Below are 43,172 nucleotides of genomic sequence, written 5' to 3'. Positions count from 1 at the left end.
CCCCACAACACGGCCCCGCCCACCCGGACGGTTCAGCCGTTCCGGATGATTTTTAAGCCGTGTCCCGAACCGGCCGCCGGTCAGGAGAGGAGCTTGGCGAGGAACTGGCCGGTGTGGCTCGCCTCGACCGCCGCGACGTCCTCGGGGGTGCCGGTGGCGACGACGGTGCCACCGCGGGAGCCGCCCTCGGGGCCCATGTCGATGATCCAGTCGGCGGTCTTGATGACGTCCAGGTTGTGCTCGATGACGATCACCGTGTTGCCCTTGTCGACCAGGCCGTTCAGGACGCCGAGGAGCCGGCGGATGTCCTCGAAGTGCAGGCCGGTGGTCGGCTCGTCCAGCACGTAGATCGTCCGGCCGGTGGAGCGCTTCTGCAGCTCCGACGCCAGCTTGACGCGCTGCGCCTCGCCGCCCGACAGGGTCGGCGCGGGCTGGCCGAGCCGGACGTACCCGAGCCCGACGTCGTTCAGCGTCTTCAGATGCCGGTGGATCGCCGTGACGGGCTCGAAGAACTGCGCGGCCTGCTCGATCGGCATGTCGAGCACCTCGGAGATCGTCTTGCCCTTGTAGTGGACCTCCAGGGTCTCCCGGTTGTAGCGGGCGCCGTGGCAGACCTCGCAGGGGACGTAGACGTCCGGCAGGAAGTTCATCTCGATCTTGATGGTGCCGTCGCCGGAGCAGTTCTCGCAGCGCCCGCCCTTGACGTTGAAGGAGAACCGGCCCGGCTGGTAGCCGCGCACCTTCGCCTCGGTGGTCTGCGCGAACAGCTTGCGGATGTGGTCGAACACGCCGGTGTAGGTCGCCGGGTTGGAGCGCGGGGTGCGCCCGATCGGCGACTGGTCGACGTGGACGACCTTGTCGAGCTGGTCGACGCCGTTGACGCGCTTGTGCTTGCCGGGGACGGTCTTCGCACCGTTCAGCTTCTTGGCGAGCGCGTTGTAGAGGATGTCGTTGACCAGCGTCGACTTGCCGGAGCCCGACACGCCGGTCACGGCGGTGAGGACGCCGAGCGGGAACGACACGTCGACGTCGCGGAGGTTGTTCTGCTGGGCGCCCTTGACGGTGACCTCGCGGCCCCGGGTCCGCGGGCGGCGGATCTCCGGGACGGCGATCTCGCGGCGCCCGTCCAGGTACGCGCCGGTCAGCGAGCGCTCGGACTTCTTCAGCTCGTCCAGCGTGCCGGACACGACGATCTCGCCGCCGTGCTCGCCGGCGCGCGGGCCGATGTCGACGATCCAGTCGGCGGCGGCGATGGTGTCCTCGTCGTGCTCGACCACGATCAGCGTGTTGCCCATGTCGCGGAGCCGGATCAGCGTCTCCAGCAGCCGGTGGTTGTCGCGCTGGTGCAGGCCGATGGACGGCTCGTCGAGCACGTACAGGACGCCGACCAGCCCGGAGCCGATCTGCGTCGCCAGCCGGATGCGCTGCGCCTCGCCGCCCGCGAGCGTCGCGGACGCACGGTCGAGGGTGAGGTAGTCGAGGCCGACGTCGAGCAGGAACCCCAGCCGCGCGTTGATCTCCTTGAGGACGCGTTCGGCGATGTGCGTCTCGCGCTCGTTCAGCTCCAGCGCGAGGAGGAACTTCGCGGCCTCGCCGATCGGCATCGCGGCGACCTCGGCGATCGACATCCCGCCCATGGTGACGGCGAGCACGACCGGCTTGAGCCTGGCGCCCTCGCACGTCGGGCACGGGATCTCGCGCATGTAGCCCTCGAGCTTCTCCCGGCTGGAGTCGCTCTCGGACTCGGCGTGGCGCCGGTGGATGTACGGGATCACGCCCTCGTAGGAGGTGTAGTAGGACCTCGTCCGGCCGTAGCGGTTCTTGTAGCGGACGTGGACCTGCGTCTCGTGCCCGTCCAGGATCGCCTTGCGCGCCTTGGCGGGCAGCCGGTCCCACGGCGTGTTGAGGTCGAAGCCCATGGCGTCGCCGAGCGCGGACAGCAGCCGCAGGAAGTAGTCGCTGACGTGCCCGTTCGACCACGGCTGGATGGCGCCCTCGCCGAGGGTGAGCTCCTCGTCCGGGACGACGAGCTCGGGGTCGACCTCCATGCGGGTGCCGAGCCCGGTGCAGTCGGGGCAGGCGCCGTAGGGCGAGTTGAACGAGAACGACCGCGGCTCCAGCTCCTCGAACGACAGGTCGTCGTAGGGGCAGTAGAGGTGCTCGGAGTACATGCGGGTGCGGTGCTCGTCGCCTTCGGGCAGGTCGACGAAGTCGAGGACGATCGTGCCGCCCGCGAGGCCCAGCGCGGTCTCCACCGAGTCGGCGAGCCGCTGCCGGGCGGAGTCCTTCACGGAGAGCCGGTCGACGACGATGGAGATGTCGTGCTTCTCCTGCTTCTTCAGCTTGGGCGGCTCGTCCAGGCGGATCATCTCGCCGTCGACCAGGGCGCGCGAGTAGCCCTTGGACTGCAGCTCGCGGAACAGCTCCAGGTATTCGCCCTTGCGCCCGCGGATCACGGGCGCGAGCACCTGGAAGCGGGTGCCGGGCTCCAGCTCCAGCACCCGGTCGACGATCTGCTGCGGCGCCTGCCGGCTGATCGGGCGGCCGCACTCGGGGCAGTGCGGGTGGCCGATCCGCGCGTAGAGCAGCCGCAGGTAGTCGTACACCTCGGTGATCGTGCCGACCGTGGACCGGGGGTTCTTGCTGGTCGACTTCTGGTCGATCGACACCGCCGGGGACAGGCCCTCGATGAAGTCGACGTCGGGCTTGTCCATCTGCCCGAGGAACTGGCGGGCGTAGGCCGACAGCGACTCCACGTACCGGCGCTGGCCCTCCGCGAAGATCGTGTCGAACGCCAGGCTCGACTTCCCGGAACCCGACAGACCGGTGAACACGATCAGGGAGTCCCGCGGGAGGTCGAGCGAGACGTCCTTCAGGTTGTGCTCGCGTGCTCCACGCACGATGAGTCGGTCATGCACGGCGTTCTTCCGGTTCCTCTTCTGGGCGCGGCGATGGGGAGAGACACGTCGGTCTCAAGGCTAGCCAGGGGGTGCGACAGAATCCCCCGAGGCCATAACAGCGGCGGTCGCCGCCGCATTTCACGATGCTCCCCGCCCGTCCGGGCGGCACTCTCGCACCGTACACGTGTTCGAACACCACCCGCCACCGGAACGCCCCCGCGTGCCCTGCCGGTGTGAGCTACTCGTCGTCGAGGGCGTAGGCGAGGTAGCGGTCGGCGGAGCGCCGGACGGCCTGCTTGCCGTCCGTGTAGACGATCTTCCTCCACCAGGCGCCGTAGACGCGGTCGAAGTCGTAGGGCTCCAGCAGGCGCAGGGCGCGGCGGACGGTCCGGGGACGCTCCGGGATGAGGTTCGGGTAGCTGTACATGAAGCTGACCCAGTCGCGGTCGTTGACGACCTGGAGGATGTCGCCGGAGAACACCGCGCGGGCGTCGCGCCAGTGCAGGACCTGGCCGCCGTCGAAGTGGACGCCCGCGTTGACGAGGGTAAGGCCGTCGGCCAGTTCGTGGGTGTCGCCCGTCCAGTACACGACGGCGTCGTCGGGGCGCGCCACCCAGCGGCGGTCGGCCTCGTGGATGTAGACGGGCGCGTCGAACGCGTGCGCCCACTCGATCATGCTGCCGTAGAAGTGCGGATGGCTGATCGCGATGGCGGAGACGCCGCCCAGCTCCTCGACCTGGCGCACCAGGTCGTCGTCGATATAGGTGATCATGTCCCAGAGGACGTTCCCGGACGGCGCGCGCACCAGCAGGGCCCGCTGGCCGATGGCGGTGGGCGGCTCGCAGCCGATCCCGACGACGCCCGGCCCCTCCTCGGCGACCTCGCCGCGGTGGTCGGCGCGCAGCTCGTCCAGGGTCGTCCAGCGCTGGCCGTCCCAGCCGACGTACTGGCGCTCGTCCTCGCAGATCGGGCAGTCGGGGCGGGGCCCGGCGTACTGGACACCGCAGGTCAGGCAGATCGGATGCTCCATGATCGCCATTGTGTGACACGGCGCGGACGCGTGCGACAGGATGGAGGCTCTTTTCCGGGCGAGGGAGGGTCTCATGGCTTGGCCGGCATGGCGCGAGGTCATCGACGAGCTGGGTCCGGGCGTGGAGCGGATCGTCGGGACGCTGTCGAAACTCGGCGACCGGGATCTGCGCGCCCCGTCCGCGCTGCCGGGGTGGAGCCGCGGCCATGTGGCGACCCATATCGCCCGCAACGCCGATTCGCTGTGGAACCTCCTCGAATGGGCGCGGACGGGCGTGGAGATCCCGCAGTACCCGAGCCTGGACGCCCGCAACGCCGACCTGGAGGCGGGCGCGGGACGCGGGCGCGACGAGCTGATCGAGGACGTCCGCGCGACGCAGGCCCGGTTCACCGAGCAGGCCAGGGCGATGCCCGAGGACGCGTGGAACGTGCCGGTGAAGGCGATGCAGGGCTGGCCGCATCCCGCCTGGTACGTGCTGTATCGGCGCTGGCACGAGGTGGAGGCGCACCACGTCGACCTCGCCGCCGGGTACGGGCCCGCCGACTGGCCCGAGCCCTACGTCCGGTGGGCGCTCGGCAGGACGCTCACGGACATGACCGCGCTCTCCGAGAAGCTCCGCGGGGAGCTCGCCGGGCTCCGGATCACCGCGACCGACTCCGGCGAGTCCGCCGACCTGGGCTGGGCGCCCGGCGGGCCGGAGGCGTCCGGGTCGGGGCGGGCGCTGCTCGGCTGGCTGAGCGGCCGCTCCGACGGCGCCGGGGTGAGCCTCCGCCCGGACGGGCCGCTGCCGGTCCCGCCCCCGTGGCCACACGAGACCACGGGCTTCTAGAGGTCGGTCGAGCGGAGCTCGTCCATTGAATGGCGGTGGGCGGGGGCTGGCGGACGGTTAGTCGGTGTCGTGGCCCGCGAGGCGGTGCAGCGCGTCGACGGAGCGGACGACGATCGAGTTGCGGGCCACGGTCAGCCCGCCGCGGACGGGTTCGGCGGCGAGGATCTGCGCGACCTTCCGGCGGCCCATGCCGGCCCAGCGGCCGAGGTCCTGCTGGGAGACGGGCACCCTGACCTGGACGCCGCCCTCGTCCAGCACGGCGTCCTGCTCCAGGGGAACGCCGTCGGGGACGGCCGCGCCGTCCGGGCGGTCCTCCTTGACCGGGGAGCCGAAGCGCGACACCAGGCGCAGCAGCCGGGTCGCGAGGCGCCGCTCGGGGTCGTCGGGGAAGTGCGCGACGCGCATGTCGTTGGAGTCGCGCAGCCGCTCGGACAGGACGGCGGCGACCGCCCACACCGAGCCGGGATGCGCGTCCAGGACGGCCCGGAACCGCGCGGCGGGCAGCACGAGCGCCTCCACGCGGGTCACCGCCTCGACGTTGGCGTGCCGGACGCCGCCGTCCACGGCCTCCATCTCCCCGACCAGGTCGCCGGGGCCGAGGACGTCCAGGATGGCCATGTCTCCGTCGCGGTCCACCCACACCTTCACGGCGCCGGCGCGCAGCACGAAGACCTGGGACGCGCGGGTGTGCTCGCGCATGAGGAACGCGCCCGGCCTGATCACCACCGGGGCACCGGCCCGCAGCAGCGCCTCCCGGGCGCGCGCGGGCAGCACGTCCCAGAACCGGGTGGTCTCCATCTCGCCTCCTCCGCCGAACCCGGGCCGGGACAGGCCCCCAGCGGTCCGTCACGGTCCAGTGAACGCGGCGCTGCGCCGATGGACTAGGTCTTATGTCACATGTCGTAGGGCTTATGTCACACGTCTTGGCGTGCTGGTGTCACACATCGAGCGACCGGTCCGATTCGAGCCAGCTGTCGAGGGCGCGGACGCGGCGGACGCAGTCGTCGGCCGCGGCCCGGTCGCCGAGCGCGAGATGGGAGTCGCGCAGCAGTTCCAGCGCGCGGCGCAGGCCCCGCTGGTCGTCCATGTCGCGGCGGATGACGATCTCGGCGTTGACGTGCTCGACGGCGCGGGCGTGCTTGCCGAGCAGCTGCGACGCGCGCGCCATGGTGTGCAGCGCGTACGCCTGCTCGCGGGTGTCGCCCAGCTCGGTCGCCAGGTCCAGGGCGAGCCGTCCGGTCTCCAGGGCCTCGTCGGCGTGGCCGAGGTCGAGGTGGATCACCGCGAGGTGGACGAGTGCGGTGCCCTCGGAGTGCCGGTCGCCGACCTCGCGCAGGTAGCGCAGTGCCTCCAGTTCCCGCTCCAGGGCCTCTTCGGGGCGTCCGGCGCGGCGGAGCACGGCGGCGAGGGTGTCCTTGCCGACGCCGAGGCCGTACCAGTCGCCGCCGTCCTCGCGGATCTTCAGCGCCTGCCGTGCGGCGCGCTCGGCGTCCTCGGGCAGGCCGAGGTGGGAGTAGGTGCGGGCCAGGCTGCCGAGCGTCCCGGCGAGCCCGCCCTGCGCGCCGAGCTGGTGCCACAGGTCCAGGGCCTCCAGCCCCAGCACGAACGCTTCTTGGTGGCGGCTGAGGCGCCGCATGACGACCGACAGGTGCTCCAGGTCGTGGGCCTCGCCGTGCTGGTCGCCGATCTCGCGGCGGATCTCCACGGCGCGCAGCAGGTGCTCGCGCGCCTCCCGGTACCGGCCGAGCCGCCAGTGGACGATCCCGATCTGCGCCAGCGCCTCCGCCTCGCCGTGCCGGTCGCTGGTGTCGCGGTGCAGGCGCAGCGCCTGCCCGCAGTAGGTGAACGCCTCGGCGAACCTGGTGGCGTCGCACATGAGCATGCCGAGCGTGGTCAGCGTGCGGGCCTCGCCGTGGCGTGCGCCCAAGGCGCGGTAGGTGCGCAGGGCCTGCTCGGCGTCCTGCTGGGCCATGTCGCGCAGGCCGAGCGCGGCGTTCATGCGCGCCAGTTCCGTGAGCGCCTGCGCGGCGCCGTGCATGTCGGCGAGTTCCTGCCGGATGTAGAGGGCCTCCAGCGCGTGCGACACCGCCTCGTGGACGTTCCCCTGCCGCCGGTGGACCTGCGCGACGGTGAGGAGCGTCTCCGCCACACCGGGCTGGTCGTCGACACGGCGCCGCACGCTCAGCGCCTTGGCGGCGTGGTAGAGAGCCTTCTCGTAGTCACCGAGGCCCAGGTAGGCGCGGGCGAGCGTGTCGTGGGCCTTGGCGACTCCCCTGTCCCCCTGGTCCCCTCCCTCGTCGCGCAGTTGCTCGTGGATGCTCAGGGACCGTTGCGCGTGGTCGATCGCCGTGAGGTAGCGGCCCAGCGCCACGTGCACGTCGGCGAGGGTCGCGAAGGTGACCGCCTCCCCGTACCGGTCGGGCGGGTCGACGGCCCGGAACCCGCGCCGCGCGTCCTCCCCGTACCCGATGGCCTGGACGGACCCGCCCAGCTCGAAATGCGCCATCGCCAGGTTGTGCAGCATGACGGCCGCCGCCGCCCAGTCCTCCTCGGTGCGGGCCGCGTGCAGGCCCGCCTGGTGGACGGCGATGTTGTCCTCGCTGTAGCGCCGGAACTCCTGGAAGTCGAACAGGGCGTCGGCCAGCTCCCAGCACGTGCGGTGCAGGCCGAGCCGCGCGGCCTGGTGCACGGCGGCGACGAGGTTGCGCCGCTCGGACTCGAACCAGGCGAGCCCGGCCACGCGCTCGGCGGGCGTGGACGGGCGGCTGCGCGCCTCCCTCCGGTGCACCGCCGGGCGGGGCCGCGTCGCCAGCGCCGCCCCCGCCCCGCGCGCCTCGGCGAGGTATCCGGCCAGCAGCCGCCGCTGCGCCGCCATCAGCTCCCCGTCGGAGTCCTCCCGCAGGCCGCGCTCGCGGGCGAACTCGCGCAGCAGGTCGTGCATCCGGTACCGGCCCGGCCGCACGTCCTGGACGAGATACGCCTGCCGCAGCCCCTCCAGGCATTCACGGGCCTCGTCCACCGTCCGGTCCTGCAAGGCGGCGAGCGCGGCGGGGGTGAAGTCGGGGCCGGTGATCAAGCCGATCCTGCGGAACGCCTCCCGCTGGTCACCGCGCAGGCTCCGGTAGGCGACGTCGAACGTCGGGCTCAGCACGGCCTGCAACCCGGGCCCGGACGCGCCGTGCGAGGCGCCCTCGCTCAGCCCGGCGGCGGTCAGGCCGGGCGCGTCCTGCACGTCCCGCTCGGCCAGCTGCCGGACGGTCGCCGCGATGGACTCGCCGGGGTTCTCGGCCAGCCGCCCCGCCATGACGCCGAGCGCGAGCGGCAGGTGGCCGCATTCTCGGGCGAGGCGCACGACGGCCTTGTGCTCGTCCCGGACGCGGGCGTCCCCCGGCCCGAGCACGTTGGAGATCAGGTCGACGGCCTCCTGCGTCGCCATCTCCCCCAGCTCCAGCGTCCGGATGTCGGCGCCTTCGAGCAGGTCGGGCAGCCGCCGCCGGCTCGTCACGACGACCAGCCCGGACGTCGCCGCGGCCAGCAGCGGCCGGATCTGCTCGGGCCGGGACGCGTTGTCGAGGATCAGCAGCATCCGCCGGTCGGCCAGCAGCGAGCGGCACTGCGCCGCGAGCTCGGCCTCCGTCCGCGGAAGCTGGTCGCCGGGCACGCCCGCCGCGCGCAGTACCTGCCCCATCGCCTCGGCGGGGGTGACGGGGCTGCGCCGCGTACCGCGCAGGTCGGCGAACAGGACGCCGTCGGGGAACCGGTCGACGACCCGGTGCGCCCAGTGCAGCGCCAGCGTCGTCTTGCCGACCCCCGCCATCCCCTGCACGATCACGGCGCGCGGCCACTCGGACTGGCCCACCAGCAGGTCCAGCTTCCCGAGGCTGATCGCGCGGCCCGCGAAGTAAGGGTTGTCGGGGGGCAGCAGGACCTCCGGCGTCCCGCCGCCCGCCAGGCGCACCGGCTCGCGCGCCGCGATCCCGGCGGTGGCCCCGGGCTCCTCCGGCTCCTCGGGCTCGCGCGCGGGCTCGTGCTCGGCGGCGGGCCACTCGTCCCCCCAGGGGCTCGCGGCACGGCGCAGCCGCTCGGTGTCGAGGACGGTCAGCGGCCGCGGCCTGCGGTCGAGGATGCCCCTGGAGCGCCACAGCCGGAACCATCGCACCAGCGTCTCGCGCGAGATCCCCGCCCAGTTCGCCAGCTCCGCCTGGCTGAGCTTCAGCGGGATCCGGGTGCCCTGCCCGGAGGTGGGCTCGCCGAACCGGTGCGCCAGCTCCAGCAGGTGGTAGGCGAGCCGCTGCGGATGGTCGGCGGCCCGGACCGCGTGCCGCCGCCCGCCGAAGGTGACGCTCTCGGAGATCGCGTGCATCATCGCCTCGGCGACCTGCGGGCTCGCGGCCAGCAGGCTGCGGAACTTGCGGCGGTCGACGCGCAGCGCCGCGACGTGGTCGAGCGCGGCGACCGTGCCGCGCTGCGGGTGCCCCCACGGGCCGAGAACGCCGACCAGATCCCCGGCCCCGAACAGGTCGATGATCGACTCGTCGCCGTCGCTGGAGTCGACGAACTCCTTGGCGACGGCGTTGCTGGCGGCGCGCGGCGACGCCTTGAACACCACGTACACGGCGGGCGCGACCGAGCCCTGGTGGCACAGCATGCCGCCGGGCGGGATGTCGGTGCGGCGGCCCATGGCGCGCAGGGCCTGCCGGTCGGTCGGGGCCAGCCGCTCCCAGAAGCTGCCCGGCCGGACGTCCAGGCTGAACCGCGGAGCGGGGGGCATCCCCTCGGCGGGAACGTCGTCGGTCACCCGGTCACCCTCCCGTCATCGCCGCCGCCATCGTCCAGAACAGGAACAGCACCGAGGTCGCCGCCGCCCACGCGACGGCCTGCCAGGACAGCTCGCCGCAGCGGTGCGCCGCCGACAGCAGCCGCCGCAGCTCCGCGTCGCGGACCCGGGCGTCGAGCGCGGCCGCCGACCCGAACGGCGTCCACGGTACGCCGGGGTCGACCGGGGCGCCGGTGCGGCCGCGGACCGCGGCGAGCACGGACAGCAGCGTCCGCCGCGACCGGATCGCGTACGAGGCCGAGACCGCGAACGCCGCGGCCATCACCGGGAGCAGCGCGAGCGCCGCGGGACCCGGCGGGCCGGCCGCCAGCCGGGACGCGGTCCCCGCCAGCACCAGGGCGAGGAACACCGCCGCGATGGCGGAGTCCCGGCCGCAGAGCCGGACCAGCGTACAGGCGTGCCCGAGGAGGTCCTCGGGCGTCTCCTTGTCCGGTCCGGGACGGAATGCGGTAACCAACCTTCACCGTCCTCACCAGTGGACACGATCTTCCACTGACCATCATGCGGCGGCAAGACGGTACCGTCCGTCCGTGAACGCACGGTTCGGCTGCGTCTGGTGACTCATTTTCCTCCCGACCGACGGCCGGCGGCCGATGATGGAAGATGGTCACGCATCCACCCACGGGAAGGACCCCCATGAGCTACACCGGGAACGTCGACGTCGGCGGCCGTCCCGACGTGCGGGAGCTGCCCGGGCTGACGGTCACGAAGGTGGCGGTCGGCCCGTACGACAACAACGCCTACATCCTGCGCTGCACCGCCACCGGCGAGCAGCTGCTGATCGACGCGGCGAACGAGGCGTCCCGCCTGCTGGAGCTGATCGGCGACGGTCCCCTCGCGCGGATCGTCACCACCCACCGCCACGAGGACCACTGGGTGGCGCTAAGCGAGGTGGTGCGCGCCACGAGCGCGCCCGTCGTCGCCCATCCCCGCGACGCCGAGGCGCTGCCGGAGCCCGTCACCGAGCCCGTCGAGCAGGGCGACACGGTCGCCGTCGGCCGCGCCACCCTCGACGTCATCCACCTGCGCGGCCACACGCCCGGCTCGATCGCGCTGCTGTACGACGCGGGCGGCGAGCTGGCCGACCGCCCGCACCTGTTCACCGGCGACAGTTTGTTCCCCGGCGGCGTCGGCAACACCTGGGGCGACCCGACGCGCTTCAAGCAGCTTCTCTCCGACGTCGAGGAGCGCGTCTTCGACCGGCTCCCGGACGCCACCTGGTTCTATCCCGGCCACGGCAAGGACTCGACGCTCGGCCGCGAGCGCCCCTCGCTCCCCGAATGGCGCTCCCGCGGGTGGTGATCCGGCGGCCCGACGACCGGGACGGCACGTCCCGGACGGAACAAGCGCTCGTGAGCATTCGTTGCTTCAACCACACTCCGGGCCGACACAGGAGACGACCATCCACGAACTCCAAGCGGTGGACCCGGGACCCGTCCTGTGCTATCCGGCGGGCTCCCTGGTGCTCGTCGCCGGCCTTCCGGGCGCCGGCAAGACGACCCTGCTCGACCGCCTCTACGGCCTGCGCGGCGACGAGACGGCCCCCGTCCCCGCGGGCGACGTCCGCGTGATCGACTCCCGCCAGGCGCGCAACTGGTGGGCGCGGATCCTGCGCCCCGTGCCCGCCCGGCTGCGGACGCCGCTGATCCACGCCACCCACGTGTGGCGGATCGCCCGCGCGATCCTCGCGGGCCACGGCGTCGTCGCGCACACGCGCGGCACCTGGCCGCACATCCTGCACCTGTTCGCCTGGATGGCCCGCCGCCGCGGCCACCGGCTGCACCTCATCCTCCTCGACGTCGACCCCCGCACGGCCCGCGCCGGCCAGGTCGCCCGCGGCCGCGTCGTCACCGCCGCCACGTTCGCCCGCCACTGCCGCCGCTGGTACCCCCTGGTCGACCGCGCCCGCAGCGGCGCCCCGCTCCCGCCCGCGACGGGCGTCACCATCCTCGACCGCGACACCGCCGACCGCCTCAAGACCATCCACTTCACCTGACCCGCCGTCAGACGACCTTGATCACCCCGTCCTCCCACTCGATCACCAACGAGACCCGCGCTCCCGGGGGCCACTGACCGCTCTATCCTCCGGTCCCGGCGTCGTCACCTCGGGGAGGGGCTGAACAGGCCGTCACGGTAGGTTGACCGGTCGGTCAGTCAGGGAACGATCCATTCCGAACGGGAAACCGACCCGACCCCCGCGGAGGTGGCCGAATGCAGAAGTTCGCCTGGCAGGACGGGGTGGCCTTCCTGGCCGGCCTCGTCGCGCTCCTGGCCCCGGAACTGTGGGGCGACAACGCAGGTCAGCAGCCGCTCATGGTGCTCGGCGCGCTGCTCGCCATGGCCGGCCTCTACGCGCTGCTCGGCAGCGCGGGCCCCACGGCCTGGACGGCGACCGCGTTCGCCCTGCTGATCTTCGTCTCGCCCTGGGCGTTCGGGTTCGACGGCTCCGACGCCGCCGCGTGGACGGCATGGATCGCGGGCGGTGTCGCTACTATCGTCGGCGTGTGGGGAGCCACCCAGGCGCGCGGCGGCGAGGCCGCGGCCTGATCGAGACTCCGGGACCGCTCGGGCGTGCGGGGGGACGGTGCCGATGAGCGAGCGGGCGGCCGATTCCCGCACCCGCATCCTGGACGCCGCCGAGGCGCTGTTCGCCGACCGCGGCTACGAGGCCAGTTCCACCGCGCGGATCGCCGGGCACGCGAACGTCCCGAAGGGCCTGGTGTTCCACTACTTCCCGCAGAAGATCGACGTCCTGGTGGCGCTGGTCGACGAGCGGACGTTCGTCGAGGAGCTGCCGGACGGCCCGGAGGCCGCGGTCGAGGCCGTCCCCGGTGACCCGGCGGGCACGCTGTCGCGGCTGGCGCGGCGCCTGCCCCTGCACGCCTCCCCCGCGATGCGCCGCATCCTGTTCCGGGAGGCCGACACGCACAAGTCCGTCCGGGAGCGGCTCGGGCGGCTGAACTCCGAGGTGTTCCTGCGGGCGCGCCGCGCGCTGGAGCTGGCCCACCCCGGCGCCCGCGGCGACCAGGCCCGGCTGGAGGCCGCCGCCGCGACGTTCACCGCCGTCCTGATCTACCAGGAGAACCTCGCCGGGCTCACCGGCCAGCACATCGACCCCGACGCCGTCGCCGAGCTGATCGCCCGCGCCCTCGGCGCCTAGCCCGCTAGGTGCGGATCGGGTCGAGGAGGCGGTGCGGGGAGCGCAGGATCACGCTGACCGGGTCGGTGCGGCGCCGCACGCCGGGACCGGCGTGGACTTCCAGGTCTTCCGGCGGGACGTGGCGCTCGCAGGACAAGCACGTGCCGTCCGGGCCGATGCGGGTGCCGCAGGGGATGTGGACGAAGAAGCGGGTCGGCTCGGACGACAGGTGGTTCTCGGCCCAGCGGGCGAGCGAGTGGACGACGGGCCACAGGTCACGGCCCATCTCCGTCAGGACGTAGTCGTGGCCTTCCTTGGCGAGCAGGCCCGTCTCGACGAGTGACTGCAGCCGTGCGGACAGCACGGCGCGCGGGACGTCCAGGTGGACGTGGAAGTCGTTGAACCGGCGCACGCCGTAGAAGGCGTCCCGGACGATCAGCAGCGTCCAGCGCTCGCCGACGACCTCAAGGGCGCGGGCGAGGGAGCAGTCCTGCGCCGCGTAGTCCTTGCCGAGTGCCATGCGCACCACACTACCGCCCCGGCGGTTCATTGACCGAACCGAATCGTGCTACCGTCGCCCAGGTCGGTTCAATCACTGAACTCACGGGGTGGGGATGACGACTCTGACGACGCAGCGGCCGGCGAACCGCGTGCCCGGCTCCACCTCCGCGCTGGCCGTGCCCGCCGCCGCGACGCTGCTGGCGCTGATGAACTACACCGCGCCGATGGCGGTCCTGGCCGACACGGCGCGCGGCCTCCACGCGGGCGCGACCGCCCAGATATGGCTGATGAGCTCGATCAGCCTCGGGCTCGCGGTGGCGCTGCTGGCGGTGGGCAGCCTGGCCGACGACCACGGCCGCAAGCGGGTGTTCCTGATCGGCGCCGGGGTGCTCGCGGCGTCCAGCGTCGCCTGCGCGGTCGCGCCGGACGCGGGCGTCTTCGTCGCCGGGCGGATCGTCCAGGGCGCGGCGAGCGCGGCGCTGCTGGCGACCGGGCTCGGGATCGTCGCCGCGTCGTTCGAACCGGGCCCGCGCCGCGCGCACGCCACCGGGATCTGGGGCGCGATGCTCGGCCTCGGCATCGCGCTCGGCCCGATCGCCTCCGCCGGGCTGGCCGAGTTGGGCGGCTGGCGGCTGTGGTACTGGACGGCGGCGCTCGCGTCGGTGCTGCTCGGCGCGTGGGCGCTCGTCCTGGACGAGTCGCGCGCCGCACGCCCGCGCGGCCTGGACCTGCCCGGCCTGGCCACGATGAGCCTGGGCGTGGGCGCCCTCGTCGCGGCGATCACGTGGGGGCGGACGGGCTGGACGCGCCCGGCCGTCCTGGCGCTGTTCGCGGCGGCGGCCGTGCTGCTCGCGGCGTTCGTCGCGATCGAGGCGCGGCGGCGGGAGCCGATGCTCGACCTGGGGCTGTTCCGGTGCCCCGCGTTCCTGCTGTCGACCGTGGGGGCGCTCGTCACCGGGCTCGCCGTGATCGGGGTCATGAGCCATCTGGCGACGATCATGGCGCTGGTGCTGGGCCTGTCCACGGTCGCGGCGGCGCTGGTCCTCGCGATCTGGTCCGGGCTGTCGTTCGCGGCGGCGCTGCAGGCCCGGCGGCTCCCCGCCCGATTGCCCGCCGGGCGGCTGCTCGGCGCCGGGCTCGCGCTCAGCGCGGTGGGAGAACTCGCGATGCTGGGGCTGGTCCCGGACGGCCACTGGTGGCGGCTCGTCCCCGGCCTGGCCGTGGCCGGGATCGGCAGCGGACTCGCCAACGCGATGCTCGCCCGGCTCGCCGTGGAGAGCGTCCCTGCCGGCCGCGCGAGCATGGGGTCCGGGGCCAACAACACCGCCCGCTACGTCGGCGCGTCGGTGGGCGTGGCGATCGTCGGGGCCATCGCGACGGGATCGGGGACCGGGGCGTCCGACCTGGCCCACGGGACGAACGTCGCGCTGCTCGTGTCCGCCGCCGGCGCGCTCGCGGGCGCGGTCCTCGCGGTGGCGATCAGGCGAGTTCCTCGATGAACGCGGCGAGCTGGACGAGGTTGCGGCACTCGTACATCGGGACGAGCTCGCCGTAGCTGGAGGCCGCCGAGTCGCCCGTGTCCCATTGGCTGCGGGGTTCGGGGTTGAGCCAGTAGGCGTGCCGGGCGCGGCGGACCATGGAGCGCAGGACCGGCAGCGCCAGGTCGCCGTAGTTGGAGCGGGCGTCGCCGAGGATCAGCAGGGACGTCTTTGGCGTGATCGCGTCGCGGTACTTCTCGTCGAACACCTTGATGGCGTGGCCGTAGTTGGAGCGGCCGGTGATCCAGACGAGGTCGGCCTCGGCGGCGAGGCGGGTCATGGCGTCCGCGACGTCCGTGCCCGGCGCGAAGAACCGGGTGATCTCGTCGGTGGCGTCGATGAACGCGAACGCGCGGACCTTGCTGAACTGCTCCCGCAGCGCGAACGTCAGCAGCAGCGTGAAGTGCGCGAACGCCGACACCGAGTCGCTGGCGTCGCACAGCACCACCAGCTCGGGCCGGTGCGGGCGGCGCGGCCGGTGGTGCGTGGTGAGCGGCACTCCCCCGCTGGCCAGGGACGCGCGGACCGTCCGGCGGAAGTCGAGGCGCCCGCGCCTGCCGTGCCGCTGCTTCTGGACGAGCCGCGACGCGAGCCTGCGCGCCAGCGGATGCACCTCGCGGCGCAGCGCGGCCAGCTCGTCGCGGCGGGCGGCGGCGAAGTCGAGCCGTTCCAGCGGCGGCCGGACGGCGAGCCGCGCGGTGCGCTCGACGCCGGTGTCCTCGGCGATGCGGCGCCGCGCCTCGCCCGCGACGAGACCCTCGAACCGGGCGATGCGGTCGCGGAACGTCCGGCGGGCGACCCGCTCGGCCATGCCGCCCCGCTCCTGCCCGGCGAGGACGGCGTCGAGCAGCCGCGCCATGAGCGTCTCGGGCGACAGGGCGCGCAGCACGCCGGACGAGAACCACGACTCCTGGCCGGGTGTCCGGCCGTACTCGGCGACCGCCTGGCGGGCGAACCGCCGGAGCCCGGCGTCGTCGCCGGAGAGGAGGAGGTCGGCGAGCTGGTCGCGGCGGGCCTGCACCAGCGGGTCGAGCGGCGGCGGGACGGGGCGTCCGGCGCCGTCGAGCGTCCGGGGCGGGCGGTCCGGGTCCGGCGCTCCCCCGGCGCCGTCGCCGACCGCGGCGGGGAACCACAGGTCGAACAGCGCGTCGAACGCCGGGCGGTGCTGCGGCCGCTTCACGACCGTCGCGGCGTAGGCGGCGCGCAGCGACTCCCGGTCGAGCAGATCGACCGCCTGCATGGCGCGGACGGCGTCCAGCCCCTCGGCGACCGACACCGGCAGCCCGGCCCGCCGCAGCTCCGCGACGAACCCCGTGTGCCGGTCGAGTAGGGAGCCCATCAGGTCAGGCCCAGTTCCTTGGCCGCGCGCTCCTGGTCGGAGACGTGCTTGAGGACGACGCCGAGCGTCCGGGCGACGGCGGACTCGTCCAGGTCGTCCAGGCCGAGCGCGAGCAGGGTGCGTGCCCAGTCGACGGTCTCGGCGATCGACGGCGCCTTCTTGATCTCCAGGTCGCGCAGCGTCCCGACGGTGCGGACGAGCCGCTCGGCCAGCTCCGCCTCGATCCCCGGCACCTGCGCGAGGACGATGTCGCGCTCCCGGTCCGGCGCCGGGTAGTTCAGGTGCAGGTACAGGCAGCGGCGCTTGAGCGCCTCCGACAGCTCCCGCGCCGCGTTCGAGGTGATCACCACGTAGGGGCGGCGGACGGCGCCGACCGTCCCGAGCTCGGGGATCGTGATCTGGTAGTCCGACAGGACCTCCAGCAGCATGCCCTCCACCTCGATGTCGGCCTTGTCCGCCTCGTCGATCAGCAGGACGGTCGGGCCGGTGCGGCGGATGGCGGCCAGCAGCGGCCGCTCCAGCAGGAACTCCTCGGAGAAGATGTCGTCGTGGGTCTCCTGCCAGGCCCGGTCGGCGGGCGCGGCCTGGATCGCCAGGAGCTGCTTCTTGTAGTTGAACTCGTAGAGGGCGCGGGCCTCGTCCAGCCCCTCGTAGCACTGGAGCCGGATCAGTTCCGCGCCGGTCGCCGCCGCGACGGCCTTGGCCAGCTCGGTCTTGCCGACCCCGGCGGGCCCCTCGACGAGCAGCGGCTTGCCGAGCGCCTGCGCGAGGTACACGGTCGTGGCGATCGACTCGTCCGCGAGGTAGCGGACCTCCGCCAGCCTGCGGGCCGCGTCGGCGGGCGAGGCGAACGTTCCGTCGGTCATCCCTTGCCCTTTCTTGCTACCTGGGAGGTACGGGCGATTTGTACTGCGGGGTGAGGCCGGCACGGGCCCGCCCTTGCTATAACCGAAGCATGACGAGCCCACGGCTGCCCCGCGAGGATCTGACGGCAGCGATGGCCGCCCGGCGCGAGTTGGGCCCCGACTACGACGACGCCTTCATCGAGACGATCGTGGACCGGATCCAGGAGACCCTGGACGCGCGCTCGGCCGCCCCCGAGCCCCAGGCCCGGTTCCGTCCGGCGCCGGACGGGACGCGCCCCGATCACGATCACAGCCTGGCTCTCGCGGTGGTGTCGCTGCTGGCCGCGATCCCGTTGAGCGCGATCGGGGTCGTCAACGCCGACCTCCCGGGCCTGTTCTTCGTCCTGGCCGCGATCGTCCTGGTCAACGTCACCTACAACTTCCGGCCCCGCCGCTGACGGCTCATCGGCCTGGCTCGGGGTCTCTGGGGAGGCCGAGGAGGCGCTCGCCGATGATGTTGAGCTGGACCTCGGTGGTGCCGCCGTAGATCGTCATCGCTCGGGAGAACAGCATGGCGCGGGCCATGATGCCGCTCTCCGCCAGGGGGACCTCGGTGGCGGCGGCGGTGCCCTGGGCGGCCCAGCAGTGGTCGGCGACGTCCTGGTTGAACTGGACGCCCAGGAGCTTGCGGACGCTGGCCTCCGCGCCCGGTTCCACGCCGTTCAGCTGCTTGAGGGTGGTGCGCAGGCCGAGCAGGTCGATCGACTGGCCCTGCGCGACGAGCGCGCCGGCGTCCGGGGCGGTGACCGCGTCGACGTCCCGGCGGCCGAGGAACGCCAGGAGCTCGGGGACGCCCATGCCGAGGCCGCCGCCGGTCGACAGCGACACGCGCTCGTTGGACAGCGTGTTCCGCGCGACCTGCCAGCCCTGGTTCACCTCGCCGACGACGCGGTCGTCGGGGACGAACACGCCGTCGAGGAACACCTCGTTGAAGAGGGCGTCGCCGGTCAGCTCGCGCAGCGGCCGGACGTCCACGCCCTCGGACCGCATGTCGACGAGGAAGTAGGTGATGCCGTCGTGCTTGGGAGCGCCGGGGTCGGTGCGGGCGACGCAGAAGCCCCATTCGGCGTGCTGGGCGAGGGACGTCCATATCTTCTGGCCGGTGAGCCGCCAGCCGCCCTCGACGCGCTCGGCCCTCATCGACAGGGACGCCAGGTCGGAGCCGGCGCCGGGCTCGGAGAACAGCTGGCACCACGTGATCCGGCCCTGGAGGGTCGGGCGGAGGAAGCGCTCCTTCTGCTCGTCCGTCCCGTACCGGACGATGGACGGGACCAGCCACGCGCCGATCCCGATGTTCGGGCCCTTGACCTTCGCGGCCTTCAGCTCCTGCTGGATGAGGATCTGCTCGACCGGCCGGGCGGCGCGGCCCCACGGCTCCGGGAGGTGGGGAGCGGTCCAGCCCTCGTCGCCGAGTCTCCGGTGCAGTTCGTCCTGGTCGGTGATGGCGGCCAGGTCGGCGATCTCGGCGCGGATGCGCTCGCGGAGCGGCTGGGCGTCCTCGTCCAGTTCGAGGACCACCTCGCGGCGGCCGCCGTCCAGCGCCAGCGCCGCGACCCTGGCGGCCCATTCCTTGGACGGTCCGAGCAGCGCCCGCAGCGTGGACGCGCGGCGCAGGTAGATGTGGGCGTCGTGTTCCCAGGTGAAGCCGATGCCGCCGAGGATCTGGATGGCGTCGCGGGCCGTCCGGACGCCCGCGTCGGGGGCGATGACGGCGGCGACCGCGGCGGCGAACCCCGCGTCGGGGGCGTCCTCGTCCAGGGCGCGGGCGGCGTCCCAGGCGGCGGCGCGGGCCTGCTCCAGCGCGATCAGGCTGCGGGCGGCCTTGTGCTTGACGCCCTGGAACTGCCCGATCGGGCGGCCGAACTGCCGGCGGACCTTCGCGTACTCGGCGGCGGTGGCCACCAGCCATGCGGAGAGGCCCGCGGCCTCGGCGCCGAACAGCGCGGCGGCGAGGTCCCGCACGCGGGCCGTGGTGACGCCGTCCAGGACGCGGTCGGGGGCGACCGCGAGGCCGTTGACCTCGACGGCGGCGACGCGGCGGGTCCGGTCGAGGCTGGCGACGGGCGTGACCGCGGCGTCGGCGGCGTCGACCGCCACCCAGCGGTCGCCCTCCACCGGGAGGACCAGGACGTCGGCGAGCCCCGCGCCCAGGACCGTTCCGAACGTCCCGGACACGAGGAGCGCGTCGCCGTCGCGGCGGGCGGTCAGGGCGCCGTCCAGCGCGACGGCGCCGGTCCGTGACCCGTCGGCGAGGGCGGGCAGCAGTTCGGCGCGCGCCTTCGGGTTGCCGGACGTGCCGATCACCGCGCTCGCCAGGACGGTCGGCAGGAACGGGCCGGGTGCGGCGGCGCGGCCCAGTTCCTCCACGACGATCGCCAGTTCCAGGAGGCCGTAGCCCTGGCCGCCGTGCTCCTCGGCCAGGTGCAGGCCGAGGAGGCCCTGGTCGGCCAGGGACCGCCAGAACCCGGGCCTGGCCTCCTCGCCGGCGTCGAGCGCGGCCCGGACCGCCGCCGCCGGAACGTTGCGCTCGGCGAAGCCGCGCACCGAATCGGCGAGCGCCTCGTGCTCCTCGGTCAGCCCGATGCCCATGCCTCGAACCCTCTCTCGCACCACTGTTGATTCTTATTCTAGAACAGGGTTCGGTCGAGGGGGAGGGAAGGCTCAGGCGTCGCGTGTCGCGGAGGCGTCCGGTTCGTCCGCGGCGATCGGTGCCTTGTCCGAAGGCTTGCGGCCCGCGGCGAGGCTGGCGACCGTGGTGGCGGCGAGCGTCCCGGCGATCACGGCGAGGGACAGCCAGATCGGGATCTCCGGCGCCCAGGACACGCCGTACTCGTGCATCGCGTGGAAGATCAGCTTCACGCCGATGAAGCCGAGGATGAACGCCAGCCCGTGCCCGAGGTAGACGAGCCGGTCGGTGAGCCCGCCGAGCAGGAAGTACAGCTGCACGAGCCCCATCAGCGCGAACGCGTTGGCGGTGAACACCAGGTACGGCTCGGTCGTGAGGCCGAAGATCGCGGGGATGGAGTCGACGGCGAACATCACGTCGGTGGAGCCGATCGCGATCATGACGACGGCCATCGGGGTCATGTACCGGCGGCCGTCCCGGCGGGTGACGAACCGGGAGCCGTCGTAGTCGTCGGACGTCGGGATGACCCGCTTCGCCCAGCGCAGCAGGAAGTTCTCCTTGACCTCTTCCTCGTCGCCGCCGCGGACCATCCCGATCGCCGTCCAGAGCAGGAACGCGCCGAAGATGAAGAAGACCCAGGTGAACGTGGAGATCGCCGCGGCGCCGACGGCGATGAAGAGGCCGCGGAGCACGAGCGCGATCACGATGCCCGCCATCAGCACGGTGTGCTGGGCGTGCTTCGGCACCGCGAACCGGGCGAGGATCACCATGAACACGAACAGGTTGTCGACGCTGAGGCTCTTCTCGGTGACGAACCCGCCGAAGTACTCCGCCGCGTACTGCCCGCCGGAGGACACCCAGACGCCGACGCCGAACATGACGGCGAGGCCGATGTAGATCGCCGACCAGAACGCGGCGCGCCGGGTCGTGAACTCGCGCGTGTCGTTGCGGTGGATCAGGAAGAGGTCGGCGGCGATGACGGCAAGGATCCCCGCGATCGTGAGACCCCACACCAACGGCGAGACGGACAAGGACGAACACCTCCAGCGGACATGAACGAGCGCTGGAGGTCTCTCCCGCCCCGGAACGACACGACGTCCGCGGGGCCCCGGCCCCGGGCCGGTATGGACCGACCGTATTGACGGGAACCGTGCGCGGGGATACTCCCCTCCACTGCCCCCTATAACGTGATCTTCTCGGCCTGAGTTCCCGTTGTGGCGGATTCGTCAGATTCGGATGTCCGCAAGCTCCAGGTAGAGGGCGGCGAGCTGGTCGACGGCGTCGTCCTCGCCGGGCAGCAGGGCCGAGCGCTGCGCGGCGGCGGAGGCGAGCCGGGCGGCGAGGGACGGGTCGTCCAGGACGCGGCTCACCGCGCGTTCCAGCGCGTCCGCGTCGCCCGGCGGGACGAGCAGCGCCGCCTCGCTCTCGGGGCCGTGCAGCAGCGGGCCGCCGTTCGCGGGACGCTCGCCCGCGCCGACCATGCCGGGGATGCCGCCGACCCGGGTCGCGACGAGGGGCCGTCCCGCCCGCAGGATCTCCTGGACGACCAGCGGCTGCCCCTCCCACACGCTCGGGACGACCGCGATGTCGGCCGCGGCGAGCAGGCCGGGGACGTCCGGACGGCGGCCGAGCAGCCGGACGGGCAGGTCCTCGGCCTCGATCCGGGCGCGCAGCTCGCCCTCCAGCGGGCCGTCCCCGGCGATCGCGACGAGCGGTGGCGGGGTGCGGCCGGCCCAGGCGCGCGAGGCGTCCAGCAGGGTCGGCAGGCCCTTCTGCTCGGCGAGCCGGCCGACCGTGACGATCAGGGGCCGCTCCCCCACGCCGAGCTCCGCGCGCAGGTCGGCGCGGACGGCCGGGCCGGGCGGTGCCTGCGGCGGGGGCGCGGGGACGATCGCGTGCCCCACCGACCGGGCGCCGAGCGTCCGCATCCGCTCCTCCAGATCGGGCGACACCCCGAGGACGCGGGTCGCGCCGCGCGCCACGATGCGTTCGAGCGTCCCGTGGATGGCGGCCGTCCGCCCGCCGGTGATGACGGCGTTGTGCAGCGTCACGACCAGCGGCGGGCCGCCGCGGGAAACGCGCAGCGGGCCGGGCGCGATCCGCGCGCGCGCCGTCACCGCGAGGGCACCGGCGCGCAGGCCGTGCGCGTGGACGACGTCCGCGCCGCCCAGCAGCGTCCGCAGCCGCCGCGCGGCCTTGACGTCGCTCAGCGGGCGCGGCCGGTCCGCGATGTCGATCTCGGTGAAGCGGACGCCGCCGCCCGCGAACCCGAACAGCTCCTCGGCCGAGGCGGGCCCGCACACCAGCACGCGGGCGCCGCGCCCGGCGAGGCGCCGGGCGGTGGACCGCACGTGCTTCCCGACGCCGCCCGCGACCGTCCCGAGGACGATCGCGACACGCAGCCCGTCCAGCTTCCCTGTGTCCGACGCGACCGTGTCAGGCATGGCGGGTGATCCTCCGGCTCAGGACGGCCCGCAGGTCACGGCCGTCGATCACGAATGCGACGATCAGGAAGACGGCTCCGGCGGCGAGCATACCGGTCCCGGCGTTGCGGAGCTCGCCGCCCGCGCCGGTGCCGCCCGTGCCGAGGAGCGCGGCGAGCGCGTATCCGGCCGCGCCGCCCGCGGCGCCGCCCGCCAGCCCGGCGGCCAGCGCGCGCGGTATCCCCGCGACGGACGCGGCGCCCCGGGCGCGCAGGAGCGTTCCGAGCAGCAGCGCGCCCGCGACGGTCATCCCGGCGGCGTTGCCGATGCCGAGGGCCGCCACCACCCACTGCCGGTCCACCGACAGGACGAGCGCGACGTCCGCGACCATGACCACCAGCCAGCCCGTGACGACCGCCGCCGCGCCCATCCGCCCCCGGTGGCAGGCGAACAGGACGCGCCCGAGATGCGCGACGAGGCCGTAGCCGAGCAGTCCGGGCGCGAACGCGAGGACGGCGCGGGACAGCACGTCCTGCTGGTCGGGGTGGCCGGGGTTGAACACCGCGCCGATCGGCACGGCGACGGCGGCCAGCGCCGCGGCGCCCGCGCACGACACCAGGATCACCGCGCGGGTCGTGGACGCGGTGACCTGGTCGAACCGGTCCTGCTCGCCCGCGCTCATCCGCGCCGACAGCATCGGGAACGCGCTGGTCGCGATCGGCACGGCGAGGATCGCCCACGGCAGCAGGTAGATCGCCCACGCGTACTGGTAGTTGGCGAGCGCGCCGCCCGTCCCCTCGTAACTGAGCCGGACGACGAGCAGCGCCGACAGCTGCTGCGCCGCGACGGTCGCGAGCCCGGCGAGCGCGAGCCGCCGCACGCGGCGCGCGACGCCGTCCGGGAACCGGAGCGTCGGGCGCAGGCGGAGCTTCAGCCGCCACGCCGCGATCCCGGCGGTGGCGGCCATCGCGACACCGCCGAGCGCCGTGCCGACCGCCAGGGTCAGCTCGGCGTCGAGGGGCAGGCCCGCCAGGTCGTTCTCGTGGCCGCGGCCGAGCGGCGCGTACGCGACGTACGCGGCGATCACCACGAGGCTCGACATCAGCGGCGCCAGCGCGGGCGCGACGAACCGGCGGTGCGACTGCAGCAGCCCGTACAGGACGACCGCCAGCCCGTACATCACCATCTGCGCGGACATGATCGCGAGCATGGTGGAGCCGACGTCGACGATCTGGTTCCGCGAGCAGCCCGTCAGGTCGGCGCCGACCAGCAGCTCCATGATCGGGCGGGAGCCGAGCGCCATCAGCGCCGACAGGGGCACCGTCAGCACGACGATCCAGGTCAGCAGCGCCGACCCGATCCGGCGGACCTGCTCGCGGTCGCCGCGCTCGGCCGGGCCCGCGAGGACCGGCACGACCATGCTGGCGAGCGCGCCGCCCGCGACGATCTCGTAGACGATGCTGGGGAACTGCGTCGAGGTGAAGTACGCCTGGCTGAGGCACGATGTCGTGACCGTCTGCGAGAAGGCGTAGGTGCGCCCGAACCCGGCGAGCCGCGCCAGGACGGTGATGACCGCGATGACCACGGCCGCGCCGGCGAGGCCGCCGGTCAGGCGGCGCAGCACAGGGGACACGGTCGTCGGCGGCTCACTCGTCGGGGTCGGGGGGCGGCGCGGCTAGGCCGGGTCGGGGGCGACGCCGTCGCCCGCCGGGCGGAACGCGTCGTCCGGCTTCTCCGCCTCGCCGGCGGGGGCCGGGACGTGCGCCGCGGCGGCGGGACGGCGGCCGAGCATGTCGATGCGGTTCAGCACCGGGTTGCCCGCGATGACCTTGGTGAAGCTGACGAACTCGCTGGCCGCGTTCAGCCCGGCGAGCCCGGCGAGGACGGCGAGGCGGGGCCCGCGGCCGAGCCGGGTCGCGGACAGGCCGAGCAGCGCGCCGAGCGCGTTCGCGCCGGTGTCGCCCAGCATCGCGCGCTCGCCGAGGTCCTCGGGCAGCAGCGCGGCGGCGGCGCCGAGCGGCGCGGCCACCACCGCCGATCCCGACGTGGTCAGCGCCAGCGGCGCGCCGGTGATCAGGCCGACCTTGACGGCCCGCCCGGGACGCAGGTCGAACAGGTTCATCAGGTTCGCGGCCCCGGCGATGATCGCGCCGTTGAGGAGGGCGTCGAACGCGCGTCCCGTCCGGGACGGGGCCAGCGACCCGGCGATCGCGGCGGCGGCGAGACCGGTCGCGCCGATGCCGAGGATCTTGACCGCGCCGCTGGTGACCTCGCCGCGCGCGAGCGCGGCGAGATGGCCCTTGAAGCCGCGGGACGAGGACGACCCCGCGATGTCGTCGTACCCGCCGAGCAGCGCGGACCCGGTGCCCGCGAGCAGCGCGGCGGCGCGCATCCGGCCCTCGACGCCCGGCGCGAGGAGCCCGGCCGCGGCGGCGCCCGCGACGACGGCGGGCCCCTCCAGCAGCGTGACCGGCTCGCCGCGGTGGTTGGTGCGGCCCCACACCTCCTCGCCCGGGAGCCCGTTCAGCCCGGGCGGGCGCCGGGTCAGCGCGACGTAGGCGGCGCGCGCGGCGGCGGCGCCGAGGCCCGCCCCGGCCAGCAGCCGCGCCGTCCGAGCCATGCCGGAGGTGCTGCTTCGCTTCATCAGGTCACCCGTTCTTCCCCGCCGGCGCGGGCGACGGCAGGTAGCCGCCGGCGCCGGCGCCCGTGCCGTACTGCCCGGACTTGCCGCTCATCTCGTTCTGCAGCGCCAGGATCGTCACGACCTGCCCGGAGGCGGTGTCCACCACGTCGACGGTGGAGACCGCGTCCCCGGCGTCGGAGTCGCGCAGCGCCGCGATCAGCCCGCCCTCCTGCGCGGAGGTCGGCGGGCCACCGACGACGGTACCGCGCCCGGCGCCGTCGAGTGCGGCGGCCAGCGAGATCAGCGCCTTGTTGTCGTCGCCGCCGCCGTCGTAGGCGTAGGGGGTGGCGGGCCCGACCATGACGGCGAGCGTCGCGTGCTGCCCTGGCTTGCCGCTCTCGGTGATGTAGCCGGCCTCCTTGAAGGCGTTCAGGACGGCGCCGCCGGAGGCGTCCTCCCGGCCGGACTTGGCGGGGTCCTTGGTGACGAGCGCGCCCGCCAGCACCATGCCCGCCTTCTCGTAGGCGGTCGCGTTGCCGGGGAACTCGACGCCGTCGGGCTTCAGCTGCGTGGACAGCTCCTCCACGGTGGTGCGCTGGTCGTCGTCCAGAAACTTCTTCTGGACGGTGACGCGCCCGGTGACGGCGGCGCCCGCGGTCTTGGCGAGCTCCCCGACCCGCTCGATGCTGTCGTCGCCCGCGCCGGGCGTCTCGACCAGCACCAGCGACTGGCCCTTGAGCCGTTCGGCGACGATCTGCGGCGCCAGGCCCTGGGCGAACTTCTCCTGCCCGTTCACCTGGTCCTGCAGGTGGCGCTGCTGGTTGCGGGCCTGCTGGGCGGTCTTGGCCGCCGCGTTGGCCTGCTGGCGCAGCGTCTCGCTGACCGAGTCAGACAGCGTGGTGGAGCCGAGCACGATGCCGAGCGCCAGCGCGAGGAAGATCGCGACGATGGAGACGAGGTGGTAGCGGAAATCGATCACGTGAAGAGTCCGGTCAGCCAGAAGACGAAGGCGTGCCAGCGGTCGGCGAGCAGGGGACTGATGACGTCCCCCGCCGGGGACATGGCGACGGCGGTGACGATGGCGATGAACGCGCCGAGGACGAGGAACAGCAGCGACCAGGTGGAGATCCGGCTGCGGTAGAGCCGGCTGACGCCCTTGGCGTCCACCAGCTTGCTGCCGACCCGCAGGCGGGTGAGGAACGTGCTGGCCATGCCGGCGCGGCCCTTGTCGAGGAACTCGACCATGTTGGCGTGCGTGCCGACCGCGACGATCAGCGTGGCGCCCTTGTCGTCGGCGAGCAGCATCGCGATGTCCTCGCTGGTGGCTGTGGCGGGGAACGTCACCGCCTCCTGGCCGAGCTCGTGGACGCGCTTCAGCCCGGGCGCCCGGCCGTCCCGGTAGGCGTGCACGACGATCTCGGCGCCGCAGGTCAGCGCGTCGTCGGACACCGAGTCCATGTCGCCGACGATCATGTCGGGGCGGTACCCGGCCTCCAGCAGCGCGTCGGCGCCGCCGTCCACGCCGATCAGCACGGGCCGGTACTCGCGGATGTAGGGCCGCAGGGTCGCGATGTCCTCGCGGTAGTGGTAGCCGCGGACGACGATCAGCGCGTGCCGCCCGGCGAGCTTGGTGGTGACCTCCGGGACGCCGACGCCGTCGATGAGCAGGTCGCGCTCGCGCTTGACGTACTCCATCGTGTTGGCGACGAACGCCTCCAGCTGCGTCGCGAGCCCCGCCTTCGCCTCGGTCAGCGCCGTCAGGACGCTCTCGGGCGACTGCTCGGTGCCCTTGGCGACCACGTCGTCGCCCTTGTGGACGACGGCGCCCTCGACGCGGGCCTGGTCGCCCTCCTGCAGCTTGGTGAAGATCTCGGGGCCGACGTCGTCCACCAGCGGGATGTCGGCGTCGAGCAGGATCTGCGGGCCGAGGTTCGGGTAGCGGCCCGAGATGCTCGGCGCGACGTTCACGACCGCGCCGACCTCGCACGCCACCAGCGCCTCGGCGCTGACGCGGTCGAGGTCGACATGGTCGATCACCGCGATCTCGCCGGGCTGCAGGCGCTTGGTGAGGTCCTTGGTGCGGCGGTCGAGCCGCACCGTGCCGCTGACCCCGGGCAGGCCGTCGTCACGGGTCAGGCCGAGCGTGAGCACGCGCCGCGGCAGCCGTTGCGCCAGCCGGACGCGCCGCTCTGTGGTGGGTGACGGCTCGTTCATCACCTGCCATCCTGCCAGAGCACGGGACCCGCCACCGGAAACGGCGAGCGTCCAGGCGTGTCCATTCGGATACCCTCTGTAGTTTTTCGGGAGCGGTAACCGGCTACCGCTCGGCGGACGCCATGGCGAGGAGTTCCTCGGCGTGGGCGCGTCCGAGCTCGGAATCCTCCAGGCCGGCGAGCATCCGCGACAGCTCCCGGACGCGGCCCTCCTGGTCGAGGGCGGTGACGCCGCTGCTGGTGACCGTCCCGTCGTCGGACTTCTCCACCAGCAGGTGCCGGTCGGCGAACGCCGCGACCTGCGGCAGGTGCGTGACGACGATCACTTGCGCGTTGCGGGCCAGGCGCGCCAGCCGCCGCCCGATCTCCACCGCGGCCTTGCCGCCGACGCCCGCGTCCACCTCGTCGAACACGAACGTCGGGACCGGGTCGGCGCCCGCGAACACGACCTCGATCGCGAGCATCACGCGGGACAGCTCACCGCCGGACGCGCCCTTGTGCAGCGGCAGCGGCTTGGACCCGGGGTGCGGCGCGAGCCGCACCTCGACCTCGTCGACGCCGTGCGGGCCGTACTCGCCGGTCGGGGTGACGGTGACGCTGACGCGGGCGTGCGGCATCGCCAGCGCGGTCAGCTCCTCGGTGACGGCGTCGGAGAACCGCTCGGCGGCGCGCGTGCGGACCTCGGTCAGCTCCCCCGCCTCGGCGGCGAGCCGCTCGGTCAGCTCGGCGTGCTCGGCGCGCAGCTCCTCGATGCGGTCGTCGTCGCCCTCCAGCTCGGTGAGCCGCGCCGCCGACCGCCGCGCCCACTCCAGGACCTCGGCGGCGGTGGCGTCCGTCCCGCCGTACTTGCGGATCAGCGCGGTCAGCTCGGCCCGCCGCTCCTGGACGACGGCGAGCCGCGCCGGGTCGGCGTCCACGGACTCGGCGTAGGCGGCGAGGTCGGTGCCGACGTCGTTGACGAGGTACCCGGCCTCGGCGAGCCGGTCGGCGAGCCCCGCCAGCTCGGGGTCGTGGTCGCGGACGGCGTCGAGCGCGTTGCGGGCCTGGCCGAGCAGGCTCGTCACGTTCGCGGCCTCGATCGCGGCGGACGGGTCGCCGAGCAGCGCCTCGTGCGCGGTGTCGGCGGCGCCGCGCAGCGCGTCGGCGTGCCCGAGCCGCTCCTCCTCGGCGGCGAGGTCGGCCTCCTCGCCCTCCTTCGGGTCGACCTTCTCGATCTCCTCCAGGCCGAAGCGGAGCATCTCCGCCTCCTGGGCGCGCTCGCGGGCGCGGGTGGTCAGCTCGTCCAGCAGCGCGGTGACCTGCCGGTGCCGCTGGTACGCGGCCGTGTAGGCGCGCATCGGCTTGGTCAGCGCGCCGCCCGCGTACCGGTCGAGCGCGCCGCGCTGCCGGGACGCCTGCAGCAGCCGCTGCTGGTCGGACTGCCCGTGCACAGCGACCAGGTCGTCCGCCAGGTTGATCAGCACGTTCACGGGGACGGACCGGCCGCCGAGGAACGCCCGGGAGCGGCCCTCCGCCGACACCGACCGGGTGACGATCAGCGCGCCGTCGTCCAGCTCGCCGCCGGCCTCCTCCACCCGCTCCACCACGCGCCCGCCGGGATCGACGATGATCCGGCCCTCGACGGTGGCGCGGTCCGCGCCGGGCCGCACCCGCTGCGGATCGGCGCGCCCGCCGAACATCAGCCCGAGGCTCGTGACCACCATGGTCTTGCCCGCCCCGGTCTCTCCGGTCACGACGTTGAAACCCGGAGACAGGTCGAGCACCGCCTCGTCGATCACCCCGAGGCCCTCGATCCGCACCTCATCCACCATCGGACGCACCAGCGTCACAACCCTCCGCAAACAGATCCCGGCTCGGTGCCTTCCGAAGGGGGGCGGGCCCCCCGCGCGCACCCGGGCGACTTCGTCGGATTAGTGCCAGTGGAGATTATCCCCTCTGATCGCCGGGCGCCTCCCCGCCGAGCGGCGGGGCGTCCGAGACCTGCGAGTCCCCCAGCGGAGGGGACGGATGGGCGGGCTGCCTGACCCGTCCGCGCCAGCCGGTGACGGGCAGCCCGAACTTCGTGACGAGCCGGTCGGTGAACGGGGTGAGGTGCAGCCGCGCGAGCCGCACCGGCTCGGCGCCGCGCCTGACCTCGACCCGGACGCCGGGCGGCAGGTCGAGCGTGCGGCGCCCGTCGCACCACAGGACGGCGCGCGGCGTGCCGGGCAGCACCTCCACCGCGACCAGCGAGCGCGGCGACACCACCAGCGGGCGCGCGAACAGCGAGTGCGCGCTGATCGGCACGACCAGCATCGCCTCGACCTCGGGCCACACCACCGGGCCCCCGGCGGAGAACGCGTAGGCGGTCGACCCGGTCGGCGTGGCGCACACCACCCCGTCGCAGCCCCAGCTCGACAGCGGGCGCCCGTCGATCTCGGCGACGACCTCCAGCATCCGCTCCCGCTCGGCCTTCTCGATGCTCGCCTCGTTCAGCGCCCACGTCGCGCCCATGACGGTGCCGTTGAGGCGGGCGGTGACGTCGACGGTCATCCGCTCCTCGACGTCGTAGCGGCGGGTCACGACGCGGTCGACGGTGGCGGCGAGGTCGTCGCGCTCCGCCTCGGCGAGGAACCCGACGTGGCCGAGGTTGACGCCGAGCAGCGGCGTCCCGGCGGTGCGGGTCAGGTCGGCGGCGCGCAGCAGCGTCCCGTCCCCGCCGAGGACCATGGCGACCTCGGCGTCCTCGGCCGCGGCCGCGCTGCTCGGCATGACGTCCACGCCCGCGGCGCCGATCGCGGCGGCCTCGCCGTCGAGGACCCGGACGCAGATCCCGGCCTCGCTGAGCCGCTCGATGACCAGCTGAGCGCTGCGGACCGCCTCGGGCCGCCCGGTGTGCGTGACGACCAGCACCGACCTCTTGCTCATGCTCTCGCCCCACTCCCCGCCGCGATCTCGCGTACGGACGTCTGGACGAACGTCCCTCCTGGGGACGTTCCCGGTTCGGACGCCTTCTGTACGCGCCGCGGGCTGAAGTCGATCATTGCGGGCCATCCGCGATGGCCTTGGCGAGGTCGGCGTCGTCCAGCGGCGGGGCGTCCGCGTGCAGCCACAGGAAGTACTCCACGTTCCCGGACGGGCCCGGCAGCGGGCTCGCCGTCACCCCGCGGACGCCGAGGCCGAGCGTCTGCGCGTAGTCGGCGACGCCGCGCACCGCGCCGGCGCGCAGCTCCGGGTCGCGGACGACGCCGCCCGCGCCGACCCGGTCCTTGCCGACCTCGAACTGCGGCTTCACCATCATCGCGAAGTCGGCGGCGGGCGCCGCGCACGCGCGCACCGGCCCGAGGACGAGCTTCAGCGAGATGAACGACAGATCGCCGACGACGAGACCGGGCGGCGTGTCGCCGAGCATGTCGGGGGTCAGGTCGCGGATGTTCGTGCGCTCCAGGACGGTGACGCGCTCGTCCGTGCGCAGGGACCAGGCGATCTGCCCGTAGCCGACGTCCACCGCGTACACGTGCGCGGCGCCGGCCCGCAGCAGGACGTCGGTGAACCCGCCGGTGGACGCGCCGGCGTCCAGGCAGACGCGGCCCTTCACCCGGAGGTCCTCGAATGCCTGGAGGGCGCCCGCGAGCTTGTGGCCGCCGCGCGAGACGTAGTCGGGCCCGCCGTCGGCGTCGGCCACGACGATCGCGGCGCCGGTCTCCACCTGCGTGGCCGCCTTCTCCGCCGTCCGCCCGCCGACCCGGACCCGCCCGTCGCCGATCAGCCGGCCCGCGTGCTCCCGCGACCGCGCCAGGCCGCGCCGGACCAGCTCCGCGTCCAGGCGGCGCCTAGCGCTCATCGGCCCGGCTCATGGACGCGGCCGCAGCACGTCGGGAAAGGCGGGACGCGCGGGCTGCGGCACCTGCGCGGGCTGCGGCTCGTCCTGGTCGGCGGAGGCGAGGAGTTCCTGGAGCCGCTGGTGGACGTCCTCGTATATCTCCACGTGCTCGGGGACGGGCCGCGCGCCGAGTTCGCCGAGGCGGGCGACGGCGGCGTCCACCCGCGGGTCGCCGGTCGGGTCGGGCGGCGGGACGGCCGGGAACTCCGGCTCCTCCGGGGCGGGCGGCGGCTCCACCGCGTGCCCCGCCACCGGGACCGCCGGCACCTCCGCGGCCTCGTCGGACATCACGTTCACCTCCAGGTGGACCCTCCGCGCCCGCGGACGAGTCGCCTCCGCCTCATCCCGAACGCTACCGTCCCTGAACGACATCGTTGTCGAGGGAACGGGGAACGGCCTGACCATGGCGAACGAGGAGGAGTGCCGCGCGGCGCTCGGCCGCATCGCGGCGCGCCTGGCGGAGGTGGACGCCGACCGGCTCGCCGAGCACGTGGTCGAGCGGACGATCAGCTGCCACGTCCCGGACCTCGGGCTGGCCTACCGCACCCGGCTCCACGCGGGCGGGCTCGACCCGTTCGAGCTCGACGGCGACCCGCGGGACGCGCAGGTCCGCCTCACGGTGAACAGCGACGACCTCGTCGCCATGGCCGCCGAGCAGCTGAACCCCACCAGGGCGTGGGCCGAGGGCAGGCTCAAGATCGAGGCGAGCATCTTCGACCTCCTCCGCCTCCGCAAGCTGCTTTGAATTGCGTTTTTCTCCTCCTTCGGGCCCTGGGGGCCCTCCATCGTCGAGAAACGCGGCGCGATCGCTGCATCGCTCCGTCTCTCCTGGCGGCTCGCTGCGCGATCAGGTTTCTCGCAGGCTCGAAACCTGCCCTCGGACGCGATCGCAAGCGTTGAGGTCGTTGCGTGGTTCGGCGGTGGTGGCTCAGGTCGTTACAGGCCCAGGTGCTCCAGCGCGTCTGTGAGAGCCTTTGTGGGTGGGGGTGTTTGTGTTTCCCAGGCGGCGGAGGCCAGGGCGCGGAGGCCGTCGTAGGGGTCGCCCGAGCCGTCGATCGTGAACGCTTCGCCGTCGCGGCGGGCCGTCCAGCCGCGGCAGCGGTGGGCGCCGCCGTCGCTGACGATCTCCGGGTGCGGGACGAGGAGCCCGGTCAGGTCGGGGGCCAGGTACGTGGGACGGCGGTTCGGCGGGGCGGTGAGAGCCCGCACCGGGTCGGTGACGCCGGTGAACACCAGGAGGCTGTCGGCGTCGCCGTTGCGGGCGCCCTCGATGTCGGTGTCGAGGCGGTCGCCGACCACGAGCGGGCGCCGCGCGCCGGTGCGCAGCACCGACTCCTGGTGCAGCGGCCGTTCGGGCTTGCCGGTGACGATCGGCTCGACGCCCGTCGCGGAGCTGATCACGCGGAGCAGGGAGCCGTTCCCAGGATGCGGGGGGCCGTCGCCGCCGGGGATGGTCAGGTCGCCGTTGGAGCCGACGAACAGCGCGCCCCTGGCGACGGCCTGCGCGCCTTCGGACAGCAGCCCGTAGCCGATGTCGGGGTGGAAGCCCTGGACGACGGCGGCGGGCCGTCCGGACGCGGTCGACACGGGGCGCAGGCCCTGCGCGTACAGGGCGTGCCGCAGGCCCATGCCGCCGACCACGAGGACCTCGGACCCGGCGGGCAGCCGCTCGGCGAGCAGCCGGGCGGCGGCCTGGGCGGAGGTCACCACGTCCGCCGCGTCCGCCGGGACGCCGACGTGGGTGAGCAGCTCCGCGACGGCGGACGGGGTCCGCGAGGCGTTGTTGGTCACGAACGCGAGGCGCTGCCCCGCCGCGCGGGCCTTGGCGAGCGACTCGGCCGCCGCCGGGACGGGCCTGCGGCCGATGTAGACGACCCCGTCGAGGTCGAGCAGGGCGACGTCGTACGCCTCGCACAGGGGCCGGCCGCTGCCTTTCAAGAAGTTCGTCATCTCTGCTTTCAGCGCCGGAACTTGAGGGTGGCCCTGGCGTGCTGGAGCGCCTTCGCGTAGTCGCGGTTCTCGGGGCGCATCGCCGCGGCGAGCGCCAGATGCTCCACCGCGCCCTCGAAGTCGCCCATCCGGCTGAGGGCCAGCCCGAGCCCGAACCGGGCGTAGTCCTCGGCGGGCTCCTCCTCGACGATCCACCGGAAGCTCTCCGCCGCCGCGTCGAACTGCCGCACCCCGAACTGGGCGCGGGCGAGCGCCTCCCGGATGCTGTGCGAGCGGGGCTCGGCGTCGGCGGCCCTGGTCAGCAGCTGCAGCGCCGCCCCCGCGCTGCCGGCCCTGAGCAGCTCCAGCCCCCGCGTGTACCACTCGTACACGCCTCCGGCGGGCGGGTCGGCCTGCCCGCCGGGATCGTCCCGCGGGGAATCCTCCGGCCGTTCCGGCCCTTGATGACTCATATGGACCTCCCCTCGGAAATCGACCGTACCCGCCGGGCATCCGGACGCCCTCCGACCATTAGCATGCCCAGAATGGACGACGACCTCCCCTCCGGAACCGGTCCGGACGGGCCCTACCTTGACCGGTTAGATCCGGACGGGCTCGCCCCGGAGGAGTTCAGCGCCCGCGTCTTCGGGACGTCCGGGCCGCGGACCGGCGGCGGCCTGGAGCTGGCGCCGTTCCGCGGCGTCCGCTTCGTCCCCGAGGTGGCCGGCGATCCGGCGTCGGTGACCATGCCGCCCTACGACCTGATCGACGACGCGGCGGCGACGCGGCTGCTGGCGGGCGGCGGGCACAACATCGTCCGGCTGAACCTGCCGCGCGCGGCCGGGGAGAGCTACGACACGGCGGGCCGGCGGCTGCGCCGGTGGCTGGCCGAGGGCGCGCTCACCATCGACGCCGACCCGGCCCTGTACGTCTACGAGGCCGCCGACGGCGAGACGGTCCTGCAGCGCGGCCTGATCGGCGCGTTGGGGCTGCGCGCCGAGGCGGACAGGGTCGTCCTGCCGCACGAGAACGTCTTCCCGGGGCCGGTCCGCGACCGGCTCGCGCTGATGACCGCCGCGAACGCCAACCTGGAGCCGATCTTCCTGGTGTACGAGGGCGGCGGCGACGCGGCGCGGATCGTCGACGACGCGACCGCCGGGACGCCGCTGATGGACTTCCTCGCCGACGACGGGCTCACCCACCGGCTCTGGCGCATCGCCGACCCCGCCCTCCACGCGCGCGTCGCCGCCGACCTGCGCGACAGGCGGGCGCTCATCGCCGACGGCCACCACAGGTACGCCACCTACCGCGCTCTGCAGGCACGGCACCGCTCCGGCGGCGACGGGCCCGGGCCCTGGGACGCCGGGCTGGCGATGCTGGTCGACTCGACCCGCTACCCGCCGAACCTGGACGCGATCCACCGCGTCCTGCCGGGCCTCCCGCCCGACCAGGCCGTGGAACGCGCGCGCAAGGTGTTCCGCGTGACGGACTTCACGGACGAGGCCGCCGCGCTGGAGGCCCTCGACGGGGCGCCGCGTCCCGCGTTCCTGCTCGGCGGCGGGGGCGTCCTTCACCTGCTGACCGGCCCCGATCCCGGCGCGCTGGCCCGCGCCATGCCGTCCGGGCACTCGGCGCGGTGGCGCGGGCTGGACACGGCCGTCCTCGACCATCTGCTCATCGGGGACGTGTGGAGCGTCCCGGAGAACGAGGACGCCATCGACATCGTGCACCACGACGCGTCCGCCGCCATCGCCCGCGCGCGGCGCGCCGGCGGGACGGCCGTCCTCCTGAACCCGCTCAAGGTGGAGGACGTCCTGGCCGTCGCGGGCGAGGGCGAACGCGTGCCCCGCAAGTCGACGTCGTTCGGCCCCAAGCCCCGCACCGGGCTGGTCCTGCGCCTCCTCGATCCGTGAGGTCCGCGGCCGGGGCGGGTGGCCCGGCCGGGCCGTCGGGGGCGATCATCGGACGATGGACACGACGACTACGATCACGCCGCTCGGCGGGGACGTCTACGAGATCGACACGCGGATGGCCGGCTACACCGGGATCACCGCCGGATACCTGATCCTGTCCGACCGGCCGTGCCTGGTGGAGCCGGGCACGGCCGGTTCGGCCCCCGTCGTGCGGCGGGCGCTGAGCGAGCTCGGCGTCGGGCCGGGCGATCTGGCGTCCGTCGTGGTGACGCACATCCACCTCGACCACGCGGGCGGCGTCGGGGACATCGCCCGCATGTACCCGGGCGCGGAGGTCGTCGTCCACGAGAAGGGCGCCCGGCACCTGGCCGACCCGGAGCGGCTCATGCGCAGCGCCCGGATGGTGTACGGCGACAGCCTCGACACGCTGTTCGGCGAGCTGAAGCCGACCGACGCGGCGCGGATCCGGGCCGTCGAGGACACCGGCGCCGTCGACCTCGGCGGCGGGCGGCGGCTGGAGTCGCACTACTCCCCCGGCCACGCCAAGCACCACGTCGGCCTGGTGGACTCGGCGACCGGCGACCTGTACGTCGGCGACGCCGCCGGGATCTACATCCCCGAGACCGCGGACGTGCGGCCCGCGACGCCGCCGCCGGACTTCGACCTCGACACCGCGCTGACCTCGCTCGGCCTGTTCCGGGCGCTGGGCCCGCAGCGGCTGCTGTTCGCGCACTACGGGCCCGTCGCGGAGGTCGGCGAGACGCTGGAGCGGTCGGCCGAGGAGCTGCGGATCTGGGTCGACACCGTCCGGGACGCCCGCGACCGGGGCCTCGACCTCGATCACGCGGTCGCGATGGTCGCCGACCGCACCAGGGACCGCTACGCCATCACGCGCGACGGCGCCGACCCGGAGCTGGCCGCCAAGTACGAGGTGCTGAACAGCGCCGAGAGCAACGTCGCGGGCATCATGCACGCCCTGGACAGGCACGCCTGACGGCGTCACCCGCCCTGCGGGGGCTGCTCCTCGCCTTCGGGTCTCGGCTCCAGGAAGAGGGCCGGTGCGTCCGGGGCCGCGTCGTCCGGGGTCTCCACCGTCTCGGGTTCGGCGGGCCTGAACTCGATGTCGACCGGCGACGCGTCCTCGACCGCCTCGGCCTCCTGGGTTTCCCCGGTCTCTTCGGTTTCCCCGGCTTCCTCGGCTTCTTCGGCTTCCTCGGCCTCTTCGGTGTCGAGGATGTGGAGGCCCTCGATCTCGGCGTACCGTTCGGCGGCGTCGGTCTCGCCGTCGCGGTCGGCCGCGGCGGCGCGGGCGAACCAGTCGGCCGCCTCGCTCTCGCGTCCGGCCTCCGCCAGCGCGTCCGCGTAGGCGTAGAACAGGCGCGTCGACCACGGGCGTAGCCGCCGGTCGCGGAGTTCGGGGATCTGCAGCGTCACGACGGCCGCGTCATGCTGCCCGAGGTCGCGGCGGACGCCCGACTCCACGATGCGCAGCTCGACGCGTCCCATCGCGTCGAGCTTCGCGGCCTCCGGCGACTTGATCAGGTCGAGGGCGCGTTCGGGACGGCCCAGCCCGCGCTCGCAGTCGGCCATCACCGGCAGGTACGCGTCGTCGCCCGCGCTGAGCCGCCGCGCGGCCCGCAGTTCGGCGAGCGCCTCGGCCCATTCGCCCGCGTGGTAGGCCGCGATGCCCGCCGCCTCCCGGACGATCCCGACCCGCGAGGCGAGCCGCCGCGCCGCCCGCGCGTGCTTGTAGGCCCGCTCGGGCTCGTCCTCGGCGAGCCGCCCGGCCATCACCAGGTGGCGGGCGACCTTCGTGGCCAGGTCCTTCGGGAGTGTGCGCAGCTCGATGCGGGCGTCGGCGTCCAGTTCCTCGCCGGTGACGTCGTCGGGCAGGATCGGGTCGTCGTGCGCCGGTGCCGGACGTTCACGCTCGTCGTAGCGCGCGCGCCGGTCGTCGCGGTCGCGGGGCGGGCCGGAGGGGCGTCCGCCGCCGCGCCGGTCGCGGTCTCCCGGGCGCCCTTCGCGCTTGCCGCCGAACCGGCGGCCCTGGGGGCGTCCCTCGTAGCGGCGTTCGCCGCCCTGGCCGCCGCCCGTCCGGGGGCCGCCCGGACGCCCTTCGCGCCGCGGGCCGCCACCACCACCGGCCGGCCGCTGACCGCCGCCTGACCAGCGCTTCTGGCCCTGGCTCTGGCCCTGGCCGGTGCGCGGGCCGCGGGGCCCGGCAGGACGGCCTTCCCGGCGGTCGCCGGAGCGTCCCTCACGCGGGGCGCCGCGCCGGTCGCGGTCGTCGGAGCGCTTGAACGGACGGCCCGGCGCGCGGTCGTCGCGCTTGCCGCGTGCCTCCCGGTCGGTCCGGTCGCGGTCCGTCCGCTCCCGGTCCTTCCAGCCGCCGGTGGCAGGACGTCCGCGGCCGCCGCCCTTCGGCCCGCCCGCGCGGAAGCCGCCCGCCTTCGGCCCGCCCGACTTCGGCCCCGCCTTGGGGCCGCCCGCTCTCGGGCCGCCGGCGCGGGGCGCGCCTGCGCGGGGGGCGTTTCCCCGAGGGCCGCCGCCCTTGCGGGAGCCGGGGCCTCCGGGGCCGCCACGGGCGTCGCCCCCACGACGGGCGGGCGGTGTCCGCCTCCCGTTGTCGCCCCGCCGCTCACGGTCATCACCGCCGCGGGCGTCGTCTTCCGCGCTCATCACGTCCGTCACTGTTCTCGAAGATGGTTCGTGGACCCTTGCAACCCCTGCAGCCTACTTTGCGGCTCCACGACACGCGCCGACGGCGACCCGAAATCGACGCGACTCCTTGTCGCGGCGATGTGCGAAAGAGTGAGAAGAATCATCGTGCGGAAGGCTTCCGCCACGATGCTTTCAGCGGCCATTCTCGCCGAATACAGCCGACCGATCATTCCATCAGATCCGGCCCGATTGTCAAATCGGACCTTTCTCAAAATATCGCACGTGATCGGACGCGGCCGGTTAAGCTACGCGCTTCGGGCCGTCGCGTCAAACCGCCGCCCGGCGCTGCCCCGCCGGACGGATTCCCGGCATCTCGGGGGAACTTGACGTGCCCGGCGACCATCTACCTACTTGGATTACCCAGCCCACACACGGAGGTTCCTCCCATGGCCTACCCACCGCCGCCGCCCGCCGGTCCCGAGTACGGAGCCGGCAGCCCGCCCCCGAACTACCTCGTCTGGACGATCCTGGCGACGATCTTCTGCTGCATCCCCGTCGGGATCGTGTCGATCGTCTTCTCCTCGCAGGTCAACTCCAAGTGGGCCGCCGGGGACCAGGCCGGCGCGTACAAGGCGTCCAAGAACGCCAAGACGTGGCTCACCGTGACCGTGGTCCTGGGCCTGATCGCGGGCGTCCTGTCCCTCATCTACAACCTCTCGATAGCCAGCTGAGCCGTGGAGCCGGTCCGCCGGGCCGCCCCGCTCCGGCCGGGCGGGCGGCCGTCCGGAACCCAGGGGGGACCCCGCGACCGCGCCGCGGTCGCGGGGGCGCTCCGCCTGCTCCGGCCGGGCGCCGTCCTGGTCGCGGCGGTCGCGGCCGTCTCCTATGTCGCCTCGGTCGATCCGAACGAGGACGGCCACTACCCGACCTGCCCGTTCCTGTCGCTGACCGGGCTGCAGTGCCCGGGCTGCGGCTCGCTGCGGACCGTCCACGCCCTCGCCCACGGCCGTGTCGACGACGCGCTCGGGCTGAACGTCCTCACCGTGGCGGCGCTTCCGCTTCTGGCTTTCTTCTGGGTCCGGTGGGCGCTGGCGCGGGCCCGGGACCGTCCCACCCGGACGAAGGCGTCCCACCCCGCGCTGATCTGGGCGCTCTTCGGGACCATCGTGCTGTTCTGGCTGGTGCGCAACCTGCCGTTCGGCTCGTTCCTCGCCGCGTGACCGAGGCCCGCGGTCTTCCCCCACTCCCGCGTCGCCGCGTCAGGTGACGGGGACGATCTTCGCGCTGGTGAGGCGGCCCGCGTGGACGTCGAGCAGGCCGATGGTGCCGTGCGGCTGGCGGCGCCGGTCGGTGGGCGACCCGGGGTTGAAGATGCGGACGCCGTCGCCGGTCTCGTCCAGCGGGATGTGCGAGTGCCCGAAGACGACGAGGTCGGCGCGGGGGAACCAGCGGCGCATCCGGGCCGTCCGGCCGCGGGCCTGGCCGCTGTCGTGGACCATCGCGACCGCGAGGCCGTCGAGGTCGAGTTCGAGGCGCTCGGGCGCGCCCCATGCGGCGACGTCCGGCCCGTCGTTGTTGCCGAGGACGGCGTGGACGGGCGCGTACGCGGCGAGCTCGTCGAGGACGGACGCCGTGCACACGTCGCCCGCGTGCAGGATCACGTCCGCGCCGCGCAGGTGCTCGGCCACCCGCGGCGGGCACGCCTTCCAGCGCCGGGGCGCGTGGGTGTCGGAGACGACCACCGCTCTCATGTGTCCCATTGTGGTCTGGACGTCGGCCGCATCACCGGCGGGGCCCGATTCCCGGTGGGTGAATTTGCCACGGGATGCTCTGTACAGCGGTGGGAAACAACTGTAAGCACCGTGTCATTACGTCGTGCTGACGCGCGGAGTTAGGCTCGTAATTCCTCGCGTTCGTCCAGAGGGATTCAGGCCGTACGCCCCCGGTCGTTTCCGACGCGGCGACCCAGCACCGCGAGGACAGTGGGACGACCGGGTCCCGAGGTGGAAACCACTCCCTTGCACCGGCCCCGGGACCCGGCCGCTCCCACGCCCTGGTCAGTGCGCGGCGACCGCGCCGCCCGTCGTGGGGAGGCCCGCGGCGCGCCACGCGCGGAAGCCGCCGATGACGTCGGTGGCGCGGGTCAGCCCGAGGTCGTGCAGCGACGCGGCGGCCAGGCTGGAGGTGTAGCCCTCGCTGCACAGCACGATGACGCGCAGCCCATGCCCGGTCGCCTGGGGCAGCCGGGCGTCGGACGCGGGGTCGAACCGCCATTCGAGGACGTTGCGTTCCACGATGAGCGCGCCGGGCACCTCGCCCTCGTCCGCCCGCTGCGCGGCGGGACGGATGTCGACCAGCACCGCGCCGTCGAGCGACTCCGCGTGGGCCTGCGCCGGGTCGAGGCGTTCCAGCCGGTCACGGGCGTCGGCGAGGACCTCTTCGATGGTTCGTGCCATGAGATCAAGCATGGCATCCCGGCGGGGCTCAGCCGGTGAGCCGCGCCTCCGCCGCGGCGAGGATCTCCTGGATGCGCAGCCCGTGGGCGGCGTCGAGCGGGGGCCGGGGCCCGCCGCGGACGGCGGCGGCGAACTCGGCGGCCATCACCGGGAACGCGTCGTCGTCCAGTTCGCTCCAGTCGATCTGGGCGGTGCCCTTCCGCCCGTAGACCTCGACGCGGGGCGGGACGGGTTCGTCCTCCCGCGCCATCGACAGGGACGCCTGGCTCGTCGCGCCGCCCTCGTGCTCCAGGGTCAGCGCCACCCAGGCCAGCCGGTCGCCGTGCGCGTGGACGGCGGTGACCCGGCCGAGCGCGGCGTCCAGCAGGTCGATGATGTGCGGGCCGTAGTCGAGCAGCGGGCCCTTCTCCAGCCGCCACGGGGTGGCGAACGGCCCGCCCTTCAGCCCCGACGTGATGAAGGTGCCGTGGCCGCCGAAGGGCTCCAGGGCCCGCGCCCGGTCGACGAAGGCGCGGGCGGCGCGCGAGTAGCGGAGGCTGAACACCATCTGCGAGACGACGCCCGCCTCGGCGACGGCGGCGGCGGCGGCCAGGCGGCGGGCGCCGTCCAGGTCCATCGCGAGGGGCTTCTCCAGCAGGACGGCCTTGCCCGCGCGGGCGGCGCGGGCGGCGAGGCCCGCCTGCACGTCCGGCGGGACGCAGAACGCGACGGCCTCGCACGCGTCGAACAGCTCCTCGATCCGGGCGAACGCGGGCGCGCCGTGCTCGGCGGCGAGCCGGGCGGACGCGTCCGGCCGCCGCGCCCACACCCCCGCGAGCCGCGTGGACGGGCCCGCCGCCAGCACGGGCGCGTGCACCATCCCGGCCCAGGGACCCGCGCCGACCAGCCCCACCGCCACAGCGTCGCTCATGGGGCAAACCTAGACGATTCGAGGTCGGCGGGCCGCCCGGGCCGCTGGACGCCCTGGACGTGATCGCCGCCCGGTGCGCGGCGGCCCTCCCCCGAGCGCGGATCAGCCGAGCTGGACGCCGAAGAACAGCGCGGCGAGCGCCCCCACGGCGCCGAGCGCGCCCCAGGCGGCGAGCCCGGCCTTGGACGTGGCGCGGGTGTGCAGGAACGCGGCGACCCCGGACAGCAGCACGAACACCAGCTTCACCTCGAGCGTCCGCTGCGCGGCGCCGCCCAGGTCGCCCGCCGTGAGGTTCCAGATCCCGGTCAGCACGAGGACGCCGAACGCCGGCCAGGCGATCATGTTGAAGCGCCGCGCGGCGACCTTGGTGACGCCCTCGTAGCCGCGCAGCGCCGGGACGAGCGCACCGAGCGTGATCTGCCCGCCGACCCAGATCGTCGCGGCGAGCACGTGCAGGAAGATCCGGACGTCGGCGGCGGTGACGGCGAGCACGAGGGGCCTCCGGGCTACGAGTACGGCGTCATCGGGAACGGTTGACGGGACGCTACCGCCCGCCCGCGCCCGACGCAGCACCACCCCCGGCCCGGCGGACGACCGTGGCGGTGAACACCGCGGCGCCCGCCGCCACGACGGCGAGCAGCGCGAGACCGGCGGCGTAGGAGCCGTAGGCGCCGTAGATCGAGCCCATCACCAGCGGCGGGACGAACCCGCCGAGGCCGCCCGCCGCGCCGACCACGCCGGTGACCGCCCCCACCCGGCCGGCGGGCGCCAGCTGCGCCACCAGGGCGAACGTCGCTCCGCTGGCGGCGCCGAGCGCGGCGGCCATGGCGAGGAACGCGATCGTCCCGAGCGGCATCAGCGGCGGCGCGAACGCCTGCACGGCCGCGCCGGCGACCGTCACCGCCAGGGCCACGAGCATCACCCGCACGGCGCCGACGCGGTCCGACAGCCAGCCGCCGACCGGGCGCATCACCACGGCGAGCAGCACGAACCCCGCCATCCGGTTCGCCGCGTCCGACTGCGTCAGGCCGTACTGCGTCTTCAGGTACGTCGGCAGGTACACCGAGAACGCCACGTAGCCGCCGAACGCCACCGCGTACAGTGCCGACATCTGCCAGGTGACGCCCATCCGCATCGTCTCGGCCAGCCGCTTGGCGAGGGGCTCGGCGGGCGGCGTCCGCCCGGGCGCCTCCCGCAGGACGAGCCAGGCCACCGCGGCGTACACGGCGAGCAGGGCGGCCATCACCTCGAACGGGAACTCGATCCCGTAGCGGTCGACCTCCTTGACCGTCGTCAGCGCGCTGATCGCGGTGCCGCCCATCCCGGCGCCGAACACGCCGATCGCGAAGCCGCGCCGCTCCGGCGGGAACCACGCGTTGACGAACGGGACGCCGACCGCGAACGCCGTCCCGCCGACGCCGAGGAAGAACCCGCCGATCAGCAGCGCCGCGAGCGACGAATGGCCCAGCAGCCCCAGATACAGGACGGGGACGATCGTGATGAGCGACACGGCGGGGAACATCACCCGCCCGCCGAACCGGTCGGTGAGCGCCCCGACCGGGATCCGTCCCACCGACCCGACCACCACGGGCACGGCGACCAGCAGCGACTGCTCGAACGACGTCAGCTCCAGGGAGTCCTTGAACCGGGGGCCGAGCGGGCTGAGCAGCGCCCACGCCCAGAAGTTCACGGCGAACCCGATCGTGGCCACGACCAGCATGGCCATGGGCTTCGCGCCGGCGCCCGGGCGTTCCGGTCCCGCCGGCCCGGGCCCGGTCTCGCGCCGCGTGCTCGTCACCGTGCCGCCCGCCTCCGCAGTCACCCCGTCGGTTCCCGGGGGATCTTCCCGAGGCCCGCCCCGGATAACCATGATCGGCTTCCGGGGGGACGCTCCCCTGTTCGGGGCGGGGCCGGGCGCGCACCCGCGCCCGAGCGGGTCCAAAGAATGCTTTGTGCATCGCATTCCAACCGAATAGGTCCCTTCGCCGGCCGGGGGTACAGGTCCGTGCGAGCGGACGCCGGCCGATCACAGGGGGATGATGTGCAGGGCTTCTCCGTCGCCCCCGTCAGCGAGGGGCCGCTGACCGAGGTTCCGGCGGCGGGCCTGCGCAGGATCCGGCTGTGGGGGTTCCTCGTCGCGGTCGGCGGGTTCCTGTTCGGCTTCGACACCGGCGTGATCTCCGGGGCGCTGCTGTTCATCAGGTCCGACTTCCACATGAACTCTTTCGAGCAGGGCAGCGTGGTCAGCGTCCTGGTGCTCGGCGCGATGGCCGGGGCGCTGATGGCCGGGCGGCTCGCCGACCGGTACGGGCGGCGGCAGGCGCTCCGCCTGGAGGGCCTGGTGTTCCTCGTCGGCACGGCCGTCGCCGCCTTCGCGCCCGGCTACGGGGTGCTGCTGGCCGGACGGCTCGTCCTCGGCCTGGCGGTCGGCGCCGCGTCGGCGACCGTCCCGATCTACCTCTCGGAGATCTCGCCGAAGGGCATCCGGGGGCGGATGCTCTCCCTCAACCAGCTGATGATCACGATCGGGATCCTGGC

40 protein-coding genes are annotated in these 43,172 nt (G+C 74.0%); 13 read left to right on the top strand and 27 right to left on the bottom strand.

Features of this window, described 5'->3' with window-relative positions; translation table 11 throughout:
* Positions 1–80 precede the first annotated feature (80 nt).
* Both uvrA and E1264_RS08750 read right to left on the bottom strand, forming a co-directional pair.
* Positions 81–2,918 (bottom strand): excinuclease ABC subunit UvrA, encoded by a 2,838-nt coding sequence (uvrA, locus tag E1264_RS08755; RefSeq protein WP_132171447.1) that lies wholly within the window; start codon positions 2,916–2,918, stop codon positions 81–83.
* Between the two features lie 220 nt (positions 2,919–3,138).
* Positions 3,139–3,930: an MBL fold metallo-hydrolase gene (locus E1264_RS08750; RefSeq protein ID WP_243710827.1), complete on the bottom strand. Its 792-nt coding sequence runs from the start codon at positions 3,928–3,930 to the stop codon at positions 3,139–3,141.
* Positions 3,931–4,003: 73 nt separating this feature from the next.
* Between E1264_RS08750 and E1264_RS08745 the strand changes: the two genes are divergently transcribed.
* Complete coding sequence (locus E1264_RS08745; protein ID WP_132171443.1) at positions 4,004–4,759, top strand: maleylpyruvate isomerase family mycothiol-dependent enzyme; 756 nt, start codon at positions 4,004–4,006, stop codon at positions 4,757–4,759.
* Between the two features lie 57 nt (positions 4,760–4,816).
* Here the strand turns inward: E1264_RS08745 and E1264_RS08740 are convergent, their stop codons facing one another.
* From E1264_RS08740 to E1264_RS08730, 3 genes are all read right to left on the bottom strand, one after another.
* The gene (locus tag E1264_RS08740) at positions 4,817–5,557 is read right to left on the bottom strand and encodes a Crp/Fnr family transcriptional regulator (RefSeq protein WP_132171441.1); all 741 of its coding nucleotides are present in this window, start codon (positions 5,555–5,557) and stop codon (positions 4,817–4,819) included.
* 139 nt (positions 5,558–5,696) lie between these two features.
* Positions 5,697–9,557, bottom strand: a complete 3,861-nt coding sequence (locus E1264_RS08735) for a tetratricopeptide repeat protein (protein WP_132171438.1) — start codon at positions 9,555–9,557, stop codon at positions 5,697–5,699.
* Positions 9,558–9,561: 4 nt separating this feature from the next.
* The gene (locus tag E1264_RS08730; RefSeq protein WP_132171436.1) at positions 9,562–10,053 is read right to left on the bottom strand and encodes a hypothetical protein; all 492 of its coding nucleotides are present in this window, start codon (positions 10,051–10,053) and stop codon (positions 9,562–9,564) included.
* Between the two features lie 179 nt (positions 10,054–10,232).
* Here E1264_RS08730 and E1264_RS08725 point away from each other — a divergent pair, with 179 nt between their 5' ends.
* The 4 genes from E1264_RS08725 (at position 10,233) to E1264_RS08710 (ending at position 12,756) form a co-directional block, all read left to right on the top strand.
* Positions 10,233–10,898: an MBL fold metallo-hydrolase gene (locus E1264_RS08725; protein WP_132171434.1), complete on the top strand. Its 666-nt coding sequence runs from the start codon at positions 10,233–10,235 to the stop codon at positions 10,896–10,898.
* A 118-nt stretch (positions 10,899–11,016) separates the two neighbouring features.
* A complete protein-coding gene (locus E1264_RS08720) occupies positions 11,017–11,592 on the top strand; it encodes an AAA family ATPase (protein ID WP_132171432.1) in 576 nt (191 codons plus the stop codon).
* Positions 11,593–11,807: 215 nt separating this feature from the next.
* Positions 11,808–12,143, top strand: a complete 336-nt coding sequence (locus E1264_RS08715) for an SPW repeat protein (protein ID WP_132171430.1) — start codon at positions 11,808–11,810, stop codon at positions 12,141–12,143.
* Between the two features lie 43 nt (positions 12,144–12,186).
* Positions 12,187–12,756, top strand: a complete 570-nt coding sequence (locus E1264_RS08710; RefSeq protein WP_132171428.1) for a TetR/AcrR family transcriptional regulator — start codon at positions 12,187–12,189, stop codon at positions 12,754–12,756.
* A gap of 4 nt (positions 12,757–12,760) precedes the next feature.
* On the opposite strand, the gene E1264_RS08705 is transcribed toward E1264_RS08710, so the two are convergent.
* Positions 12,761–13,255, bottom strand: coding sequence for a helix-turn-helix domain-containing protein (locus tag E1264_RS08705; RefSeq protein ID WP_132171426.1), 495 nt, complete (start codon positions 13,253–13,255; stop codon positions 12,761–12,763).
* 94 nt (positions 13,256–13,349) lie between these two features.
* Between E1264_RS08705 and E1264_RS08700 the strand changes: the two genes are divergently transcribed.
* The gene (locus E1264_RS08700) at positions 13,350–14,735 is read left to right on the top strand and encodes an MFS transporter (RefSeq protein ID WP_132171424.1); all 1,386 of its coding nucleotides are present in this window, start codon (positions 13,350–13,352) and stop codon (positions 14,733–14,735) included.
* Here E1264_RS08700 and E1264_RS08695 read toward each other — a convergent pair.
* Together E1264_RS08695 and E1264_RS08690 are read right to left on the bottom strand one after the other, a co-directional pair.
* A complete protein-coding gene (locus E1264_RS08695) occupies positions 14,716–16,113 on the bottom strand; it encodes a VWA domain-containing protein (protein WP_132171422.1) in 1,398 nt (465 codons plus the stop codon). The two genes, E1264_RS08700 and E1264_RS08695, sit on opposite strands and share 20 nt — an antisense overlap.
* Entirely contained in the window at positions 16,113–16,979 is an 867-nt protein-coding gene (locus tag E1264_RS08690; RefSeq protein ID WP_132171420.1) for a MoxR family ATPase, read from the bottom strand. The genes E1264_RS08695 and E1264_RS08690 overlap by 1 nt, the downstream gene beginning before the upstream one ends.
* An 89-nt stretch (positions 16,980–17,068) precedes the next feature.
* On the opposite strand from E1264_RS08690, the gene E1264_RS08685 reads away from it, so the two are divergent.
* Positions 17,069–17,416, top strand: coding sequence for a hypothetical protein (locus E1264_RS08685; RefSeq protein WP_132171418.1), 348 nt, complete (start codon positions 17,069–17,071; stop codon positions 17,414–17,416).
* Between the two features lie 4 nt (positions 17,417–17,420).
* Here the strand turns inward: E1264_RS08685 and E1264_RS08680 are convergent, their stop codons facing one another.
* From E1264_RS08680 to E1264_RS44505, 11 genes are all read right to left on the bottom strand, one after another.
* Complete coding sequence (locus E1264_RS08680; RefSeq protein ID WP_132171416.1) at positions 17,421–19,607, bottom strand: acyl-CoA dehydrogenase; 2,187 nt, start codon at positions 19,605–19,607, stop codon at positions 17,421–17,423.
* A gap of 72 nt (positions 19,608–19,679) precedes the next feature.
* Positions 19,680–20,675 carry a TerC family protein gene (locus tag E1264_RS08675; protein ID WP_132171414.1) on the bottom strand — a complete coding sequence of 332 codons (996 nt, stop codon included), beginning with the start codon at positions 20,673–20,675 and terminating at the stop codon, positions 19,680–19,682.
* Between the two features lie 195 nt (positions 20,676–20,870).
* Positions 20,871–22,088 carry a glycosyltransferase family 4 protein gene (locus E1264_RS08670; protein WP_207935794.1) on the bottom strand — a complete coding sequence of 406 codons (1,218 nt, stop codon included), beginning with the start codon at positions 22,086–22,088 and terminating at the stop codon, positions 20,871–20,873.
* Positions 22,081–23,700 (bottom strand): lipid II flippase MurJ, encoded by a 1,620-nt coding sequence (locus E1264_RS08665; protein WP_132171412.1) that lies wholly within the window; start codon positions 23,698–23,700, stop codon positions 22,081–22,083. Before E1264_RS08665 ends, E1264_RS08670 begins: the two co-directional genes overlap by 8 nt.
* A 42-nt stretch (positions 23,701–23,742) precedes the next feature.
* Positions 23,743–24,711 (bottom strand): hypothetical protein, encoded by a 969-nt coding sequence (locus tag E1264_RS08660; RefSeq protein WP_132171410.1) that lies wholly within the window; start codon positions 24,709–24,711, stop codon positions 23,743–23,745.
* 4 nt (positions 24,712–24,715) lie between these two features.
* Positions 24,716–25,669 (bottom strand): copper transporter, encoded by a 954-nt coding sequence (locus E1264_RS08655; protein WP_132171408.1) that lies wholly within the window; start codon positions 25,667–25,669, stop codon positions 24,716–24,718.
* The gene (gene steA / locus E1264_RS08650) at positions 25,666–26,904 is read right to left on the bottom strand and encodes a putative cytokinetic ring protein SteA (protein WP_132171406.1); all 1,239 of its coding nucleotides are present in this window, start codon (positions 26,902–26,904) and stop codon (positions 25,666–25,668) included. Before steA ends, E1264_RS08655 begins: the two co-directional genes overlap by 4 nt.
* Before the next feature lie 103 nt (positions 26,905–27,007).
* Positions 27,008–28,714: a DNA repair protein RecN gene (recN, locus tag E1264_RS08645; protein WP_132171403.1), complete on the bottom strand. Its 1,707-nt coding sequence runs from the start codon at positions 28,712–28,714 to the stop codon at positions 27,008–27,010.
* 115 nt (positions 28,715–28,829) lie between these two features.
* Entirely contained in the window at positions 28,830–29,810 is a 981-nt protein-coding gene (locus tag E1264_RS08640) for an NAD kinase (protein WP_132171401.1), read from the bottom strand.
* 112 nt (positions 29,811–29,922) lie between these two features.
* Complete coding sequence (locus E1264_RS08635) at positions 29,923–30,726, bottom strand: TlyA family RNA methyltransferase (RefSeq protein ID WP_132171399.1); 804 nt, start codon at positions 30,724–30,726, stop codon at positions 29,923–29,925.
* 9 nt (positions 30,727–30,735) lie between these two features.
* Positions 30,736–31,053: a hypothetical protein gene (locus tag E1264_RS44505; RefSeq protein ID WP_132171397.1), complete on the bottom strand. Its 318-nt coding sequence runs from the start codon at positions 31,051–31,053 to the stop codon at positions 30,736–30,738.
* A gap of 115 nt (positions 31,054–31,168) precedes the next feature.
* Here E1264_RS44505 and E1264_RS08625 point away from each other — a divergent pair, with 115 nt between their 5' ends.
* Positions 31,169–31,510: an SCP2 sterol-binding domain-containing protein gene (locus E1264_RS08625; protein ID WP_132171395.1), complete on the top strand. Its 342-nt coding sequence runs from the start codon at positions 31,169–31,171 to the stop codon at positions 31,508–31,510.
* A 191-nt stretch (positions 31,511–31,701) separates the two neighbouring features.
* On the opposite strand, the gene E1264_RS08620 is transcribed toward E1264_RS08625, so the two are convergent.
* Positions 31,702–32,715, bottom strand: coding sequence for an HAD-IIA family hydrolase (locus E1264_RS08620; RefSeq protein ID WP_132171393.1), 1,014 nt, complete (start codon positions 32,713–32,715; stop codon positions 31,702–31,704).
* Positions 32,716–32,723: 8 nt separating this feature from the next.
* The gene (locus tag E1264_RS08615) at positions 32,724–33,167 is read right to left on the bottom strand and encodes a tetratricopeptide repeat protein (RefSeq protein WP_132171391.1); all 444 of its coding nucleotides are present in this window, start codon (positions 33,165–33,167) and stop codon (positions 32,724–32,726) included.
* A 72-nt stretch (positions 33,168–33,239) separates the two neighbouring features.
* Between E1264_RS08615 and E1264_RS08610 the strand changes: the two genes are divergently transcribed.
* On the top strand, positions 33,240–34,607 hold the full coding sequence (locus E1264_RS08610) for a DUF1015 domain-containing protein (RefSeq protein ID WP_347813372.1): 1,368 nt from the start codon (positions 33,240–33,242) through the stop codon (positions 34,605–34,607).
* 55 nt (positions 34,608–34,662) lie between these two features.
* Complete coding sequence (locus E1264_RS08605; RefSeq protein WP_132171387.1) at positions 34,663–35,601, top strand: MBL fold metallo-hydrolase; 939 nt, start codon at positions 34,663–34,665, stop codon at positions 35,599–35,601.
* Between the two features lie 5 nt (positions 35,602–35,606).
* Here E1264_RS08605 and E1264_RS45180 read toward each other — a convergent pair whose 3' ends face one another.
* On the bottom strand, positions 35,607–37,286 hold the full coding sequence (locus E1264_RS45180; protein WP_243710826.1) for a hypothetical protein: 1,680 nt from the start codon (positions 37,284–37,286) through the stop codon (positions 35,607–35,609).
* A gap of 428 nt (positions 37,287–37,714) precedes the next feature.
* Here E1264_RS45180 and E1264_RS08595 point away from each other — a divergent pair, with 428 nt between their 5' ends.
* Both E1264_RS08595 and E1264_RS08590 read left to right on the top strand, forming a co-directional pair.
* Positions 37,715–37,999, top strand: a complete 285-nt coding sequence (locus tag E1264_RS08595) for a CD225/dispanin family protein (RefSeq protein WP_132171385.1) — start codon at positions 37,715–37,717, stop codon at positions 37,997–37,999.
* A gap of 3 nt (positions 38,000–38,002) precedes the next feature.
* Positions 38,003–38,488 carry a DUF2752 domain-containing protein gene (locus E1264_RS08590; RefSeq protein ID WP_243710825.1) on the top strand — a complete coding sequence of 162 codons (486 nt, stop codon included), beginning with the start codon at positions 38,003–38,005 and terminating at the stop codon, positions 38,486–38,488.
* Between the two features lie 39 nt (positions 38,489–38,527).
* Here the strand turns inward: E1264_RS08590 and E1264_RS08585 are convergent, their stop codons facing one another.
* The 5 genes from E1264_RS08585 to E1264_RS08565 all read right to left on the bottom strand — a co-directional run bounded on the left by E1264_RS08585 (position 38,528) and on the right by E1264_RS08565 (position 42,456).
* Positions 38,528–39,019 (bottom strand): metallophosphoesterase family protein, encoded by a 492-nt coding sequence (locus E1264_RS08585; protein WP_132171383.1) that lies wholly within the window; start codon positions 39,017–39,019, stop codon positions 38,528–38,530.
* A 306-nt stretch (positions 39,020–39,325) separates the two neighbouring features.
* Positions 39,326–39,724, bottom strand: a complete 399-nt coding sequence (locus tag E1264_RS08580) for a rhodanese-like domain-containing protein (protein ID WP_243710824.1) — start codon at positions 39,722–39,724, stop codon at positions 39,326–39,328.
* 28 nt (positions 39,725–39,752) lie between these two features.
* The gene (locus E1264_RS08575) at positions 39,753–40,634 is read right to left on the bottom strand and encodes a Gfo/Idh/MocA family oxidoreductase (protein ID WP_132171379.1); all 882 of its coding nucleotides are present in this window, start codon (positions 40,632–40,634) and stop codon (positions 39,753–39,755) included.
* A gap of 102 nt (positions 40,635–40,736) precedes the next feature.
* Positions 40,737–41,126, bottom strand: coding sequence for a hypothetical protein (locus E1264_RS08570; RefSeq protein WP_132171377.1), 390 nt, complete (start codon positions 41,124–41,126; stop codon positions 40,737–40,739).
* Between the two features lie 52 nt (positions 41,127–41,178).
* Positions 41,179–42,456, bottom strand: coding sequence for an MFS transporter (locus tag E1264_RS08565; RefSeq protein ID WP_347813371.1), 1,278 nt, complete (start codon positions 42,454–42,456; stop codon positions 41,179–41,181).
* A 219-nt stretch (positions 42,457–42,675) separates the two neighbouring features.
* On the opposite strand from E1264_RS08565, the gene E1264_RS08560 reads away from it, so the two are divergent.
* On the top strand, positions 42,676–43,172 hold a 497-nt coding region (locus E1264_RS08560; protein WP_207935793.1), incomplete at its 3' end, for an MFS transporter.

This window comes from Actinomadura sp. KC216 (assembly GCF_004348535.1).
Classification (GTDB): domain Bacteria; phylum Actinomycetota; class Actinomycetes; order Streptosporangiales; family Streptosporangiaceae; genus Spirillospora.
The sequence above is the reverse complement of the archived record's forward strand: the minus strand, read 5'-3'. Positions and strand labels throughout refer to the sequence as shown.

Excerpts from the sequence above, each read along its gene's own strand:
- E1264_RS08750 (WP_243710827.1), bottom strand. The coding sequence starts at position 3,930 with ATGGAGCATCCGATCTGCCTGACCTGCGGTGTCCAGTACGCCGGGCCC.
- E1264_RS08745 (WP_132171443.1), top strand. The coding sequence starts at position 4,004 with ATGGCTTGGCCGGCATGGCGCGAGGTCATCGACGAGCTGGGTCCGGGC.
- E1264_RS08740 (WP_132171441.1), bottom strand. The coding sequence starts at position 5,557 with ATGGAGACCACCCGGTTCTGGGACGTGCTGCCCGCGCGCGCCCGGGAG.
- E1264_RS08725 (WP_132171434.1), top strand. The coding sequence starts at position 10,233 with ATGAGCTACACCGGGAACGTCGACGTCGGCGGCCGTCCCGACGTGCGG.
- E1264_RS08715 (WP_132171430.1), top strand. The coding sequence starts at position 11,808 with ATGCAGAAGTTCGCCTGGCAGGACGGGGTGGCCTTCCTGGCCGGCCTC.
- E1264_RS08710 (WP_132171428.1), top strand. The coding sequence starts at position 12,187 with ATGAGCGAGCGGGCGGCCGATTCCCGCACCCGCATCCTGGACGCCGCC.
- E1264_RS08705 (WP_132171426.1), bottom strand. The coding sequence starts at position 13,255 with ATGGCACTCGGCAAGGACTACGCGGCGCAGGACTGCTCCCTCGCCCGC.
- E1264_RS08700 (WP_132171424.1), top strand. The coding sequence starts at position 13,350 with ATGACGACTCTGACGACGCAGCGGCCGGCGAACCGCGTGCCCGGCTCC.
- E1264_RS08695 (WP_132171422.1), bottom strand. The coding sequence starts at position 16,113 with ATGGGCTCCCTACTCGACCGGCACACGGGGTTCGTCGCGGAGCTGCGG.
- E1264_RS08690 (WP_132171420.1), bottom strand. The coding sequence starts at position 16,979 with ATGACCGACGGAACGTTCGCCTCGCCCGCCGACGCGGCCCGCAGGCTG.
- E1264_RS08685 (WP_132171418.1), top strand. The coding sequence starts at position 17,069 with ATGACGAGCCCACGGCTGCCCCGCGAGGATCTGACGGCAGCGATGGCC.
- E1264_RS08680 (WP_132171416.1), bottom strand. The coding sequence starts at position 19,607 with ATGGGCATCGGGCTGACCGAGGAGCACGAGGCGCTCGCCGATTCGGTG.
- E1264_RS08670 (WP_207935794.1), bottom strand. The coding sequence starts at position 22,088 with ATGCCTGACACGGTCGCGTCGGACACAGGGAAGCTGGACGGGCTGCGT.
- E1264_RS08660 (WP_132171410.1), bottom strand. The coding sequence starts at position 24,711 with ATGAAGCGAAGCAGCACCTCCGGCATGGCTCGGACGGCGCGGCTGCTG.
- steA (WP_132171406.1), bottom strand. The coding sequence starts at position 26,904 with ATGAACGAGCCGTCACCCACCACAGAGCGGCGCGTCCGGCTGGCGCAA.
- recN (WP_132171403.1), bottom strand. The coding sequence starts at position 28,714 with ATGGTGGATGAGGTGCGGATCGAGGGCCTCGGGGTGATCGACGAGGCG.
- E1264_RS08640 (WP_132171401.1), bottom strand. The coding sequence starts at position 29,810 with ATGAGCAAGAGGTCGGTGCTGGTCGTCACGCACACCGGGCGGCCCGAG.
- E1264_RS08635 (WP_132171399.1), bottom strand. The coding sequence starts at position 30,726 with ATGAGCGCTAGGCGCCGCCTGGACGCGGAGCTGGTCCGGCGCGGCCTG.
- E1264_RS44505 (WP_132171397.1), bottom strand. The coding sequence starts at position 31,053 with ATGTCCGACGAGGCCGCGGAGGTGCCGGCGGTCCCGGTGGCGGGGCAC.
- E1264_RS08625 (WP_132171395.1), top strand. The coding sequence starts at position 31,169 with ATGGCGAACGAGGAGGAGTGCCGCGCGGCGCTCGGCCGCATCGCGGCG.
- E1264_RS08620 (WP_132171393.1), bottom strand. The coding sequence starts at position 32,715 with ATGACGAACTTCTTGAAAGGCAGCGGCCGGCCCCTGTGCGAGGCGTAC.
- E1264_RS08615 (WP_132171391.1), bottom strand. The coding sequence starts at position 33,167 with ATGAGTCATCAAGGGCCGGAACGGCCGGAGGATTCCCCGCGGGACGAT.
- E1264_RS08610 (WP_347813372.1), top strand. The coding sequence starts at position 33,240 with ATGGACGACGACCTCCCCTCCGGAACCGGTCCGGACGGGCCCTACCTT.
- E1264_RS08605 (WP_132171387.1), top strand. The coding sequence starts at position 34,663 with ATGGACACGACGACTACGATCACGCCGCTCGGCGGGGACGTCTACGAG.
- E1264_RS45180 (WP_243710826.1), bottom strand. The coding sequence starts at position 37,286 with ATGAGCGCGGAAGACGACGCCCGCGGCGGTGATGACCGTGAGCGGCGG.
- E1264_RS08595 (WP_132171385.1), top strand. The coding sequence starts at position 37,715 with ATGGCCTACCCACCGCCGCCGCCCGCCGGTCCCGAGTACGGAGCCGGC.
- E1264_RS08585 (WP_132171383.1), bottom strand. The coding sequence starts at position 39,019 with ATGAGAGCGGTGGTCGTCTCCGACACCCACGCGCCCCGGCGCTGGAAG.
- E1264_RS08580 (WP_243710824.1), bottom strand. The coding sequence starts at position 39,724 with ATGGCACGAACCATCGAAGAGGTCCTCGCCGACGCCCGTGACCGGCTG.
- E1264_RS08575 (WP_132171379.1), bottom strand. The coding sequence starts at position 40,634 with ATGAGCGACGCTGTGGCGGTGGGGCTGGTCGGCGCGGGTCCCTGGGCC.